The sequence below is a fragment of the Metabacillus sp. GQ13 genome (assembly GCF_059758525.1).
This window is the reverse complement of the sequence record NZ_JCAXET010000014.1, coordinates 1-57671: the sequence shown is the minus strand read 5'-3', so window position 1 is coordinate 57671 and position 57671 is coordinate 1. Positions and strand designations below refer to the sequence as shown.

Annotated in this window: 58 protein-coding genes and 3 riboswitches (1 of these 61 running past the window's edge); of the genes, 47 read left to right on the top strand and 11 right to left on the bottom strand. The window is 35.9% G+C overall.

The annotated features are described in order from the left end of the window. The 4 genes from AC6CHR_RS17495 to AC6CHR_RS17480 all read left to right on the top strand — a co-directional run. Positions 1 to 1174, top strand: the 3' portion of a protein-coding gene (locus AC6CHR_RS17495) for a M3 family oligoendopeptidase (RefSeq protein WP_498250291.1). It extends 626 nt beyond the left edge of the window; the window shows 1174 of its 1800 coding nt (coding positions 627-1800); its start codon lies beyond the left edge, outside the window; it ends in the stop codon at positions 1172 to 1174. 654 nt (positions 1175 to 1828) lie between these two features. After that, on the top strand, positions 1829 to 1954 hold the full coding sequence (locus AC6CHR_RS17490) for a hypothetical protein (RefSeq protein WP_498250290.1): 126 nt from the start codon (positions 1829 to 1831) through the stop codon (positions 1952 to 1954). 26 nt (positions 1955 to 1980) lie between these two features. After that, positions 1981 to 3213: a dicarboxylate/amino acid:cation symporter gene (locus AC6CHR_RS17485; RefSeq protein WP_498250289.1), complete on the top strand. Its 1233-nt coding sequence runs from the start codon at positions 1981 to 1983 to the stop codon at positions 3211 to 3213. A gap of 561 nt (positions 3214 to 3774) precedes the next feature. Next, positions 3775 to 3926: riboswitch (cyclic di-AMP (ydaO/yuaA leader) on the top strand. Between the two features lie 286 nt (positions 3927 to 4212). Beyond that, positions 4213 to 4872, top strand: coding sequence for a potassium channel family protein (locus AC6CHR_RS17480; RefSeq protein ID WP_498250288.1), 660 nt, complete (start codon positions 4213 to 4215; stop codon positions 4870 to 4872). 263 nt (positions 4873 to 5135) lie between these two features. Here AC6CHR_RS17480 and AC6CHR_RS17475 read toward each other — a convergent pair whose 3' ends face one another. Next, positions 5136 to 5861: a ZIP family metal transporter gene (locus AC6CHR_RS17475; RefSeq protein ID WP_498250287.1), complete on the bottom strand. Its 726-nt coding sequence runs from the start codon at positions 5859 to 5861 to the stop codon at positions 5136 to 5138. A gap of 305 nt (positions 5862 to 6166) precedes the next feature. On the opposite strand from AC6CHR_RS17475, the gene AC6CHR_RS17470 reads away from it, so the two are divergent. Further along, positions 6167 to 6904 carry an IucA/IucC family C-terminal-domain containing protein gene (locus tag AC6CHR_RS17470; protein ID WP_498250286.1) on the top strand — a complete coding sequence of 246 codons (738 nt, stop codon included), beginning with the start codon at positions 6167 to 6169 and terminating at the stop codon, positions 6902 to 6904. Positions 6905 to 7287: 383 nt separating this feature from the next. Here AC6CHR_RS17470 and AC6CHR_RS17465 read toward each other — a convergent pair whose 3' ends face one another. Both AC6CHR_RS17465 and AC6CHR_RS17460 read right to left on the bottom strand, forming a co-directional pair. Next, the gene (locus AC6CHR_RS17465; RefSeq protein WP_498250285.1) at positions 7288 to 7617 is read right to left on the bottom strand and encodes a spore coat protein; all 330 of its coding nucleotides are present in this window, start codon (positions 7615 to 7617) and stop codon (positions 7288 to 7290) included. 11 nt (positions 7618 to 7628) lie between these two features. Continuing rightward, positions 7629 to 7898 (bottom strand): hypothetical protein, encoded by a 270-nt coding sequence (locus tag AC6CHR_RS17460; protein ID WP_498250284.1) that lies wholly within the window; start codon positions 7896 to 7898, stop codon positions 7629 to 7631. A gap of 282 nt (positions 7899 to 8180) precedes the next feature. Between AC6CHR_RS17460 and AC6CHR_RS17455 the strand changes: the two genes are divergently transcribed. After that, a complete protein-coding gene (locus tag AC6CHR_RS17455) occupies positions 8181 to 9098 on the top strand; it encodes a proline dehydrogenase family protein (RefSeq protein ID WP_498250283.1) in 918 nt (305 codons plus the stop codon). Between the two features lie 72 nt (positions 9099 to 9170). Here AC6CHR_RS17455 and AC6CHR_RS17450 read toward each other — a convergent pair whose 3' ends face one another. Then, positions 9171 to 9320: a YuzL family protein gene (locus AC6CHR_RS17450; protein ID WP_498250282.1), complete on the bottom strand. Its 150-nt coding sequence runs from the start codon at positions 9318 to 9320 to the stop codon at positions 9171 to 9173. Positions 9321 to 9629: 309 nt separating this feature from the next. Between AC6CHR_RS17450 and AC6CHR_RS17445 the strand changes: the two genes are divergently transcribed. The 27 genes from AC6CHR_RS17445 (at position 9630) to AC6CHR_RS17315 (ending at position 37953) form a co-directional block, all read left to right on the top strand. Beyond that, on the top strand, positions 9630 to 12011 hold the full coding sequence (locus AC6CHR_RS17445) for a 3-hydroxyacyl-CoA dehydrogenase/enoyl-CoA hydratase family protein (protein WP_498250392.1): 2382 nt from the start codon (positions 9630 to 9632) through the stop codon (positions 12009 to 12011). Positions 12012 to 12112: 101 nt separating this feature from the next. Then, the gene (locus AC6CHR_RS17440; protein ID WP_498250281.1) at positions 12113 to 13288 is read left to right on the top strand and encodes an acetyl-CoA C-acetyltransferase; all 1176 of its coding nucleotides are present in this window, start codon (positions 12113 to 12115) and stop codon (positions 13286 to 13288) included. A gap of 76 nt (positions 13289 to 13364) precedes the next feature. Further along, entirely contained in the window at positions 13365 to 15149 is a 1785-nt protein-coding gene (locus AC6CHR_RS17435; RefSeq protein WP_498250280.1) for an acyl-CoA dehydrogenase FadE, read from the top strand. 227 nt (positions 15150 to 15376) lie between these two features. Further along, positions 15377 to 15736 (top strand): arsenate reductase family protein, encoded by a 360-nt coding sequence (locus AC6CHR_RS17430; protein ID WP_498250279.1) that lies wholly within the window; start codon positions 15377 to 15379, stop codon positions 15734 to 15736. Positions 15737 to 15848: 112 nt separating this feature from the next. After that, positions 15849 to 16232 carry a glycine cleavage system protein GcvH gene (gene gcvH / locus AC6CHR_RS17425; protein WP_498250278.1) on the top strand — a complete coding sequence of 128 codons (384 nt, stop codon included), beginning with the start codon at positions 15849 to 15851 and terminating at the stop codon, positions 16230 to 16232. Positions 16233 to 16290: 58 nt separating this feature from the next. Then, positions 16291 to 16527, top strand: a complete 237-nt coding sequence (locus tag AC6CHR_RS17420) for a YusG family protein (RefSeq protein WP_498250277.1) — start codon at positions 16291 to 16293, stop codon at positions 16525 to 16527. A 291-nt stretch (positions 16528 to 16818) separates the two neighbouring features. After that, positions 16819 to 17166: a toprim domain-containing protein gene (locus tag AC6CHR_RS17415; RefSeq protein WP_498250276.1), complete on the top strand. Its 348-nt coding sequence runs from the start codon at positions 16819 to 16821 to the stop codon at positions 17164 to 17166. A 21-nt stretch (positions 17167 to 17187) separates the two neighbouring features. After that, positions 17188 to 17493 carry a thioredoxin family protein gene (locus tag AC6CHR_RS17410; RefSeq protein WP_498250275.1) on the top strand — a complete coding sequence of 102 codons (306 nt, stop codon included), beginning with the start codon at positions 17188 to 17190 and terminating at the stop codon, positions 17491 to 17493. 140 nt (positions 17494 to 17633) lie between these two features. After that, positions 17634 to 17951, top strand: a complete 318-nt coding sequence (locus AC6CHR_RS17405) for an SCP2 sterol-binding domain-containing protein (protein WP_498250274.1) — start codon at positions 17634 to 17636, stop codon at positions 17949 to 17951. A gap of 221 nt (positions 17952 to 18172) precedes the next feature. Next, positions 18173 to 19489 carry an O-acetylhomoserine aminocarboxypropyltransferase/cysteine synthase family protein gene (locus AC6CHR_RS17400; protein WP_498250273.1) on the top strand — a complete coding sequence of 439 codons (1317 nt, stop codon included), beginning with the start codon at positions 18173 to 18175 and terminating at the stop codon, positions 19487 to 19489. Positions 19490 to 19758: 269 nt separating this feature from the next. Then, positions 19759 to 19866, top strand: a riboswitch (SAM riboswitch). 203 nt (positions 19867 to 20069) lie between these two features. Then, on the top strand, positions 20070 to 21095 hold the full coding sequence (locus AC6CHR_RS17395) for a methionine ABC transporter ATP-binding protein (RefSeq protein ID WP_498250272.1): 1026 nt from the start codon (positions 20070 to 20072) through the stop codon (positions 21093 to 21095). Beyond that, on the top strand, positions 21088 to 21753 hold the full coding sequence (locus tag AC6CHR_RS17390; RefSeq protein ID WP_498250271.1) for a methionine ABC transporter permease: 666 nt from the start codon (positions 21088 to 21090) through the stop codon (positions 21751 to 21753). Before AC6CHR_RS17395 ends, AC6CHR_RS17390 begins: the two co-directional genes overlap by 8 nt. A gap of 17 nt (positions 21754 to 21770) precedes the next feature. Beyond that, positions 21771 to 22610, top strand: coding sequence for a MetQ/NlpA family ABC transporter substrate-binding protein (locus AC6CHR_RS17385; protein ID WP_498250270.1), 840 nt, complete (start codon positions 21771 to 21773; stop codon positions 22608 to 22610). Positions 22611 to 23091: 481 nt separating this feature from the next. After that, positions 23092 to 23244 (top strand): YuzK family famiily protein, encoded by a 153-nt coding sequence (locus AC6CHR_RS17380; RefSeq protein WP_498250269.1) that lies wholly within the window; start codon positions 23092 to 23094, stop codon positions 23242 to 23244. A gap of 518 nt (positions 23245 to 23762) precedes the next feature. Then, positions 23763 to 24548 carry a Fe-S cluster assembly ATPase SufC gene (gene sufC, locus AC6CHR_RS17375; RefSeq protein ID WP_498250268.1) on the top strand — a complete coding sequence of 262 codons (786 nt, stop codon included), beginning with the start codon at positions 23763 to 23765 and terminating at the stop codon, positions 24546 to 24548. Between the two features lie 23 nt (positions 24549 to 24571). Further along, positions 24572 to 25873, top strand: a complete 1302-nt coding sequence (gene sufD, locus AC6CHR_RS17370) for a Fe-S cluster assembly protein SufD (protein ID WP_498250267.1) — start codon at positions 24572 to 24574, stop codon at positions 25871 to 25873. Beyond that, positions 25873 to 27090, top strand: a complete 1218-nt coding sequence (locus AC6CHR_RS17365) for a cysteine desulfurase (RefSeq protein ID WP_498250266.1) — start codon at positions 25873 to 25875, stop codon at positions 27088 to 27090. Before sufD ends, AC6CHR_RS17365 begins: the two co-directional genes overlap by 1 nt. After that, on the top strand, positions 27083 to 27520 hold the full coding sequence (gene sufU / locus AC6CHR_RS17360; protein ID WP_498250265.1) for a Fe-S cluster assembly sulfur transfer protein SufU: 438 nt from the start codon (positions 27083 to 27085) through the stop codon (positions 27518 to 27520). The genes AC6CHR_RS17365 and sufU overlap by 8 nt, the downstream gene beginning before the upstream one ends. A 38-nt stretch (positions 27521 to 27558) precedes the next feature. Next, positions 27559 to 28956: a Fe-S cluster assembly protein SufB gene (gene sufB / locus AC6CHR_RS17355; RefSeq protein WP_498250264.1), complete on the top strand. Its 1398-nt coding sequence runs from the start codon at positions 27559 to 27561 to the stop codon at positions 28954 to 28956. A gap of 378 nt (positions 28957 to 29334) precedes the next feature. Continuing rightward, complete coding sequence (locus AC6CHR_RS17350) at positions 29335 to 30204, top strand: DUF72 domain-containing protein (RefSeq protein WP_498250263.1); 870 nt, start codon at positions 29335 to 29337, stop codon at positions 30202 to 30204. A gap of 5 nt (positions 30205 to 30209) precedes the next feature. Next, the gene (locus tag AC6CHR_RS17345) at positions 30210 to 31034 is read left to right on the top strand and encodes a sulfite exporter TauE/SafE family protein (protein ID WP_498250262.1); all 825 of its coding nucleotides are present in this window, start codon (positions 30210 to 30212) and stop codon (positions 31032 to 31034) included. A 128-nt stretch (positions 31035 to 31162) separates the two neighbouring features. Then, positions 31163 to 32557 carry a bifunctional metallophosphatase/5'-nucleotidase gene (locus tag AC6CHR_RS17340; RefSeq protein WP_498250261.1) on the top strand — a complete coding sequence of 465 codons (1395 nt, stop codon included), beginning with the start codon at positions 31163 to 31165 and terminating at the stop codon, positions 32555 to 32557. A gap of 136 nt (positions 32558 to 32693) precedes the next feature. Next, positions 32694 to 32996 carry a YunC family protein gene (locus tag AC6CHR_RS17335; RefSeq protein ID WP_498250260.1) on the top strand — a complete coding sequence of 101 codons (303 nt, stop codon included), beginning with the start codon at positions 32694 to 32696 and terminating at the stop codon, positions 32994 to 32996. Between the two features lie 118 nt (positions 32997 to 33114). Further along, positions 33115 to 33858, top strand: a complete 744-nt coding sequence (yunB, locus tag AC6CHR_RS17330) for a sporulation protein YunB (RefSeq protein ID WP_498250259.1) — start codon at positions 33115 to 33117, stop codon at positions 33856 to 33858. 73 nt (positions 33859 to 33931) lie between these two features. After that, positions 33932 to 34113, top strand: a riboswitch (Lysine riboswitch). A gap of 197 nt (positions 34114 to 34310) precedes the next feature. Continuing rightward, the gene (locus AC6CHR_RS17325; RefSeq protein ID WP_498250258.1) at positions 34311 to 35861 is read left to right on the top strand and encodes a Na+/H+ antiporter NhaC family protein; all 1551 of its coding nucleotides are present in this window, start codon (positions 34311 to 34313) and stop codon (positions 35859 to 35861) included. Positions 35862 to 36325: 464 nt separating this feature from the next. Then, complete coding sequence (locus AC6CHR_RS17320; protein WP_498250257.1) at positions 36326 to 37834, top strand: sodium-dependent transporter; 1509 nt, start codon at positions 36326 to 36328, stop codon at positions 37832 to 37834. Positions 37835 to 37836: 2 nt separating this feature from the next. Further along, positions 37837 to 37953, top strand: a complete 117-nt coding sequence (locus AC6CHR_RS17315; RefSeq protein ID WP_498250256.1) for a methionine/alanine import family NSS transporter small subunit — start codon at positions 37837 to 37839, stop codon at positions 37951 to 37953. Positions 37954 to 38040: 87 nt separating this feature from the next. On the opposite strand, the gene AC6CHR_RS17310 is transcribed toward AC6CHR_RS17315, so the two are convergent. Next, positions 38041 to 39012, bottom strand: a complete 972-nt coding sequence (locus AC6CHR_RS17310) for a M23 family metallopeptidase (protein WP_498250255.1) — start codon at positions 39010 to 39012, stop codon at positions 38041 to 38043. A gap of 329 nt (positions 39013 to 39341) precedes the next feature. Here AC6CHR_RS17310 and lipA point away from each other — a divergent pair, with 329 nt between their 5' ends. After that, the gene (gene lipA, locus AC6CHR_RS17305; RefSeq protein ID WP_498250254.1) at positions 39342 to 40238 is read left to right on the top strand and encodes a lipoyl synthase; all 897 of its coding nucleotides are present in this window, start codon (positions 39342 to 39344) and stop codon (positions 40236 to 40238) included. 480 nt (positions 40239 to 40718) lie between these two features. On the opposite strand, the gene AC6CHR_RS17300 is transcribed toward lipA, so the two are convergent. After that, positions 40719 to 41396 (bottom strand): YhcN/YlaJ family sporulation lipoprotein, encoded by a 678-nt coding sequence (locus tag AC6CHR_RS17300; RefSeq protein WP_498250391.1) that lies wholly within the window; start codon positions 41394 to 41396, stop codon positions 40719 to 40721. A 119-nt stretch (positions 41397 to 41515) separates the two neighbouring features. Between AC6CHR_RS17300 and AC6CHR_RS17295 the strand changes: the two genes are divergently transcribed. After that, positions 41516 to 41791 carry a YutD family protein gene (locus AC6CHR_RS17295; protein WP_498250253.1) on the top strand — a complete coding sequence of 92 codons (276 nt, stop codon included), beginning with the start codon at positions 41516 to 41518 and terminating at the stop codon, positions 41789 to 41791. A 53-nt stretch (positions 41792 to 41844) separates the two neighbouring features. Here the strand turns inward: AC6CHR_RS17295 and AC6CHR_RS17290 are convergent, their stop codons facing one another. Continuing rightward, positions 41845 to 42111, bottom strand: a complete 267-nt coding sequence (locus tag AC6CHR_RS17290; protein ID WP_498250252.1) for a DUF3055 domain-containing protein — start codon at positions 42109 to 42111, stop codon at positions 41845 to 41847. Between the two features lie 331 nt (positions 42112 to 42442). Between AC6CHR_RS17290 and AC6CHR_RS17285 the strand changes: the two genes are divergently transcribed. The 3 genes from AC6CHR_RS17285 (at position 42443) to nucF (ending at position 45124) form a co-directional block, all read left to right on the top strand. Continuing rightward, complete coding sequence (locus AC6CHR_RS17285; RefSeq protein WP_498250251.1) at positions 42443 to 43750, top strand: EAL domain-containing protein; 1308 nt, start codon at positions 42443 to 42445, stop codon at positions 43748 to 43750. 39 nt (positions 43751 to 43789) lie between these two features. Continuing rightward, a complete protein-coding gene (locus tag AC6CHR_RS17280) occupies positions 43790 to 44230 on the top strand; it encodes a DUF86 domain-containing protein (protein WP_498250250.1) in 441 nt (146 codons plus the stop codon). A 117-nt stretch (positions 44231 to 44347) separates the two neighbouring features. After that, entirely contained in the window at positions 44348 to 45124 is a 777-nt protein-coding gene (nucF, locus tag AC6CHR_RS17275; RefSeq protein WP_498250390.1) for a 5' nucleotidase NucF, read from the top strand. A 118-nt stretch (positions 45125 to 45242) separates the two neighbouring features. On the opposite strand, the gene AC6CHR_RS17270 is transcribed toward nucF, so the two are convergent. Continuing rightward, on the bottom strand, positions 45243 to 45743 hold the full coding sequence (locus AC6CHR_RS17270; protein ID WP_498250249.1) for a phosphatidylglycerophosphatase A family protein: 501 nt from the start codon (positions 45741 to 45743) through the stop codon (positions 45243 to 45245). A 255-nt stretch (positions 45744 to 45998) separates the two neighbouring features. Between AC6CHR_RS17270 and yutH the strand changes: the two genes are divergently transcribed. From yutH to thrB, 5 genes are all read left to right on the top strand, one after another. Then, on the top strand, positions 45999 to 46997 hold the full coding sequence (gene yutH / locus AC6CHR_RS17265; RefSeq protein ID WP_498250248.1) for a spore coat putative kinase YutH: 999 nt from the start codon (positions 45999 to 46001) through the stop codon (positions 46995 to 46997). 187 nt (positions 46998 to 47184) lie between these two features. Continuing rightward, positions 47185 to 48156, top strand: coding sequence for a 2-hydroxyacid dehydrogenase (locus AC6CHR_RS17260; RefSeq protein WP_498250247.1), 972 nt, complete (start codon positions 47185 to 47187; stop codon positions 48154 to 48156). 254 nt (positions 48157 to 48410) lie between these two features. After that, on the top strand, positions 48411 to 49709 hold the full coding sequence (locus tag AC6CHR_RS17255; protein ID WP_498250246.1) for a homoserine dehydrogenase: 1299 nt from the start codon (positions 48411 to 48413) through the stop codon (positions 49707 to 49709). Then, positions 49709 to 50767: a threonine synthase gene (gene thrC / locus AC6CHR_RS17250; protein ID WP_498250389.1), complete on the top strand. Its 1059-nt coding sequence runs from the start codon at positions 49709 to 49711 to the stop codon at positions 50765 to 50767. Before AC6CHR_RS17255 ends, thrC begins: the two co-directional genes overlap by 1 nt. Beyond that, entirely contained in the window at positions 50764 to 51666 is a 903-nt protein-coding gene (gene thrB, locus AC6CHR_RS17245) for a homoserine kinase (RefSeq protein ID WP_498250245.1), read from the top strand. The genes thrC and thrB overlap by 4 nt, the downstream gene beginning before the upstream one ends. Before the next feature lie 123 nt (positions 51667 to 51789). Here the strand turns inward: thrB and AC6CHR_RS17240 are convergent, their stop codons facing one another. Both AC6CHR_RS17240 and AC6CHR_RS17235 read right to left on the bottom strand, forming a co-directional pair. Further along, positions 51790 to 52026 carry a NifU family protein gene (locus tag AC6CHR_RS17240; RefSeq protein ID WP_498250244.1) on the bottom strand — a complete coding sequence of 79 codons (237 nt, stop codon included), beginning with the start codon at positions 52024 to 52026 and terminating at the stop codon, positions 51790 to 51792. 497 nt (positions 52027 to 52523) lie between these two features. Next, complete coding sequence (locus tag AC6CHR_RS17235) at positions 52524 to 53591, bottom strand: NAD(P)/FAD-dependent oxidoreductase (protein ID WP_498250243.1); 1068 nt, start codon at positions 53589 to 53591, stop codon at positions 52524 to 52526. A 523-nt stretch (positions 53592 to 54114) separates the two neighbouring features. On the opposite strand from AC6CHR_RS17235, the gene AC6CHR_RS17230 reads away from it, so the two are divergent. Next, positions 54115 to 54351: a YuzB family protein gene (locus AC6CHR_RS17230; protein WP_498250242.1), complete on the top strand. Its 237-nt coding sequence runs from the start codon at positions 54115 to 54117 to the stop codon at positions 54349 to 54351. 92 nt (positions 54352 to 54443) lie between these two features. On the opposite strand, the gene AC6CHR_RS17225 is transcribed toward AC6CHR_RS17230, so the two are convergent. Then, the gene (locus AC6CHR_RS17225; protein WP_498250241.1) at positions 54444 to 55136 is read right to left on the bottom strand and encodes a DUF2225 domain-containing protein; all 693 of its coding nucleotides are present in this window, start codon (positions 55134 to 55136) and stop codon (positions 54444 to 54446) included. Between the two features lie 316 nt (positions 55137 to 55452). Between AC6CHR_RS17225 and dapF the strand changes: the two genes are divergently transcribed. From dapF to AC6CHR_RS17210, 3 genes are all read left to right on the top strand, one after another. Continuing rightward, positions 55453 to 56310, top strand: a complete 858-nt coding sequence (gene dapF, locus AC6CHR_RS17220) for a diaminopimelate epimerase (protein ID WP_498250240.1) — start codon at positions 55453 to 55455, stop codon at positions 56308 to 56310. A 95-nt stretch (positions 56311 to 56405) separates the two neighbouring features. Next, complete coding sequence (locus AC6CHR_RS17215) at positions 56406 to 56768, top strand: HesB/IscA family protein (protein ID WP_498250239.1); 363 nt, start codon at positions 56406 to 56408, stop codon at positions 56766 to 56768. Between the two features lie 552 nt (positions 56769 to 57320). After that, positions 57321 to 57653 carry a hypothetical protein gene (locus AC6CHR_RS17210; protein WP_498250238.1) on the top strand — a complete coding sequence of 111 codons (333 nt, stop codon included), beginning with the start codon at positions 57321 to 57323 and terminating at the stop codon, positions 57651 to 57653. The last annotated feature ends 18 nt before the right edge of the window (positions 57654 to 57671 follow it).

The following is a 57671-nucleotide window of genomic DNA, read 5'->3' as shown; positions in this document are numbered from 1 at the left end:
TCGAACAGTAAGGAGCGAGCTATTTACAAATTGGGAAGTTGCCTGGGGAAATCAAGCAGATGTGTTTGCAGAGACATTAAATAGACTTGCAGGATATCGCCTAACTGTATATAAAGAACGAAAGTGGAGTGATCCCTTAAAGGAACCACTTGTGATCAACAGAATGAAAAAGGAAACGCTTGATATGATGTGGCAGGTTATATCAGAATACAAACAACCGCTTGTTCATTATATGAATCGTAAGGCAGAGATCTTAGGAGTCGAAAAATTAAGCTGGTACGATGTCGAAGCACCAATAGGTAAGGCAAATTCTGCACTTACCTACCAGGAAGGCACACAATTTATCCTAGATCAGTTTAGTCAGTTTGGACCAAGATTATCTGAGTTTACAAAAACGGCTTTCGAACAACAGTGGGTAGAGGCTGAGGACCGTCCGAAGAAAGCACCAGGTGGGTTCTGTACTGGTTTTCCAGAAAACAATCAATCACGAATCTTTATGACCTATTCTGGGACACCATCAAATGTATCAACCTTAGCACATGAATTAGGTCACGCTTTCCACTCATACGCGATGACTGATGTTCATCCTTTAAATTGTGATTATGCAATGAACGTAGCAGAAACTGCTTCAACATTCGCTGAAATGATTGTCTCGGATGCAGCTGTTAAACAGGCAAAGGATAAAGAAGAACGGATAGCATTACTTGAAGATAAATTACAAAGAAGTGTTGCTTTATTAATGAATATTCATGCTCGTTTCTTATTTGAAACAGCCTTTTATGAAGAACGCACACATGGATATGTTTCAAGTGAGCGACTGTCAGAATTAATGGTAGACGCTCAAAAAGAAGCATATTGTGATTCTCTTGATGAGTATCACCCGCATTTCTGGGCTTCTAAGCTTCACTTTTTTATAACAGATGTCCCATTTTATAACTTTCCTTATACGTTTGGGTATTTATTTTCACTAGGTATCTATGCTAAGGCACTTGATGAAGGTGAAGCATTTGAAGAGCAATATATTGAATTGTTAAAGGATACCGGTTCCATGTCTGTGGAAGACTTAGCAGCTAAACATCTATCGGTAGATCTAACGAAAAGGGAATTCTGGGAAAAGGCTGTCGAGATGGCAATCATTGATGTTGATGAATTTTTGGAACTAACGACTAAATAAGGGCAAAAATAACATTGATAAATGTTTTTTGAAAATGCTCTCTACCCATTTATCGCTAAATGGTGTTGAGAGCATCTTTTCACTTAGGCTCTTTTCTAAAAGTTTGTTGCACTAGTACGAATAAAAATCGGCTTTTGGATTTTTATAGTCTAATTGAATTGATCTTTAAAGGGATATCAGAGTAATTGAGAGAAAAGAGCACGAAGATATACTTAAAACGTGTACATGAATACTTTGTACGGAAAAAAACATTCTTTGCGAAAACAGCCTTTACTTAGGCTCTTTTCTAAAAGTTTGTTGCACTAGTACGAATAAAAATCGGCCATTGGATTTTTATAGTCTAAATGGTTCGATCTTTAAAGGGATATCAGAGTAATTGAGAGAAAAGAGCACGAAGATATACTCAAAACGTGTACATGAATACTTTGTACGGAAAAAAACATTCTTTGCGAAAACAGCCTTTACGTAGGCTCTTTTCTAAAAGTTTGTTGCAATAGTACGAATAAAAATCGGCCTTTGGATTTTTATAGTCTAAATGAATCGATCTTTAAAGGGATATCAGAGTAATTGAGAGAAAAAGCACGAAGATATACTTAAAACGTGTACATGAATACTTTGTACGAGAAACAACCTTCACTTATAATGTTTATACATTTGCTAAATAATAAAACATCTGCACATTATTTAAATCCTTATTTACAAAAAATACAAAGAGTAGAAAAATTTCTATTAAATGGTGATGAAGGTTTCAAACATATTGTCGAACGGGAAAAGGTATAAAAAAGATGAAATAAGAGGTGGTTAACTTGAAGTTAGCAACAAAAATTATTATAGGCTTAGGTTTAGGGGCAATTGTTGGTTTGCTATTAAATATACTTTCTCCAGATTTATTTAGTCTCTTGGATAAGTATCTCTTTACTCCGTTAGGAAGGATATTTCTAAATGCGATTAAAATGCTCGTTGTTCCAATTGTATTCTTTTCAATTACGCTTGGGGTTGCAGGTTTAGGTGATCCTAAAAAGCTTGGGAGAATTGGGATTAAAACAATTTCATTCTTTTTAACAACCACTGCTATTGCAATTATTATTGGTCTTTCACTAGCCAGTTTTATCCAGCCTGGTAATGTGGGGAGTTTCAATACAGAAGGTCTTGAGTTTGATGTAGAAAAAGCACCATCTACAGCAGATACATTACTTAATATAATCCCGACAAATCCTGTTCAAGCATTCGCTGAAGGAAACATGCTTCAAATTATTGTCTTTTCTATATTTGTTGGATTAGGAATTACGATGCTGGGGAAAAAAGCAAGTACTCTATTAACGGTTGTTGAGCAAGGAAATGAATTAATGATGTATTTAGTTAATCTAGTGATGAAATTTGCTCCATACGGAACATTTGGATTAATTGCTACAGCAGTAGGAAGTCAAGGGTACTCTGCAATAAAAGCGATGGGCTTATATATGATTGTCGTTCTGTTAGCGCTCTTTATTCATGGTCTTGTTACATATGGGTCTGCCATATTCTTATTCGCAAAGCAAAACCCATTTACGTTCTTTTCAAAATTCGCTCCAGTCATGACTGTGGGCTTTAGTACCTCTAGTAGTAACGCAACCTTACCAATTGCGATGGAAACTGCTCAGAAGGAATTGAAGGTGCCTGAGCCGATTAGTAGCTTTGTCCAACCTTTGGGTGCTACCATTAATATGGACGGAACAGCGATCATGCAAGGTGTTGCCACGATATTTATTGCACAGGTTTATGGTGAACACCTAACAACAATGGAATTAGTTACAGTAGTAGTAACTGCAGTATTAGCAAGTATTGGGACGGCTGGTGTTCCAGGTGTAGGTTTAATCCTACTCGCAATGGTTTTAGATTCAGTCGGTTTACCTGTTGCAGGAATTGGCTTAATTATCGGTATAGATCGATTATTAGACATGGCACGAACTGCAGTAAATATTACTGGGGATGCAGCATGTGCAGTTATTGTTTCTGAAACGGAGAAAAAGCATACTGATTTGAAGTCACCCGTTGTCTAAATAGTCATTTTTGATATTTATAGAAAAGTTGTAATGAATAATACTGTTAAAAGTGTTAGCAAGTAAGCTGCTAACACTTTTTTTATAAGGATAATTTCTGTGGATATTGAGAAAGAGTGAGTATTTAAGTTGTTTATTCGCTTACTTGGCTAATATACAGTTAAAATGGAGTTTTAAAGTTAAATTTAATCCTTTACTGTCAAACTCCTGAGGAGTAATATACATTCATAAATTATAATTGCTAAAAGGACGACAACATCATTAGTAATAGCTTAACACGTTGTGATAATTGCTCTATTATTTAGACTCTTTTCTAAAAGTTTGTTGCTCTAGTACGAATAAAATTGGCTTTTGGATTTTTTGGTCTAAATTGAAGCTATATCCAAAGGGATATCAGAGTAATTTAGCAAAAAGAGCACGAAGATATCCTTAAAGCGTGTACATTAATACATTGTACGGAAAACAACAATCTTTGTGAAAACAGCCAGTATTTAATAGGGGAATTTTGAAAGCTAAAGGGGTTATAAAAAGTTTACAAAATAACAATAAAAAGGGAATAAACAATTCAAATCGCTGAATCCTATTAAAGGAGCGGAGGACCCATTATTGTGTCTTTCTTAATTAGGGGTGAATCAAATGGAAAGTTTCGTTTGTAGGGCTAAACTCTTGCCCGAATCCGACAGCTAACTTCGTAAGCGTTAGAGAGGAATTGAACATGTGATGTTATAAGGTCACAGGGGTTCATTATGCCTCTGTGACCTTTTTTGCTAGGCTCTATTCTATAAGTTTGTTGCTATTAAGCCAAAAAAATCGGTCATTGGATTTTTTTCTTATAATTTGAAGCTATTTTAAAGTAAATGGCTAAATAATATACGAAAAGAGTACGAAGACACACATAAATAGGTACAGAACAGAAGTGCTTGTTAAGAAAAACTACAATCTTTGCGAAATAGTCTTTGCATAAAAGAAACAATATGAAAGAGAAAGAAGGAATTCTTAGTGAATAAGAAGCAGTTCGCTGTATTTGGCTTAGGTCGTTTTGGTGGAAGTTTAGTAAAGGAATTTCATGCGCTTGGAATCGAGGTTCTAGCCATAGATAAAAGTCATGAGAAGATTCAACAATATAGCAATTACGCCACCCATGCTGTAAAAGCCAATGCAATGGATGAAAAAACGTTAAAGCAATTAGGTGTAAGAAATGTCGATCATGCCTTTGTTTCTTTTGGTGACGACATTGAAGCAAGTATCTTAACTTCTTTAATCCTAATCGAGTTAGGGGTACCTCAGGTCTGGGCAAAGGCTCAGAATGACTATCACCAAAGGGTATTAGAAAAGATTGGTGTAAACCGTGTTATTCATCCAGAACGGGATATGGCGAAGAGAATTGCCCATCACATTATTTCTGAAAAAATGATTGATTATATCGAACTTTCACGTGAATATAGTATGGTTGAGGTTGTCGCAACAAAGAAATTACTTGATAAAAGTCTTTCCGATCTAAATATTCGAACTAGATTTGGTTGTAATGTTGTTGGTATACAACGCGGTGAAGAAATTAGTGTGTCACCAGGTGATAATGAGATTATTTCATTAGGTGATGTATTGATAATTATTGGTAAGAATAAGGACATTATCAACTTTGAAGAAGATGGAATGTAATGAATGGTCGAAGGTTATTATACTTAATCGATCACAATTAATAGTAGAGGTTGCTTCAATAACACGACAGTAACGGGCCTGGTTAATGATAATGATCCAGGCTATGCTCTAGTAAAAAACGATTTTTATGCTACTCTTATCGATAGGTTCTATTTTAAAAGTTTATAAACACCAACCATCTTTAGCTTGCAATACTATTTAAAGACGACTTGGGAAAACGACCAAAAGAAAACGAGGAGCTTAGATGTGCTAGTCATCACTCTTCAGATTTGTGACAAATACAATGAGCATAATAAACCTAATGAAGCAAATAGACCAACAATGGCCCCACCTTCCTCAAATGCTTCTGGCATCATTGTTGAAGCTACCATGGCTATAATACCTCCTGCAGCAAATGCTGAAATAAAAGAGAGAATAAATGGTGAAGCATTTTGTAGTAGTGAATAACCGATAAGTGAGCTTAATGAGGCTAGTAAAACAACTATACCCCACATTAATAAGAGTGTCTTCTTACGATATCCTACCTTTTTTAAACCAACAGTACTTGATAAACCTTCTGGAAAGTTACTAATAAAAACAGCGATAACCATTAAATAGCTAACAGTACCCTGTTGTAATAAACTAACGCCAATGATAACAGATTCTGGTATAGCATCAATAACTGTACCAATAAAAATTGATAATCCTGAATGATGACCACTTTTATCTTTTGTCCGTTTTCTATCATGACCACCTTTCTTCGTTATCAATAGTTCAGAAATTGTAAACACAAGAGATCCAGAAAGAAAGCCAATAGAGGTGGCTATTAAACCACCTTGATCAACAGACTCAATAAGTAGTTCAAAAGAAGCTGCACCAATTAAAACGCCAGTACCAAAAGACATAATTAAGCCAGTTGTCTTTTTTGCTAAATCTTTATATAACCCCAATAAAGCCCCAATTAAAATCGAAGAACCAGCAAAAGCTCCCCAAAGCGCAGCTTGAACCAAAATAGCCATCTCCTATACGTTATTCTTGTGATTGAGATACTGTAGATCGAAAATACTTCTTATTATTTTCATCGCATCTTTTACTTCAACGATTTATAAACCACTATCAATAGTTTCCCCAAATTCTCTCAGAAAAACATAAATGAAGGTAAATCGCTATTTTCTAATTGAAAATGATTTTCATTTTTCATTTTTTTTGCTAAACTATTTATAGACTGAATTTTTAGTACAATTAATAGTGATGTTTCCCAAGATAAGCTTATAAATGTTTGATTATTTTACGTATAGAAAAGTTGGGATTATGGATGAATACTTTAACTCACACACAAATAGATTCATTGAGAAAATACCGTTTATCGACAGAAAAAAGTCGGACATTTCCGACAATAGCTGGGATTGATTTACTTGATCCAGAACGGCTTACATCTCTATTAGAAAACGACTTAAAGATGAAACTTAATACAGATAAACAAAACGTGCTAGGTTCAATGCTCGTAAAAAGCTATGCCTTCTTAGCAGCTCTCGTTTTGTATTCAATGAGTATTTATAATAAGGGATTAGACAGTTCTCTTCAAAATCTTTCCATTCAAACCGATGACAACGATCCTTTCTGGCTTCCAAGCTTCTATTTTGAAAATTTGGATGTAACCACACCACAATCAAATCGAGATGAATGGAGAAGTGAAGTTTTACAAACACTATTTTTAGAAAATATCGCTAAAGTAATTACTGTTACTTCAAAACAAACAAGGGTATCAAAAATGGTTCTTTGGGAAAATATTTCTGGTTATATTTTCTGGATGTATGAATCATCACTGCAAGATACTAGCTTGACTAAGGAGCAATTACAAACGCTACAAGAGGATTTTGACTATATTATTACGGATGCACCACCACATGTTTTTGGTGTGAAATCCAGAAATCCGCTAACTCAATTTTATCGTGCTAAATCCAACGATCAAATGCGCAAGACATGTTGCTTATTTTATTTAACATCAAAAAGTAATAATCGCTGTCAAAATTGTCCAATTTCATGCAGGTAACGGGTGTTAGGTTCGTTTGTTTTAGGAGTAAAAGGGAATAAATCATATGATTTATTCCCTTTTGTATTGTCATTTTTTTCTAATAGTTTGTTGTACTAGGAATATAGTAATGTAGTTATTTTTCAAAGAAGATGACATAGTGAATAAGCAAAAAGACAACTCAACATTAATGTCGAAATAGTGTGTTTTTTGTCAAATGATAGATTTTAACTGGATAAAAAAATGCTGGGTTTAATTAAGTAAAGCTAACTTTTTTTAAAAAATATACAGTCAAAGGCATTGCGTATGAACAATGCCTTTGAATTTGTATACTGTTCTTGTTGTTGTAAAAGGGGCTAATTTTTGTTTTTGTCTTTTATATTCTAGGAAAAAAATCGCTTCTCTTAACTTCCATAGGGTGATTGTTGTTCAAGATAAGTAGAAAATTGTTCGTGTTTTTGTTGGAGCTTCTCTTGATCAGCGGCTTCAACTGAATACCAGCCATTTTTAAACATTAAGTTGAATAAATCTCGTTGTGATTGTTGGGTTTCGTTGAAGACGGTTAATAGGTCTTGATAAAGTTCTTGGTGGCTTGCTTCATTTAAGGCAATTGAGTAGGCTTCTGTCAGGTATTTTTCTGTTGATAATAAATCGTTTACAAAGTCACGGTCATTCATTTGTGGATTTTTCTCAATCTTTGTTACTGAGTTTTTGAGTTTTTGATGGTTATCCATATCTTTCACTCCTAATGAAGTTGTGATCCTTGATTAATTTGTTGGTTGTTCTCAAGGTGAGTTAATATTCTTTGATAATGTTGGTGATGCATTTTACCTACCTGTTCTAATTGCTCTTTAATTTCTTGGATTTGGCATTGAGACGCGAAAAAATGTGCTTTTTTCATTGCTAAGAGGTTCCAAGAGAGCATATCAGTTAAGTATAGTTGATCTTTAGTTGATACAACTTTTGGTGGTTGTGGCATTATTGATTGTTGTTGTATGTTTTGCTGTTGTTGCATAAAGTACCCCTCCTCATAAATTGTCTTCGATATCATTCCACTAAAAAAGTGAATTATACATTTTCTTTTAGACAGAATTCCTCGCAAGGGACATATAGATAATGTAGTGAGAATAAAGTTTTGTAATAAGGATCTTTTCAATTTCTAATAATCTTTCATTTATTCTTAAACATCTGTTTTTACTTTTTTTATTCGTTCACTTCGAAAAATTTAGACATCTATTTCCTTTAGATTGAGTCTATTTCGGTTGCATCGTTTTTTTCTGCTAGAGGAGGGTTTTATATGGAAAAGTTACTACGAAACTCTTTCATGTTTTTATCCAGGAATAAGATATTAACTAAATTAGCTAAAAAGTATGGTTTAAGGTATGGTGCAGCAAGATTTGTAGCAGGGGATACGATAGAATTAGCAACAAAGGTGATTAAAGATCTTAATAATAAAGACCTAGACGTAACACTTGATTATTTAGGCGAATTTATTGACGATGTACAAGAGGCAAATGAAATGGCGAGCAATTGTATTAAAGCAATTGAGGCAATTGGAAAAGAAGGTTTACAATCTCAGCTTTCTTTAAAGCTTACTTCTATGGGGTTAGATATTTCGAATGAAGTTGTCATACAAAATATGAAAAGAATACTAACTGTAGCAAAGCAGTATCATGTGTTTGTAACAATTGATATGGAGGACTACTCTAGATGTGAGAGAACACTGGAAATTTTTAAAGAATTAAAGAAGGAATTTACTAATGTTGGTACGGTTTTACAAGCTTATTTATACCGTACGGTAAAGGATATAGAAGAGTTGAATGAGTTCCAGGCCGATTTGAGACTAGTTAAGGGAGCATACAAAGAGTCAGCTAATGTGGCTTATCCTGAAAAAAAGGCAGTCGATAAAAATTTTAAACAAATTATTAAAATGCATTTGCTAAACGGGAATTTTACTGCAGTTGCGACACATGATGATGCGATCATAGAATATACAAAGCGATTAGTAATGATCTATAAAATTCCTAAAGAACAATTTGAATTCCAAATGCTATACGGTATTCGACCTGAAAAACAGCGTGAGTTGGTGAAAGATGGTTATTGCATGCGCGTTTATGTTCCGTACGGTACTGATTGGTATGGATATTTTATGAGAAGACTGGCAGAACGACCTGCTAATGTCGCATTCGTGTTGAAGGGGATGATAAAAAAATAGCTAATTAGTAGGAAGAGTCTGACGATTCGTACATCAGACTCCTTTAAACCTATTGTAGCTAAATATATTTTGTTAATCATTACCCATATTATGCTGTTTATATTGCTGGTTTTGGCTAGTACGCTTGCCACCACCCGCATGTTCGATTGTTGGTCCTGCATTTCCCTTTACACTTGCTGCACTAACACCTGCTTTTGAAGGGTTTTTCTTTAGTCTTGCCATGATCAATCACCTCCTAAAGAATTATCGTTTCCTAAGTGGAAATTAATTATGTAGAAGACTTGCAAGGTTTGGTGAATTTCAAAAACCAAACCTGAGTTTTTGGCGGATTAATTTTATCAATTTGATTGAAGATGACTTCCATTCATAAGGAGAACAACAAACTTTTGAAAAGTATTTAGAAAAAGTAAGAAATGTATTGAAGATCCTTAAAAATTCTTTTATATTAGTAATAACGGAACTCATTCGCAAGGTTCATTTTTTTTAGTCAGAAAATGAATGAGTATTCATTCAAAAAGGGGGAAGAGCATGATCCAGCGAATTAATAAGGCTGCTGTATTAGGATCTGGTGTTATGGGGGCAGGCATTGCTGCACATTTAGCAAATATAGGAATCCCTGTCTTGCTATTAGATATCGTACCAAATGAATTGAATGAAGATGAGACCAAGAAGGGTTTGACGCTTGCAGATAAGCAAGTGAAAAATCGAATCGCAAATACATCAAAGCAAAAACTTTTGAAGCAAAAGCCAGCACCATTAACAGTAAAGGAAAATATCGAGCTAATTGAGGCAGGAAACTTTGAGGATGATCTACACCGTCTTTCAGAAGTAGACTGGGTGATTGAAGTGGTTGTCGAAAACCTTGCTGTTAAACAAAAGGTCTTCGGAGAAGTTGATAAATATAGAAAACAAGGTAGTTTGATTAGTTCGAATACATCAGGAATATCTGTGGAAGCGATGGTTGAAGGACGTTCTGTTGATTTTAAACGTCATTTTCTAGGAACGCACTTTTTTAATCCGCCACGTTACTTAAATCTTTTAGAAGTTATTCCAACAAAGGAAACGGATGAACAAGTTGTTTCATTTATGAAAACATTTGGTGAGGATATCTTAGGTAAAGGTGTAGTAGTAGCGAAGGATACACCCAATTTTATTGCAAACCGTATTGGGACATATGGGTTACTAATAACTGCACGCGAAATGATAAATGGTGGATATAGTATTGGCGAAGTCGATTCTCTTACAGGACCTCTAATAGGAAGACCAAAGAGCGCGACTTTTCGAACCCTCGATGTTGTAGGTCTAGACACCTTTTCACATGTTGCTAAAAATGTACATGAATTAGTTGAAGGCGAGGAAAGGGATGTTTTTGAGATACCTGCTTTCATGAAGAAAATGTTGGATAATGGTTGGCTTGGCAGTAAAAGCGGTCAGGGCTTTTATAAAAAGACGGGCAAAACGATACTTGAATTAAATCAAGACACATTTAAATATGAAGAAAAGAAGACTATGAAAGCAGCTTCTATTGAGTTAGCGAAGCAAACCAAAGGTCTAAATAATAAATTGAAAGCGCTTATTTATTCAGGGGATCGAGCTGGTGCTCTCTTACAACAAATAACGTTTCCGACGCTTGCTTACTCAGCAGAGCTACTTGGTGAAATAGCTGATGACATCGTGGCGATTGATTGTGCAATGAAATGGGGGTTTGGGTGGGAACTTGGCCCATTCGAAATGTGGGATGCAATAGGTGTTCAGAAGTCAATAGCTGAGATGGATAATCTAAGTATTACTATTCCTAATTGGGTAAGAGAAATGGTGGAGAAAGGAAATGAGTCATTTTATCGAAAGGAAAATGGTGTGCTTTTCTTTTATAAAAATGGAGAATATCGTCAAGTTCATCAAAATCCAAAAACGATAAATTTAAAAACATATAAAGAAGTGAATGGAGTTATTAAGAAAAATAGTGGTGCGAGCTTTATTGATATGGGGGATGGTGTTGCATTACTGGAATTTCATTCGAAAAGTAATGCGATAGGCTTAGATATTATCCAAATGATTAACTTCGCCATTGATGAAGTGGAAAGAAATTACAAAGGGCTTATTATTGGAAACCAAGGAAAAAATTTCTGTGTAGGAGCAAACCTAGGAATGATTCTTATGGAGGCCCAGGATGACAATATTTTTGAAATCGATATGGTAATTAAACATTTCCAACAAGCAATGATGCGTATCAAATATAGTAATAAACCAGTTGTAGCAGCACCATTTGGCATGACACTTGGTGGCGGAGCTGAAGTTTGCTTACCTGCAAGTAGTATACAAGCATCAAGTGAAACATATATGGGCTTAGTTGAAGTCGGTGTAGGATTAATTCCAGGTGGAGGCGGTAGCAAAGAGCTCTATATAAAACTGATTAATTCTATCCCGAAAGGTGCGGAGTTTGATTTACAATCGGTTGCAAATAAAGTGTTTGAAACAGTGGCAATGGCTAAGGTCTCAACTTCAGCAGCGGAAGCGAGAGGAAATCATTTTTTAAATGAAAACGACCAAATTAGCATAAATAGCGATCACTTATTATATGATGCAAAGCAACGTGTGATCGCTCTCCATGACAAGGGCTATCAGCCACCTATTAGAAAGAAAATACCTGTTGTTGGTGAAACGGGTTATGCAACACTATTACTTGGTGCACAATCAATGTATCAATCAGGTTATATAACAGAACATGACTTGAAAATCGCAAAAAAACTTGCCTATGTTATTGCCGGTGGCAAGGTCCCATATGGTACAGAAGTCGATGAACAGTACCTACTTGCTTTAGAAAAAGAGGCGTTTTTAAGTTTAGTGGAGGAAGGTAAATCTCAAGCTCGAATGCAACACATGCTAATGAAAGGAAAGCCACTTAGAAACTAGTAGATGTTGTTGTTTTAAAAAGTCCGGGAAAATTCCTATTTTTCTTGAATATCTTTTAAGGTTTGTAAACATTATCCAGGCAATGAAGGGGAGGTAAGATCATGCGGGAAGCAGTCATTGTAGCGGGTGCTAGAACACCTGTAGGGAGAGCGAAAAAAGGAACATTGGCCAATATGCGTCCAGACGATTTAGGAGCATTAGTCGTAGGGGAAACGTTAAAACGTATGGGAGATTATCAGGGGAATATCGATGATTTAATTATTGGCTGTGCAATGCCTGAAGCAGAACAAGGATTAAATATGGCAAGAAATATTGGTGCGCTTGCAGGTCTACCTCATACAGTTCCAGCAATTACAATAAACCGCTACTGTTCATCAGGTTTACAAAGTATAGCTTATGGTGCGGAAAGAATCATGCTTGGAACATCAGATACAGTGATAGCTGGTGGGGCTGAATCTATGAGTCTCGTACCGATGATGGGGCATGTCGTCAGACCAAATGTAAAACTTGCTGAAGAGGCACCAGAATATTATATGGGAATGGGCCATACCGCTGAGCAAGTAGCGATAAAATATGATATTTCCCGTGGAGAACAAGATGCCTTTGCAGTTAGAAGTCATCAACGAGCAGCTAAAGCAATAAAGGAAGGAAAATTCATTGAAGAAATTGTTCCCGTAGACGTACCAATTAGGTCTGTTAGTACTGATTATAAGCTACATGAGAAGGTCATTCAATTCACTGAAGACGAGGGAGTTCGCGCCAATACAACAATAGAAGTACTAAAAACGTTACGACCAGCATTCTCTACAAAAGGATCTGTGACAGCAGGAAACTCTTCACAAACTAGTGATGGTGCAGCTGCAGTAATGCTTATGGATAGAGAAAAGGCAACAACGCTAGGATATGAACCAATGGCAAAATTTCGCTCATTTGCAGTGGCGGGTGTACCTCCCGAAATTATGGGAATTGGTCCGATTGCTGCTGTCCCTTTAGCGCTAAAGTATGCAGGATTAGAGCTAGCTGATATTGGCCTATTTGAATTAAATGAAGCATTTGCATCCCAATCAATTCAAGTGATCCGAGAGCTAGGATTGGATGAGGAAAAGGTGAATGTAAATGGAGGAGCTATTGCTTTAGGACACCCATTAGGTTGTTCCGGTACGAAGTTAACATTATCGCTGATCCATGAAATGAAACGCCGAAATCAACAATTTGGAATCGTCACAATGTGTATTGGTGGAGGTATGGGTGCAGCAGGGGTATTTGAATTAATTTAACAAGCTCTGTGCTAGGTGGTTGCTATCAATCTAGATATCTAGATGAATCATTAAACAATAATTGGGGGAATTTTTCATGTCAAAAGTAACGCATGATCTGGTTAAAGGTGGTAGTTTTTTACTTGAGGATCTCTCGTATGATCGAATTTTTACTCCTGAGGATTTTACAGACGAACACAAAATGATTGCAAAGACAACGGAGGACTTTGTTGTTAATGAAGTGGTACCCAATCTTGAAGATATTGAAAACCATCAATTTGAAAAATCAGTAAAGCTGTTAAAACAAGCTGGTGAGCTTGGACTTTTAGGAGCGGATGTTCCAGAAGAATACGGCGGGATTGGTCTAGATAAAATTAGCTCAGCATTAATAACAGAAAAAATTGCAAGAGGTGGAAGCTTTTCATTATCCTTCGGTGCTCATGTAGGCATAGGCTCTCTACCTATAGTGTTATTTGGGAATGAAGAGCAGAAACAAACATATTTACCTGGTCTAGCTTCAGGAGAAACACTAGCCGCGTATGCGTTAACAGAACCAAATTCAGGTTCAGATGCACTTGGAGCCAGGGCGACTGCAAAGTTAAACGCAGAAGGTACACATTATATATTAAATGGAGAAAAGCAATGGATTACAAATTCAGGATTTGCTGACCTTTTCATTGTATATGCAAAAGTCGATGGTGAGCATTTCTCGGCATTTATTGTTGAACGAGATTATCAAGGTGTATCAACCGGGCCAGAAGAGAAGAAAATGGGGATAAAAGGATCTTCAACAAGAACCCTAATCCTAGAGGATGTACCAGTTCCAAAAGGGAATTTGATTGGCGAACTAGGTAAAGGGCATGTTATTGCTTTTAATATATTAAATATAGGCCGTTATAAATTAGCTGTAGGTACAATTGGTGGTGCTAAACGGGTAATTGATGTGTCTGTCCAATATGCAAACCAAAGACAGCAGTTTAAAACCCCAATAGCTAAATTTTCACTTATTGGCGAGAAACTGGCGAACATGGCTGTAAAAACATATGCGATGGAAAGTTCAGTATACCGAACAGTTGGCCTTTTTGAAGATCGAATGGGCAGATTAACAGACGAACAAACTAAAAATGGCAAAGAGGTTGCTAAAGCAGTTGCTGAATATGCAATTGAATGTTCATTAAATAAAGTATTTGGTTCGGAAACATTAGATTATGTAGTTGATGAAGGAGTACAAATTCATGGCGGATATGGGTTTATGGCTGAGTATGAAGTAGAAAGAATTTATCGAGATTCACGAATCAATCGAATCTTTGAGGGGACAAATGAGATTAACCGTTTATTAGTGCCAGGTACCTATCTCAGGAAGGCTTTAAAAGGAGAGTTACCTTTATTTCAAAAGGCGCAAAGTTTACAAGAAGAGCTCATGATGTTGATGCCAGAAGAAGTTGAAGATGGACCGTTAGAACAAGAAAAATACCTGCTAAAAAATGCAAAGAAAATTGGGATCTTAATCACTGGGCTAGCAGCACAAAAATATGGAAAGGAACTCCAAAGTGAGCAGGAGATCCTTGTAAATATAGCAGATATCGTCAGCCATATTTATGCAATGGAGTCAGCTATTTTACGTACAGAGAAGGCACTAATTAAGTCTGGAGAACAGAAAATAAAGCAAAAACTGCTATATACACAAGTCTATTGCCAAGAAGCCTTTAATGAGATTGAAGCACATGCGAAGGAATCGTTAATTGCTGTTGAGGTTGGTGATTCGTTACGGATGATGCTCTCGGCATTACGGAAATTCACTCGACATACACCGATTAATGTTATTAGTAAGAAAAGAGAAATTGCCGAGGCGATTATTAATAAGAACGCATACCTAGCATGATTAAACGATTTAGATAATAGGGAGTTGACCTGTCATTAAGGGTCACTCCTTTTCGCTATGTAGGAATGTGACTAATGAGTCTTTGCAATTCGGCTCAAATCATTAAACAGAAAACATAGCCGATGAGTTTTAAAAAGTATCTAATTAGAATGTTTCTAATTAGGCTTGTGGAAAAAGATATGATAAGATAAAGTAAAAGTAACTTGTATAATATAGGTGGTGAATGTATGTCAATACGCTTTTATTGGTATCCTAAATGTGGGACATGTCGGAAGGCAAAGAATTGGTTGGAAGATCAGAATAAAGATTTTGATGAAATACATATAGTTGAAAATCCACCAACTAAAGACGAGTTAAATTCCATGTATAAGAATAGTGGAGTAGAGCTAAAGAAATTTTTTAATACTAGTGGGAGAAAGTACCGTGAGTTAGGATTAAAAGATAAATTAGCTTCAATGACTGAAGAAGAAATGATCGAATTATTATCATCTGATGGGATGTTAGTGAAAAGACCAATTGCTGTGGAAGGTAACAAAATCACAATTGGATTTAAAGAAGATCAATATGTAGAAACATGGGGGAATTAATCAATAATTCTTGTATAGTTTGTTTCAAGCTGGTAAAACAATAATGAATCTACATAATGAAAAACTAAGCTGCTTAGTTAGAAAAAAGAGATTAATACTGGAGGTAATAAATATGAACACACCAAAAGAATTACGTTATTCTGAAGAACATGAGTGGGTAAAGGTAGAAGGTGAAAAGGTACGTATAGGCATTACTGATTTTGCACAATCTGAACTTGGAGATATCGTATTTGTAGAACTACCTGAGGTTGGCGCTGAAATTAAAGCAGATGAACCATTCGGTAGTGTTGAATCTGTTAAAACAGTGTCTGAGCTCTATGCTCCAATCAGTGGGAAAATTGTTGAAATCAATGAGGATCTTGATGATAGCCCTGAGTTTGTAAATGAATCACCATATGAAAAAGCATGGATGATTGTAATTGAACCTTCTAATATTGCTGATACTGAAGAATTAATGACAGCTGAGCAATACGTAGAAATGACAAATGAAGATTAATTAGAATGATGGCACTCAAATATGGACACCCTACAATTAGATAAAGGAGGGTGTCCATATGTCTATAGAAAAACAACGTTTGGATATTACTGATCGAGTTGTAGGTAAATTTAGTGAAGGTCAATTAAATCTTTATCTAGAAAAAGAGAAAATTGGTCAAATGGTAACAGAAAATAACTATCAATTAAAGTCAGGCTATGAATATAATGAAAGCCGTTTTTACCAATTTGCAGATGTAGTAACTGGAGCAGATCAAAAATATGTGGATTGTGATGATGAGAGCGGCTGGTGTTAAAAGCAGTGGAACAAATCCACTGCTCTTTTTATAAAGTTCTCTTTTCTAAATGTTGTTGCTATCAAACCGAGTAATATCGTTCATTGGATTTCTCCGTATAGTTGGAAGTTAGCGAAAACAGCCTTATATAAAGGTCGTTTCTTCTCAGGTTTTTAGTTATTCTATGTATTGGTATAAAATAACTCTAAGTTCCTAACATAGAGATTCTTAAAAAAACTTGAAATAAAGGGAAACAACCTCGACAAATCGAATAACTTATAAAGACTCTTACTATAAAAATAGGTGATGTTTATGTCGTTAGTTGAGGTTGAAAAGGTCCTAATTGTTGAAGGGAAATCTGATAAAAAGAAAGTTCTGCACGTATTAAACGAGCCAATCGAAATCATTTGTACAAATGGAACAATTAGTGTAACTAAGCTGGATGAAATGATTGATGAATTAATCTTGAAGGATGTCTATATACTAGTCGATTCAGATGATGCAGGTGATCGGCTAAGAAAACTATTTAAAAGGGAGTTTCCTGAAGCATCACATATATATATAGATAGAGCATATCGAGAGGTCGCTACAGCTCCTGATCACCATGTTGCCTCTGTTTTACTTAGTGCCAATATTGATGTGGATGCGAAATTTCTTTAGAAAGGTAAAGAGATTGTTGCTATGATTGAATGGGAAGAGAAACAGTTTACTATACAAAAAGAAGGTCTTAGTTTTTATTATCTTTATACACCAATGTGTGGGACATGTCAGGTAGCAAGAAAAATGTTAACAGTGATTGATGAGGTATTACCTTCAATTACGATCCATTCTGTAAACTTAAATTATTATCCGAAAGAGGCAATCGAGTTAGGGATTGAAAGTGTACCATGCCTACTGATCTTTGATGATGGAATCGAAAGAGAAAAAATTTATGCCTTCCAATCAGTGGGTTACTTACTGGACATAATAAAAAAACATTTGCCTTAACCTGACATATTTCTCGGGAAATACTCATATATTCACAAATGGTGTAGGAGTCAGCAGAAACTGTCGATATATTTATAAAGGAATCTTCCATTATTCAATGAAGTAAGTATAAAACTTCATTGGTATCGGGAGGTTCCTTTATGTATATGAAAACATTTATTGTTAATCTTAATAAAGCTAAGTTTCTGACACCGATCTTAATAAACAGAACACTTCTATTGGAAGTGAAACCAATTCAAAGAAATAGTTATTTTGTGAAAATGACATCAAACGGTGCTGAAATGATTGAGGAACCTTTATTAAAGGTTGATTTTATCTTGGAAGGAGAAGCTATTGATCTAGAAGAAGTATTATTAGGAAAAGGTAATTTAAAGCAATTAATTTCATTTGGAAAAATAAAGGTAACAGGTTCCTATCGAGATTTTTTAAAACTTGAGGCCATAATGAAGTTAAGTTAGATAGTTTAGTAGTTATGTTCTTCTTCAGCTAAAAAACCAGCAGGGAGCAACTATTTTTCGAGAAATCCACTAAGTAAAGACATTAAAATAAATGGTTAATAGTCTTGTATCTTCATGATGTAATCGTTTACTATTAAGGTAGTTTAAGTTGTGGGAATTTTCTAACTTTCACAAACAGCGAATTTAGACGTGCAAATAATCTTTGAATAGGAGGAATTATTATGAAAGAAAAAAGTACGTATCGTCCAGAAACGGTTACTATTCACGGTGGATTAAAGAAAGATACAATGACAGGGGCAAGATCGGTACCGATTTATCAATCTAATGCCTATTTATTTGATGATACAGAACATGCAGCAAACCTATTTGGATTAAAGGAACCTGGATACATATATACCCGAATCCATAATCCAACATCAACTGTATTTGAAGAGAGAATTGCTGAACTTGAAGGAGGGATTGGGAGCCTGGCTGTAGCGAGTGGTATGGCCGCAATCACACTCTCTATCTTAAATATTGCCGGTGCTGGGGATGAAGTTGTATCGGCTTCAGCATTGTACGGTGGGACATACAATTTATTTGCAACTACACTACCTAAATACGGTATTGATACAGTATTTGTGGACGTAAAAGATCCTGAAAATTTTCGTGCAGCGATAACGCCTAAAACAAAAGCGATCTTTGCAGAAACAATAGGTAATCCCAGCCTAGATGTATTAGATATTGAGGCAGTAGCTAAAATTGCGCATGAAGCAGGAATACCGTTAATTGTCGATAATACATTTGCTACACCTTATCTTTGTAAACCAATTGACCATGGAGCGGATATTGTCGTTCATTCGGCAACAAAATGGTTATTGGGAAATGGGACAAGCTTAGGTGGAGTAATCATTGATGGTGGAAACTTTAATTGGAATAATCCTAAGTTTCCAGGCTTCACAACTCCTGATCCAAGTTATCATGATTTAGTTTATGCAGATGCTCTAGGAGAACAGGCTTTTATTATAAAAGCTAGAGTGCAATTATTACGTGATTTAGGTCCTGCACTTAGTCCCTATAATGCATTTCAATTCACTCTTGGTTTAGAAACGCTTCATGTTCGTATGAAGGAGCATATTGCAAATGCGAGAAAAATGGTTGATTATTTGGAAAATCACCCAGCCATTGAATGGGTTCTATATCCCGAACAATCAGATAATCCTGATAAAGTCTTAGCAGATAAATACTTACCAAATGGAGCCGGTTCAGTCATCGTCTTTGGAATAAAGGGTGGTCGCGAAGCTGGAGCATCTTTGATTAACAATGTACAGCTTTGGTCACATGTTGCGAATGTTGGGGATGCAAAGAGCCTAATTATTCATCCGGCAAGTACAACCCATCAGCAATTAAGTGCGGAAGGATTAAAAAGATCAGGAGTCACTGAAGATTTAATTCGCTTATCGGTTGGAATTGAGCACATCCAAGATATTATCGAAGATCTAGATCAAGCAATTTACAAAGCAACTGGGGTAAAGGGAACTGAACAGGTTCATTCTTAATACAGTATGTAAAGTTACTTAAATCTTAAATTTCCAATACAACCAGATGTAAAAATGATTTCTTCGGATAAACTGGGGTGACTTTACAAAGTCATCTCACTTTTTTTGTCTATATGCATAGTAAAGTGAATAATAAAATCAAGAAAAATTATACTAAAAAATAATTATTAGCTTTTGAATTAATTGACATGATTTTAAATATCGTGATACAATCACATTCGTACTTAAGTCTGACTTGTAAAATAGTAAACTTTAATTATATAGTTGTTCTCTTATCAAGAGAGGTGGAGGGAAGTGCCCTTTGAAGCCCGGCAACCATCAACAGTGTTGAAATGGTGCCAATTCACGCAAAGCTGTATAGCTTTGGGAGATGAGAGAAAGGACATTTTTGCGCCTTTCTGCTCATGTTGCAGAAGGGTTTTTGTTTTTAGCTGGAACTTTTCTAACAATGATTTCTAGACGAACTCTTCAATCCAAATTCTATATAAGAAAAACAACAATCCTACTAACAAACTTATTATAGAAAAAAAGGATTAGTGAGATTATCCAAAGACATAAAAAACTGAAAGTAGGTGACAACTTGATTAGATTAGAGGGCGTTAATAAAGTTTATGAAACAAAAACGGGCAATGTAACGGCTGTTAATAATGTGAATTTGCAAATAGATAAAGGTGAAATTTTCGGGATTATTGGATATAGTGGGGCTGGGAAAAGTTCACTAATTCGTTTGTTAAATGGGTTAGAAAAACCAACTAGTGGTAGAATTAATGTTGCTGGAAGTCAAATTGACGAGATTCGTGGCTCGAAATTAAGAAAAGCTCGATTAGGAATTAGTATGATTTTTCAGCATTTTAATTTACTATGGTCACGTTCTGTTCAAGATAACATTGCGTTCCCATTAGAAATTGCAGGTGTAAAAAAACCTGAACGGATTAGACGAGTAAATGAACTAATCCGACTAGTTGGTCTTGAAGGTCGTGAGGATGCTTTCCCATCCCAATTAAGTGGTGGTCAAAAGCAACGTGTTGGAATTGCAAGGGCATTGGCAAATAATCCACAAGTCTTATTATGCGATGAAGCAACCTCAGCGCTAGACCCACAGACAACAGATTCCATTCTAGACTTACTTGTAGATATAAACAAAAGACTGGGATTAACAATTGTCCTTATTACACACGAAATGCATGTGATTCGAAAAATATGTAATCGAGTGGCGGTGATTGAAGAAGGAAAGATCGTCGAGCAAGGCGAGGTCCTAGAACTCTTCAAAAATCCAAAGGAACAGATTACTAAGAGGTTTATGAAGCAAGTAACAGAACCTGAAGAGACATTTGATACGATTAAAAATCTTGTCAACCATCACCCTGAAGGACAAATTATTCAACTTACCTTTGTAGGGGATTCAACGGAACAGCCACTTATAACAAACCTGATCCGTCATTATGACTTGGATATAAATATATTGCAGGGGAAAATCTCTCAAACACAAAATGGTGCTTATGGAACTTTGTTTATTCATTTAAAGGGTGAGCAAGATGTAATTGAGAATGCAATTACGTTCATTAAGTCCAACAAGATAGGTGTGGAGGTGATTGTTAATGAGTGAGTGGTATGAATTACTAAAATGGGAAAAACTGATGACTGCAACACAAGAAACCATTTATATGACACTGATCTCTGTTGCCCTAACATTTATTCTGGGGATGATATTAGGATTACTGTTGTTTTTAACCGGAAAAGCTGGGATGTGGGAAAATCGATGGATTCACACGATAGTTGGTGCGATTGTGAACGTGTTTCGCTCTATCCCATTTATTATCTTAATCGTCTTACTTATTCCTTTTACTAAGTTGTTAATGGATACCATTTTAGGCGCTAATGCTGCCTTGCCCGCCTTAATTATTGGAGCAGCACCCTTTTATGCTAGAATGGTTGAAATTGCGCTTCGAGAAATTGATAAAGGTGTCATCGAAGCATCTCATTCAATGGGTGCATCAAATTTTGAAATCATCTTTAAAGTCTTGATTCCAGAAGCTCTACCAGCATTAATTTCAGGGATTACTGTCACAGCTATTGCTCTTATTGGGTATACAGCAATGGCAGGCGTTATAGGTGCAGGTGGATTAGGAAACTTTGCTTACCTAGAGGGTTTTCAGGGTGGTAATACACTATTAACACTGGTTGCAACTATAGCCATCTTAATACTTGTGTTTATTATCCAAGCTATTGGCGATCTTCTAACCAAAAGAATTGATAAACGATAAAAATAGGAGGAATTGTAATGAATAAAAAACTAGGTTTCATTTTAGTGACTGTTTTATTGTTAGCACTAACTGCATGTGGTGGGGGCAATAGCAGTGAAGAAGGTACAGAAGAAAACAAAAACACACTAACTGTTGGCGCATCTGCTATCCCACATGCGCAAATATTAGAAGAAGCAAAGCCGCTTTTGGCTGAGGAAGGTATTGAGCTTAAAGTAGAAGTATTCCAAGATTATGTCCTTCCAAACATTGCACTAAAAGAAAAAGATATTGATGCAAACTATTTCCAAACACCAGGATACTTAGAGCTAGAAATAGAGAAAAATGAGTACGATTTTGTTAGCATTGGTGAGATTCATAAAGAACCGATCGGAATTTATTCCAAGGAATACAATAGTCTTGATGATCTTCCAGAAGGTGCACAAGTTATCATGAGTAATTCGTATAGTGATCATGGACGTATCCTTCCGATCTTCGAAAAGGCTGGTTTGATTAAACTTAAAGAGGGCGTAGGCCAAAATGCCAGGGTAGAAGATATCGTAGAAAATCCAAAAAAATTAGATTTTTCTACTTTGATTGAAGCTAAGCTTCTTGCTACTTCATTTGAAAATGGAGAAGGGGACGCAGTTGCGATAAACGCAAATTATGCTTTAGAAGGCAAACTTAATGTTGAGGAAGACGGTGTAGCTTTCGAAGGAAGTGATGTCGTACCATCAAACTTAATTGTAGTAAGAAAAGAAGATGAAAACAGCGAAAATGTTAAAAAGTTAGTTGAGGTATTAAAATCCAAAGAAATTCAAGACTTTATTAAAACAGAATATCAAGGATCGGTAATTCCTGCTGTTACTGAAGTGGAATAGATTCGTAAGGCTGACACTATTGTTTTAGTGTCAGTTTTTTTGTTTTTATAGAACCTCTTTTATTGGCTAAGATTGTGTTCAAGATCGAGGGATGAAAGATAATATAGAGAGAATATCCGAAAATCTAATTTGAACATGATTTGAATAGTAGGCAAATTAAAAGTGTAAAATCCTCAATTTAGTTTGTTAGATAATCTGATCTTCTTAATCCTTACAAAATCCCCTGTAAATTTCATTAAATTGTAGGTTTAATAATATGATATTGAGTATTCTTGAGTGATATCGAGTAAATGTACAATATATATGTGCTATTTTTGTCAGGCAAATGATTATGGAGCATTAGCTTTTGTCACATAATCTGACGCACTTTGAGTTATTAGAAAATTCTTGATAAACTTTTAAACGTAGTAAAAAAAGTTGAAGGGATTGGTTCATTATTCACTCGAATCAGGAAACAATTGAGATCAACTACACAACTGAGATGGAAAAAGCTATGCATCATTCACATGGTATGGGGTATGAAGAATATGCACAGAATCATGAAAAAAGAATGGATGTAGAAATGAACCGTGAAAAGGATTATCGTAAGAGTCAATTAATTTATGCAGAAATTGAAAGAAGAATGAAAAAATAAACGAATATAGTAATACAAAGAAAGAACCAGCTCACTTTGAACTGGTTCTTCTTTGCATTAGGCTCGAAAAGAGCACTAAGATATAGTTAAAACGTGTACATTAGTACTTTGTACGGAAAACATCAAATATTTGCAAAAACAGCCTTGTATTATGCTATTCAAGAGACTCGAGGATCAAAAATACTATATCTAAAAACAACTATTAAAAAGATCATGATATACATTCCCAAGAGTTTGTTCACTTATAGAGAATGTTTTTTACTTGTAGGTGAAAACTAATTCGAAGAGGAAAGTAGTTATTGAAAATAAATGATCGTTTTATCAATGCGTATATTGTGGTTGATGTTGAATTTAAAAATTAAAGTATAGGTATTAGAGGCCAGGTGAATTGTTCCCTTCATACCTCGACATATTTCGAGGTTAACTCTTAAAGGTTGTGTTCACTTTTCATTTGTTATAAGATTAGAATGAGAATAAAATGAGAATTAGTAAACTTTATATATTATGGAGGTATAGTTATGGCAGGTTCTACATTAATCATTAAGGATTTACACGTAGAAATTGAAGGAAAAGAAATACTTAAAGGTGTAAATCTCGAAATAAATGGTGGAGAGTTCCATGCAATTATGGGACCAAATGGTACGGGTAAATCTACGTTGTCATCAGCGATCATGGGTCACCCAAAATATGAAGTAACACAAGGTAGTATTACATTAGATGGTAAAGATGTATTGGAAATGGAAGTAGATGAACGTGCACGTGCAGGTCTATTTTTAGCCATGCAATACCCAAGTGAAATTAGTGGTGTTACAAATGCTGATTTCTTGCGATCTTCAATTAATGCTCGTCGTGAAGAAGGCGAAGAAATTTCATTAATGAAATTCATCCGTAAAATGGATGGCAATATGGAAGAGTTAGATATGGATCCAGATATGGCACAACGTTATTTAAATGAAGGTTTCTCAGGCGGAGAGAAAAAACGTAATGAAATCCTACAATTAATGATGATTTCACCAAAAATTGCTATTCTTGATGAAATTGATTCTGGTCTTGATATCGATGCATTAAAAGTGGTTGCAAAAGGTATTAATAAAATGCGAAATGAAGAGTTCGGATGTTTAATCATCACTCACTATCAACGATTGTTAAATTACATCACACCAGACAAAGTACATGTTATGATGCAAGGTCGTGTGGTGAAATCCGGTGGACCTGAATTATCACAACGCTTAGAAGCAGAAGGTTATGACTGGATTAAACAAGAACTTGGTATTGAAGACGAAACTGTAGGGCAAGAAGCATAAGTGTAAGGGGGACTATTAGACGTATGGAAACGATAACTTTCGATCAGGACTATGTCACAAGCTTTTCAAAACAGCTTGGTGAACCAGATTGGCTAAAGGATCTTCGCTTACAAGCTCTTGCAAAAGTTGAGGATCTTCCAATGCCAAGACCAGATAAAACAAAAATTGATAAATGGAATTTCACTAACTTTAAGAATCACACAGTAACTAGTGAAAAATTACATTCATTAAATGATTTGAACGATGATGTCAAAGCTTTAATTGACTTAGATTCTGAAAATAAAAACTTATATGTACAAATAAACAATACAGCAGCATATACTTCTTTATCACAAGAATTAAAGGATAAAGGTGTTATTTTATCCGACATTCATACTGCAGCTAGTGAACATTCTGAATTAGTTAAAAAGTATTTCATGACTGATGGTGTAAAGGTGGATGAGCATCGCTTAACAGCTTTACACGCAGCTTTAGTCAACGGTGGAGTATTCGTATATGTTCCTAAAAATGTTGAAGTAACTGAGCCGATCCATTCGGTATTTGTTCATGATAATCCTGACACTACGTTATTTAATCACGTTATAGTTGTTGCAGAAGAAAACAGTTCAGTAACATATGTTGAAAATTATATTTCAACTGTAGAAGCTGAGGAAGGTATCTTTAATATTGTTGCTGAGGTATACGCTAACGCAAATGCGAAAGTAACATTTGGAGCAGTTGATACTTTAGCAAAGGGTATTACTACCTATGTTAATCGTCGTGGAGTTGTTGGACGTGATGCTCGTTTAGAGTGGGCATTAGGACTAATGAATGATGGAAATACGATTTCGGAAAATATCACCAATTTAATTGGCGATGGATCTTTTGGAGATACAAAGTCAGTTGTTGTAGGTCGTGGCGAACAAAAGCAAAACTTTACAACAAAAGTTGTTCATCACGGTAAAAACTCTGAAGGATTTATCCTAAAGCATGGTGTTATGAAAGATAGTGCATCATCTATCTTTAACGGGATCGGACACATCTTACATGGTGCTACGAAATCAAATGCTGTTCAGGAATCACGCGTTCTTATGCTTAGTGAAAAAGCACGTGGTGACGCGAACCCAATCCTTTTAATTGATGAAGACGACGTTACAGCTGGACATGCTGCTTCTGTTGGTCGTGTTGACCCATTACAGCTCTACTATTTAATGAGTCGCGGAATTCCAAAGGTTGAGGCAGAACGTCTTGTCATTCATGGATTTTTAGCGCCAGTTGTGAATCAGCTTCCAATTGAAGGAGTACGAAAGCAATTAGTTGAGGTTATTGAAAGGAAAGTCCAATAATGAATGTCACTGATATTCGCAAACACTTTCCGATTTTGGACCAACAGGTAAATGGGCATCCCTTAGTTTACCTGGACAGTGCAGCAACCTCTCAAAAACCGATTGCTGTAATCGATGCCGTTTCCACATACTACCGTGAATATAATTCTAATGTTCACCGTGGAGTGCATACACTAGGTACGAGGGCAACAGACGGCTATGAAGGAGCGCGCGAAAAGGTAAGGCGGTTTATCGGCGCGAAATCAACACAAGAAATTATCTTTACACGCGGAGCAACGACAGCAATAAATACAGTTGCCCAAAGCTACGGACTAACCAATGTCAGAGAAGGTGACGAAATTGTCATCACATACATGGAGCATCACGCTAATGTTATCCCTTGGCAACAAGTAGCAAAGGCAACTGGTGCGACGCTTAAATATATTCCACTACAAGAAGATGGCACTATTGCTTTAAGTGATGTTGAAGAGACCGTTACTTCCAACACAATGATTGTCGCTGTGATGCAAGTATCAAATGTGTTAGGTACAATTAATCCTATAAAAGAAATTGCTAAAATTGCTCATAACCATGGAGCAATTATGGTAGTTGATGGAGCACAAAGTACGCCACATATGAAGGTTGACGTTCAAGAATTAGACTGTGATTTCTTTGCGTTTTCAGGTCACAAAATGTGTGGTCCAACAGGAATCGGTGTTTTATACGGCAAAAAAGAACTCCTCGAAAAAATGGAGCCAGTTGAATTCGGTGGAGAAATGATTGACTTTGTTGGTTTACAAGAATCAACTTGGAAAGAGCTTCCTTGGAAGTTTGAAGCAGGTACACCAATCATCGCTGGGGCAATTGGTCTTGCAGCCGCAATTGACTTTCTTGAGGAAATTGGACTCGAGAATATCGAGAAACATGAGCATAAATTAGCTCAATACGCATTAGAACAATTAAGCCAAGTAGATGGTATGACGATTTACGGACCAAAGCAACGTCCAGGATTAATTACCTTTAATATTGATGACGTTCATCCACATGATGTAGCAACTGTATTAGACACGGAAGGTATAGCTGTCCGTGCAGGTCACCATTGTGCTCAGCCACTTATGAAATGGTTAAAGGTCTCTGCAACAGCAAGAGCTAGTTTTTACCTGTATAATACAGAAGAAGAAATTGATAAATTAGTTGCAGGCTTAATCAAAACAAAGGAGTTCTTTAGTCATGTCTAATCATAATAATCTTGAGACATTATACCGACAAGTTATCATGGATCATTATAAGAACCCTAGAAATAAAGGGATTCTTGATAATACACTGACGGTTGATATGAACAACCCAACATGTGGTGATCGTATTCGGCTAACACTTGAACTTGAAGATAATGTCGTAAAGGATGCAAAATTTGATGGAGAAGGCTGCTCCATTTCAATGTCATCTGCATCGATGATGACACAAGCGATTAAAGGAAAAACACTTGATAAAGCGTTAAAGCTTTCTGAAATATTTTCTGATATGATGCTCGGTAAAGAATACGATGATACTATCGACTTAGGTGACATCGAATCTTTGCAAGGAGTAGCTAAGTTTCCTGCACGTATCAAATGTGCTACATTGGCTTGGAAAGCAATGGAAAAGGGAGTTAATAACCACGAAGAATAAGTTTACCGATAAATTTTAATAGACAGGAGTGATTGTAGATGGCAAAGAAAGCACCTGAAATGGGCGATTACAAATATGGTTTCTCTGACAAGGATGTCTCCATCTTCCGTTCTGAGCGAGGTTTGACGAAAGAGATCGTTGAAGAAATATCTCGTATGAAATCTGAACCGCAATGGATGCTGGATTTCCGATTGAAATCATTAGAAACGTTTTATAAGATGCCAATGCCACAATGGGGAGGCGATATGTCTTCTTTAAGTTTCGATGAAATTACCTACTACGTAAAGCCTTCTGAAAAATCAGAGCGTTCATGGGATGAAGTACCTGAAGAAATCAAAAATACATTTGATAAATTAGGTATTCCTGAAGCAGAACAAAAGTACTTGGCTGGTGTATCTGCACAGTATGAATCAGAGGTTGTTTATCACAACATGAAAGAAGATCTTGAAGATCTTGGTATCGTATTTAAGGATACAGATACTGCACTAAAAGAAAATGAAGAACTATTCCGTGAGCATTTCGGTAAGGTGATTCCACCAACTGATAATAAATTCTCAGCACTTAATTCAGCAGTATGGTCTGGTGGTTCTTTCATCTACGTACCAAAAGGTATTAAAGTTGATACACCACTACAAGCGTATTTCCGCATTAACTCTGAAAACATGGGACAATTTGAGCGTACCCTTATTATTGTAGATGAAGGCGCACATGTTCATTATGTTGAAGGTTGTACGGCACCAGTTTATACAACGAACTCTCTTCACAGTGCTGTTGTAGAAATCATTATTAAAGATGGCGGCTATTGCCGTTACACAACGATTCAAAACTGGGCAAACAATGTATTCAACCTAGTAACAAAGCGTGCGGTTTGTGAAGCAAATGCAACGATGGAATGGATCGATGGAAACATAGGTTCTAAACTGACAATGAAATATCCTGCCGTTATCCTTAAAGGTGAGGGTGCTCGTGGGATGACGCTATCTATTGCGATTGCAGGAAAAGGACAGCATCAAGATGCTGGCGCTAAAATGATTCACTTGGCTCCGAATACATCTTCAACGATTGTTTCTAAATCCATCTCTAAACAAGGTGGTAAAGTAACATATCGTGGTATCGTCCATTTTGGCCGGAAAGCGGAAGGCGCAAGATCGAATATTGAATGTGATACTCTCATTATGGATAATCAATCAACATCAGATACCATTCCTTATAATGAAATTTTAAATGACAATATTTCACTTGAGCATGAAGCGAAGGTTTCTAAGGTTTCTGAAGAACAATTATTCTACCTTATGAGCCGCGGTATTTCAGAGGAAGAAGCTACTGAAATGATCGTAATGGGCTTTATCGAGCCATTTACAAAAGAACTTCCAATGGAATATGCAGTCGAGATGAACCGCCTAATCAAGTTTGAGATGGAAGGTTCTATCGGTTAATAAAATGGAGGACTGACAAATTATTTGTCAGTCCTTTTTATTTATTCGTTAGCCCCAGAAAAGTCAGTTCTTTACGAGTGGTCAATTTCTTTGCGTTCTTCGTGACCAATAAAGATCGAGTAAATATAGTGAGATTTAAGGCCAATATTTTAGTTTGATTCTTTAAAACTGAGTACAATTATTATTCCATTAAGAGAAAATCCACAAGTTCACTTCAATCGATTAAGTTACCTACATGACCTACATGCTTCCCGCGTAAACTCCCTTACACATTTAAAATATTTAGAGATTCAGTTCGATGTTCTATACCCTTATGTCGTGGTATAGTATGAATATAAAATGTATCTATAAAACAACTTGCTTCAAAGGATGATTTGATTGACAATTCAAATAGGTGTCACAGGTTGGGGAGATCATGATTCCCTTTATCCTTTAAAAATTAATCCATCAACTAAATTACAAGAATATGGAGCCCATTTTCCGACTGTAGAAATAGATTCGAGCTTTTATGCGATTCAGCCTGAGCGTAATATTCAGAAATGGATTCGAGACACACCTGAAACATTTCAATTTATTCCAAAAGCATATCAAGGTATGACAGGGCATCTCAGAGGAGAAAGTCCCTATGAGCATAAGCAGGATATGTTTAAAGCGTACAGAAACTCTGTTGAACCATTAAAAGGGGCAAATAAGCTTGCAATGATCTTATTTCAATTTCCACCTTGGTTTGATTGTAGCAAAGAAAATGTTACATACTTAAAATGGTGTCGAGAACAAATGGCTGATCTAGATGTCGCACTTGAATTTCGCAATAGATCGTGGTTTTCTCCAAAATACTATGATAAAACATTAAAGTTTATTGAATCAGAAAAATGGATTCATTGTATTGTGGACGAGCCACAGGCAGGTGACAGATCAATCCCCACTGTTCTCCATCCTACAGATTCAGATAAAACGCTAATACGCCTTCATGGTAGAAATGTCCATGGCTGGACGATGCCAGCTTCAGGAGAAAATTGGCGAGATGTACGGTATTTATATCGATATAACTTGGAAGAATTAAAACAGTGGAAAGATAATCTTCATAAACTAAAACGGGATACGGACACGATTTACATGTTATTTAATAACAATTCAGGTGGAGATGCAGCAGATAATGCAAAAATGATGATAAACCTTTTAGATATTACTTATACAGGACTATCTGAGAAACAACTCAGCCTATTCAGTGATGAAAGGGAGTTATAAGGTTTATGGAATGGATAATTTTGTTGCTTGTAGGTGTTGTTGCAGGAACGTTAGGCAGTCTAGTAGGACTTGGTGGGGGGATTGTTGTTGTTCCAATGTTACTTGCGTTAGGATCATACTTTACAGCTTTTGAAGATATGACACCCCAGGTAGCGGTAGGAACGTCCTTATTAGTTGTCATATTTACAGGTTTATCCTCGACCTTAACTTATATGAAAGTTAAAAAAGTTGATTATAAAAGTGGGCTTATTTTCTTTATAGGGAGTGGTCCAGGTGGTATTCTAGGTGCCTATGTAAACAAGTTATTTACTACAACGTCATTTTCAATAGGCTTCGGTCTCTTCATGATCCTTGTCTCTATTAGTTTAATGGTAAAGGATAAACTTCCTCAAATGAAACAGAGACCTGGTAAAAAGGTCAGTCGGACTTATATAAGTGAAGATGGAACGGAAGTATCTTATTCGTTTCATGCAGTACTAGGTGTTATGATCGCATTTGTCGTTGGCTTTATTTCAGGGTTGTTTGGTATTGGCGGAGGTGCATTGATGGTCCCAGCAATGCTGCTACTCTTTATGTTCCCGCCACATGTTGCGGTTGCAACCTCAATGTTTATTATATTCTTATCTTCATCAACAAGTTCCCTAGCTCATATAGCACTTGGAAATATTGAATGGGTATTTGCAGCTATTCTAATTCCAGGGGCTTGGTTTGGCGGAAGATTTGGTGCTACTATCAATACAAGGCTAAAAGGGAAAACAATCATAAACTTGTTGAGGTTCGTGCTTATCATTGCTGGTATAAAGTTAATATATGATGGGATTATCGGATAATAAATTTTTTTCTACAAAACCACGATTAGTTTAAAGCAATGTTTACTGTTCGCTTTAACAATAGTAAACAGAGGAGCATATCGATTATTAACCATTAAGAATCAACCTTTATATAAGGAGAGAGAAACATGAGTGAGACTATCCATCTATATCATACAAACGATTTACATAGTCATTTTGAAAACTGGCCAAAAATTGTTCATTTTCTAAATCAAAAAAAAGAATATCATAAACAGAATAATGAACAAATGCTCCTTATAGATATTGGTGATCATACTGACCGTTTCCATCCTATTACCGAAGCTTCCAAGGGAAAAGCCAATATAACATTATTAAACAAGCTTCAATATGACGCAGTGACAATCGGGAATAATGAAGGGATCACGTTTTCAAATGAAGATTTAGATAGCTTATATGCTGCAGCGGATTTTCCAGTCATCCTATCTAATTTATATACCGAGCTAGGGGAAAGACCACCATGGGTTGTACCATTTCAAATTAGGACTTTGAAAAATGGGACGAAGATTGCCTATTTAGGTGTTACTGTTTTTTATGAGAAATTTTATGAACTGTTAGGTTGGAAAATAAAAGATCCCTTTCAAAGCTTGTTAGAAACAGTAAATCAAGTAAAGGGAAAAGTCGATATCATTATTTTGCTGTCCCATCTTGGCATAAGTGATGATGAAATTATCGCAAATGAATTTCCAGAGATAGACGTCATTGTTGGCGGGCATACACATCATGTACTACAAAGTGGAAAAATGATTAATGATACATTAGTTGCGGGCGCAGGAAAGTATGGTCAGTACGTAGGTCACATATCTCTAACCATAGACAACAAAGATCAAGTCCTTGCAAAACGTTGTGCTGAACTTTTTCCAATGGACGAGCAACTAGAATCATGCAGTGATACAGAAATGTGGTTGCAGCAAACATTGGTAGAGAGTGAAGTTACATTGTCTGAAATTGTAGGTTATTTACAGAACGACCTTACTCTCGATTGGTTTAATGAATCACCCTTCCCATTATACTTAGCACAATGCCTCCGAGAGTGGTGTGATGGAGAGATAGCAATGGTTAATTCTGGGATGCTGTTAGATCCATTAAGGAAGGGGCCTGTTACGAAAAAAGACCTCCATCGAATCTGTCCACACCCAATCAATCCCTGTAAGGTGTACTTGAAAGGGGATGTATTGAAAGAGGTTATTGTTCAATCTAGGGAAGAGAGAATGGAGAATCTTCAACTTAAAGGACTTGGTTTTAGAGGTAAGGTGATGGGGAGAATGGTGTTTGATGGAGTTGAGGTTGTGATGAAGAAACTCGCTGATGGTAAACTTCATGTAACCGATGTATTCATACATGGAACCCCAATTGATTATGAGCGAGTTTATGCTGTTGCGACTGTCGATATGTTTACACTTGGTCCTTTATTCCCGCAAATTTTTCAAGCGGAAAACAAGACTTTTTATATGCCAGAGCTTCTGCGAGATTTAATAGCATGGCAATTAGCGAAAAATAGCTAATCCATTGGGGCATAAAAGAAATAACTTTCAGTATTGGATTAGCAAGTATTGAAATTATTAAATAAATCGGGGAACGTCTATTCACGAATCCTTATCTTATTCATAAAATTAGAATAAGAAGGGAGTGTAGATAGTAATGGTTAGCATGACTCCGGTTGTCATTGATGGTAATCAATTTACAGCCATCACAGTTGCTTTACCTAAGACCAATTTTATGGCAATTACCAATGAAAAGGGCTATATCATGTGCGGCGCATTAGATATCGCTTTATTAAATGAAAAGTTAAAAGATCGAGGAATCATTGCCGCTCGAGCAGTTGGTGTCAGAACACTTGATCAATTACTTGAAGCACCATTAGAATCTGTCACATATGAGGCAGAAAAGCTTGGAATAGTTGTTGGAACAAAAGGAAGAGATGCTTTGCTTAAAATGGTATGACAAGAAGATTAATGATAGTAGTAAATAATAAAAACCATAATAAAAAGTAATTCTTAAAAAAATGTGCGTACATCCCTCTTAACGAGCATAAACATAGCTTGTAAAGGAGGGATTCTTTTTGGCTAAATTTCGCGGACGCCGCCCTCGTCGTGGGCCTTTGCCTTTTCGTTATGTGTTATTACTAACGGTTGTTATTTTTATACTGCTTACGGCAACAAGCTTTTGGATTGTAAATGAGGAGATTACTCCTACCTTAATGGAAATTGCAGAGATGGAAGCAACTTCAGTAGCAACAACAATTATCCATGAGGCTGTAAAAGAAGAGTCAAATAATACATCAGATTTTAACGAATTAGTTGTTGTCGAAAAAGATAATGATGGTAATGTAAGTACACTTAAATTTAACCAGGCTGAGGTTCGATCTGAACTTGATAGGGTGACCGATAATATTACTAAAAAGTTAAACGAAATTGAGAAGAATAATTTTCATAGCAAGAATCCTAAAAAGCAAGAAATGGAACTAGATGATGGAATTGTTTATGCAATACCACTAGGTCAAATTACTGGTAATGCTATTCTTAGTGCGTTAGGTCCAGATATTCCAGTTCGTCTTTATTTAATTGGTGATGTACATACTGACATCAAAAGAACTAGAGAAGAATATGGAATTAATGCGGCTTTTCATGAAGTATCAATCGAGGTAGAGGTTACCGTCCAAGTGGTTATCCCATTTTCTATCAAACCAGCAACGATAAAAAATACCATTCCAATCATAGGAGTGACTGAACATGGAGATGTTCCTCAATATTATAATGGAAATGGAGAGTCCAACCCTGCAATTGAATTACCAAAGGATAAGTAGTTGCTACTAGACATAAATTTTGCTAAAATAGTAAATGTTGAAAATTAAATATTGACCAAACCACCTTATCTCAAGATGAGGTAGAGGAGCAGAAAACATTAGTACAATATGTGAGGATGACAACGATGACCATATTGAAAAGGGCTTTTTGCCGAAGCAAATGGATGTGTCAGACACCATTTGCTGGTAGTACTTTGAAGAAGGGTATTACTGTCATTATAGTGAAATTTTCTATAATGGAGGGCTACTGATCGGGATGGAGGATAACATAACATTATTCTAAGAAGAGAGTAGTGATAGTTATTTTCTATCATTACTCTTTTTTGTGTACACTTTTTTATGATGTGTAAAGAGTAAGCTGGTAGATAAAAGTGATTTTTTCACTACTCTATATCCTTTAAATCGACATTAGAACCTTCTAAACTACAACGAAAACAGGAGGCTTTATCATTATGTCTGGCACTATTTATTCAATTATTCCGCCACTGTTAGCTATTCTTATGGTTATCTTAACGAGAAGAGTATTACTTTCACTAGGTGTGGGGATTATTTCGGCAGCTTTGTTAGTAACGGAGTTTTCAATAGTCAATACGGGTTTAACCATTTATGAAGCGATAAAGGCAGTTTTTATCTCTGAAGGAAAGCTAAACACGTGGAATGTTTATATTTTACTCTTTTTAATCATTCTAGGTATAATTACAGCTCTTATATCCATTTCAGGGGGAAGTAAAGCCTTTGGAGAATGGGCAGAAAAGCGTGTAAAAACAAGAGTTGGTGCTCAATTCACTGCTGCATTATTAGGTGTATTAATTTTTATTGATGATTATTTTAATGCTCTTGCAGTTGGTCAAGTGAGTCGACCAATAACTGATCGTCAAAAGGTTTCTCGGGCAAAGTTAGCATACATTATTGACTCAACCTCAGCGCCTATATGTGTTGTTTCACCAATTTCTAGTTGGGGAGCTTACATCATCGCGATGCTTGCGACGATTTTGGCAACGCATGGTGTCACAGATATCACTCCACTCGGTGCTTTTATTACAATGATTCCAATGAATTATTATGTGCTAACAGCAATAGTTCTTGTCTTTGCAGTTGCATACTTTAATATAAATATTGGTAGCATGAAGGTTCATGAAGAAAGAGCAATGAAAACTGGACAGGTAGTAGATCCTAATAAGGAAGCCTTAGGTGAAGTTAATGAAGATTTACCGACAAGTGACAAAGGAACAGTAGGTAATCTAGTTTGGCCAATTATAGCGTTAATTGTTGGAACTGTTTCATCTATGCTATTAACTGGTTATCTTGCAATTGAGGATAAAGCGGATGTATCCATATTTACTATATTTGAAAACACAGATGTTTCAGCATCTCTTTTATATGGTGGTTTATTTGGTCTAGTTGTTACGATCCTATTATTCTTTGGTAAAGGAATTAAGACCAGTTATTTTCCTATCGCGATAAAAGAAGGAACAAGATCAATGTTATCTGCAATATATATCCTAATTCTAGCTTGGATAATTGTTGATTTGATTGGTCAGCTAAAAACAGGTGAGTATTTAGCTGGTTTAGTTGAACAGTCGAACTTAAATATAGCTTATCTTCCAGTTATCTTATTTTTATTGGGAGCATTTATGGCCTTTGCAACAGGGACTTCATGGGGAACATTTGGAATTATGCTGCCAATTGCAGCTGAAATAACTGCTGCAACAGATATTTCCATGTTACTACCTGCAATGGCTGCAGTACTAGCAGGATCCGTTTTAGGAGATCATTGCTCGCCAATATCAGACACCACTATTCTTTCATCCACAGGAGCAGGAAGTCATCATATCGACCATGTCATAACTCAGCTACCTTACGCATTAATTGGAGGTTTCATTGCTGCAGTTGGTTACATTGTTTTAGGTATGACAGGAAGTGGTCTAGCTGGTTTAGTCGTAGTCATCTTACTATTAGCTGGTTTAATCGTAATCTTTTCAAAAAGGGCAAAATTTGTATAAAATAATAATATGAAAAGGATATAGGCTTGTACTATATCCTTTTCATATTGAATTTTTATGGAGGTAATTAATGCTTTTTTAACAATGTGTAACGATCTATGTATAGAAATAATTACATTTTAATTAAGAGCTCATTAGAAATGTGCTTTACTGATATACTATCCTCATATAAGCATATTATTTATTATATATAAATTAATAGAATAATAAATTTAGAAGATTTTCACAGATGAATAGTGTAAATATTGGGAAACTTCAGAGGGAATTAGATCTATCTAATGAACTATTATGCTATTCACTATAATTTTAATATCATACTAAGATAACTTTTAAAAATTTTTTTTATAGACAGTGGAATAAAGTCTAGTTATAATATGTATAGATTATATTAAATAGTCAGAAAATTATCTATCTTCAAATTGTTTCCACATCTTTGGGTGCTATTTGAAAAGGGGGAAAAGGTTATGGAAAATCGTCCACAGTGGGGTACAAGGGCAGGTTTTATTTTAGCAGCCGTTGGTTCTGCAATTGGTTTAGGAAATATTTGGCGGTTCCCTGCAACGGCTTTTGAAAATGGAGGAGGAGCATTCTTTTTACCGTATCTGTTTGCGTTATTAACAGCGGGTATACCACTTCTAATTATGGAGTTTACGTTAGGTCATAAATACCGTAGTTCTGCACCAATGACATTTGCAAAAATTAGTAGAGGTAAAGAATGGATTGGTTGGTGGCAAATTGCTATCTCATTCGTCATTTCTTGTTATTACCCAGTCATTATCGCCTGGGCAGGTTCTTATTCTATCTTTTCATTTAATCAAAACTGGGGTAAGGATACAGAAACATTCTTATTTAGTAATTACTTGCATATTGCTGAAACTCCAGGTCAATTCGGAGGTTTTGTACCAGGTGTATTAATTCCACTTATTCTTGTCTGGGTCATTGCTTTAGGTGTTTTATTTGCAGGAGTTAAAAAAGGAATTGAAGTCGCAAGTAAAGTTTTTATACCCGTTTTAATTATTATGTTTACGATTATTGTTATTCGCGCATTAACACTTGAAGGAGCAGCAGAAGGTTTAGAAGCATTTTTCAAACCTGACTGGAGCAAAATACTAGACGGTAAAGTTTGGGTTGCAGCTTATGGTCAAATTTTCTTTAGCTTATCTATTGCGTTTGCTATTATGATTACTTATTCAAGTTATCTTCCAAAAAAGTCTGATATAACAAATAATGCATTCATTACTGGTTTCGGTAACTCTGCATTCGAGGTTCTTGCAGGTATCGGTGTATTTAGTGCATTAGGATTTATGGCAGTACAACAAGGTGTACCTGTTTCAGAGGTTGTTTCTTCAGGAGTTGGATTAGCATTTGTTGTCTTCCCGCAAATTATTAATGAATTTCCTGGCTTTAATGGTCTATTCGGATTCTTATTCTTTGGTTCATTAATTTTAGCTGGTTTAACGTCATTAATTTCTATCACTGAAACGTATGTAGCAGGAATTCAGGAGAAATTTAATATTTCTCGTACGAAGGCAGTAGCAATTGGTGGAGGTTTAGCAGCGATTTGTTCATTACTATTTGCTACTAGAGGGGGATTATACTTCTTAGATAGTGTGGACTATTTCATCAACACATTCGGTGTTGCATTAGCTGGATTAATAGAAGTTGTAGCTATTGCATGGTTTGCTAAGGAATTAAAAACCATTCAAAAGTATGCAAATGATCTATCTGACATCCAAATTGGTGCATGGTGGAGAATTTGCTTAGGACTTGTAACACCAGTTGTTTTAGGATATATGATGTTTGATAATTTACGTACGAATTTAACGAGCGAATATGAAGGCTATTCTCGTGAATTCTTATTTAGCTGGGGATGGACAGTTGCATTGGGTGCAATCTTTGTGGGAGTACTCTTCTCGATTGGATTTAAAAAGAAAAAAGAAAAACAAAATCCTTCAAGTAAGGGGGTATCATAATTATGAGTGCATCTGCAATTGCGATGATGGTTATTGGTATTGTGATCGTATGGGGAGGCTTAGCTGCAAGTATAGCTAATGCTGTAATTAAAGCGAAACAACAAAAAAATAAAATTTAATAAACTTTAGAAAATAAAAGGCTGACATCTTCGTCAGCCTTTTATTTTCGTCATTATCATTTATTTTGTCAGACCTGATGCACATTATTATTTTTTCTTATGTCTTTCGGCTCTTTCCCATGATTTTAATTGTGGATAAGGGTCAAATGACCATTCCGTTCTGCCGTTGTCTTTATATAGGCCGTAATGCAAGTGTGGAGGGAATTTACCTGCTGTTCCTGGTGGACCGTATCCTGAGCTCCCTACGGATCCGATAAGCTGACCAGGTTCTACTACTTGACCAGTTTGTAAACCCTCAGCAAATCCATTTAAATGGGCGAAGTAATGGTAGGTGTTATCGATATCTCTGATCCCTACCCTCCAGCCACCATACCGATTCCACCCTTTCATTTCAATAACACCATAGCAAGTCGAACGCACCGGAACGCCATAACTTGCAAAGATATCTGTCCCCTCATGTATTCTTCGACCACCCCAACCACGTGCATCGCCCCAAGTATTGTTATAACTAAAGTTATGGTTGAGAGGTAAAGGGAATTCATGATTGTCTAAATCTAGTCGACCATATGTCTTATATAACTTCATATGACCCATAATAAGTCCGACTGCTTTATCTCGATGGTAATAATTCCATAAACCAATTTTAAGGTTATCAAGGTCGGTACCATAGGATTGTAGATAATGGGCGAATGAATAAAGTACGTCTTCGTCATTCGATCGGTCAGCTCGATCATCCCCATCCCCATCTTCTCCAATTCCTCCAAATAAGCCAATACTTGTCGGATTCTGATCATCTTGGTTAGGATTAAGAGGGCCAGACCAGACCTCCGGCTTAATATAGATTTCAAGCAAACCCTCAGATTTAGGGATATCATTGCGAGAATGGCGGACATTTCGCTCGTATTGATCAATTGATGCTAATACATACCAAGGTATATTTGTAACAGTCTCTACTTTTTTATATAAGCTCATTAGCTTTTGAGACTCTTCATTTTGATCGGTTTTTGCTTCAGCAGCATAAGCTAAAGAATGTGCCGAAAAACAAATCAAAATTAACATAATGGAGAAACATAAAACTTTACGCACAGTAATGAGCTCCCTTCAGCCATATTTATGCTTTCCTGATAGAGAAAGTAATACTCTGTTGCAAGTCTTTTATAATAACCGGAGCATTTGTTATAAACATTTAAACCAATCCAATATGTTGGAAGTTCCTCTTAATAGTTTGGTTTGCAATTGGCATTTCATAATTAGCAAATGTTAGAAATTATTAAACAGCTCTTTTTCTTGTCCCTCTTGGGTTTCATATGTTAAAGTGGAAACGGACGAAAAAAAGCAAGCAAATAAGCATCGAATTACTATTAGACTACATACTGGAGATGAATCAGATGGCGAAAAAGGAAGAATATTTACGTAAGCCTGAATGGTTGAAAATAAAATTAAACACAAACGAAAACTATACTGACCTTAAAAAGCTTATGCGTGAACAAAAATTAAATACAGTATGTGAGGAAGCAAAATGTCCAAACATCCATGAATGTTGGGCAGTCCGTAGAACAGCAACCTTTATGATATTGGGTTCTGTGTGTACACGAGCATGTCGTTTCTGTGCAGTAAAAACGGGCCTTCCAACAGAGTTAGATTTAGCAGAACCAGAACGTGTAGCGGATTCTGTTGCACTAATGAATTTAAAGCATGCTGTTGTAACAGCTGTAGCTCGCGATGATTTAAAAGATGGCGGTTCTGAAGTCTTCGCAGAAACCGTTCGTGCAGTTCGTCGTAAAAGCCCATTTACTACTATAGAAGTATTACCATCTGATATGGGTGGGAATTATGAAAACCTTAAAATGTTAATGGATGCGAAGCCAGATATTTTAAATCATAATATTGAAACTGTCCGTGAGCTAACGCCAAGAGTACGTGCACGTGCAACATATGAAAGATCACTAGAAGTCTTAAAACGGGCAAAAGAAATGCAACCACAAATCCCTACAAAGTCTAGCTTGATGATAGGATTAGGCGAAACAAAGGAACAAATTATTGAAACAATGGATGACTTGAGAGCGAACAATGTCGATATCATGACCATTGGTCAATACTTACAACCAACCAAAAAACACTTAAAAGTTCAAAAATACTACCACCCAGATGAATTTGCCGAACTACGTGAAATTGCAATGAGCAAAGGCTTTAGCCACTGCGAAGCCGGCCCACTAGTCCGCTCATCTTACCATGCAGACGAACAAGTAAACGCAGCAGCAAAACAAAGACAAGCACAGGCATGAAAAAGTGATCTCCTGGGAAAAAGTGATTTCCTTTTTCAAAATTCTAGAGTGAAATCTAGGAAAAAGCGAACTTCTTTTTCCCCTAAGCAAGCAAAGTAAAGAGAACGCCCTTTTCCCTTAAACCCAGACAACTCAAAAGGGAAGAGATTCTTTTCCATAAATCAAAATCGCGTTCATAAAGACAAGGAAAAGTAAAAAATGTGCACATAACCTCCTACCAGGAAGTACGTGCACATTTTTTAGTTTGGTTCGGGTTTTGAGAGTAAGACATTTTTATTGATTTCACTGTTTGATTTATTTTGGTTTTAGGGAAAAAGAAAACCGCTATTTCTGATTTCACTTTTGGATATATTTTAGTCTTAGGGAAAAAGGAGATCACTTTTTCCTAGATCCCGCGTTAGAAGTCTGGAAAAAGAAGCCCACTTTTTCCTAGTTTCCGCTTTAGATGTCTGGAAAAAGAATTTCGCTTTTTCCTATTTCCTATTTTTCAAAACGAGTCTTCTCATAATTATCTTTCATATCATCATCCAACTCTTCGTTCATTTCACCATAGCCTTCACCATTCGCATTTTCTCCATCATTAAGTTTACGTCCCTGTGGTGATTTCAGCATTTCTTTAATCGTTTTGTTGACTATTTGATCTATATCTCTACTGTTAGAATCAAGAGGACTGTATGCCTCAATTTGTTGAATCATCCCCTCTTTATCAGAAACATAAGCGTGATAATATCTTGGAATTGCTGATAAAGCAGTTTTCTTAACTTGGTCTGCCGTTTCCGAGCGATTATCCGAATCTGTTTCATAGGCGACTAAGACTTCTTCATCAGTTACTAATGTAGCAACATCATTAACATTAGGAAGTTGGACAATTAAGCTGCTGATCGTGTTCGCTGCTTGCTCTCTATCTAAGCCAGGTGTACGTGTGTAGTTAACGTTTTGAGTGTTGCCATTCTTTTGATGACGAACATAGCCAAAGTTAGCTGATTTATCATTATTTGGGTTTCTATGTCCTTCTTCATTGTAAAGTTCATTATGATCCTGTACATTTATTGTATTACCACTTTCATGTAAGAAAGAGGTATCCTCGTTTGCACCTTGCTGACATGCAGATAATAAAGAAAAACCGATAAAACTAATTGCTGCTAATTTTGCCTTTATCAATAGTAGCACCTCCTCTTGCTTAGGATGACCAATTATAGGAGAATACTTCTTAGTAATTGATGGTTGTGGCTGATTAGATTATGATTAGAATAAGGACCGAATGAGGTGAAAACAATATGATAAGTGTTCAAAACCAATCTTTTGAATTAATAAAGGAAGAGAAAAGTGGATTTAACGAAGAAGCATTCAAAGAACGATACAGTGATATTTTGAATAAATATGATTTTATTGTAGGAGACTGGGGTTATAGTCAATTAAGGCTACGTGGTTTTTTTGATGATCAAAATCAGAAGGCTTCATATGATACAAAAATCAGTACGTTAGATGACTATATATTTGAGTATTGTAATTTTGGTTGTGCATATTTTGTTTTGAAAAAAATAAAAAAATAAAACGTGGAAGCATCACGTTTTATTTTTTTGAATGGGTCTTTCGCTTTTGTTTATTAAGAAAGTTCAAATAGAAAGTCACGAAGTTCCTCTGCATCCTCGTTATTAAGTTTGTAGGCGTATTCTAGATAACCTGGTTCTTTTAAGTCATCTTCGCCAATAATAGCAAATCGATTACTTTGGATATCAAGGACAATCTGTTTTCCATAGTATCGATCACTTTGAATAATGGCTAAGTCAAAGCGTTGATTTTCCCCCATGAAACTTACAAATCTCGTTTTCGTATCATCCGTTTCATCATATAAGTAAAATCGTTCAGTCATTTTTTTATCTCCTTTTATGGAAACTACTTCGCTTTAGGTGCTATACAACTTAGGTGTATAGGAAGTTGCGAACAGTATTTCCTATATATTTATCAATATTCGCAAAAATGTTCCAAATCAAAGACTTGGATTTTTCCTAAGTCCATCATATCAAATAGAACGTTTGTCATCGCACTATTTTTCCTTCAAGAGAATATTATTCAGTCATTCAGAAAGGTAACTCCAATTACCCCTAAATTAAATAAAAATTTCCAAGAAATAAGTCGAAAATACACTAAATGTGTTAATATAATAGTTATGAATAGGGGATTGCCAGAAGGGTTGAGTACTTATGAAAATGGGGCTTTGCGAAAAGCAATATAGAAGAATAAAAAAGTGGAATAAACTTTTTTTACCACATAAGAAGTTAAAGTATTACCCGCCAAAATTTGTACTTAGAGACCCTGTTTTAGAGGGTGTATATCATGCTATGTCAAGTGGATATCAAGTGGCAGTAGTAGTGATCTCTGTTTCAAATCTACGTGAGTTTTCTGAGCAACTTGAACCGAATCAAATAATGGAATATAAAAGTACTCTTAAAGAGGGATTTCAAAAGGTTTTTGAAGAGTCCCCATATAAAGATGAACTACTTGTGGCTCATGACTATTATAGTGATGGTTTGACAATCTTCCTGAAAATAAATGATGAAAAACAAAGTGTTATTCATATAGAGAATATGCTGAAAACGATCATGCCTAAGCTTGAAAGAAAAATCTATCGTAAATATTCATATTTTCATCATTCATTCGATATTGGCTATATGTTCATCGAAAAACAAAACGCTACAATACAGGACGCTTTATATACAGCTCAACAGCAAGCGATTGCTATGGCAGAAAAACGTATACAATCACGCTATATAGAAACATTATTAGAGATCCGCCATATTATTCAAAAACGGGAAATTTCTATATTAGCACAGCCGATTATTGACTTATCGAATAATGAAATTAAAGCATGGGAATTTTTAACAAGAGGTCCAAAAGGCACAACATTAGAAAACCCACTTCAATTATTTTCCCTTGCAAGACAATCAAATTTAATTTATGACTTAGAATTATTAGTGTTAGAAAAATCGTTTCAAATGATAGATCGCGTTGGATGTATTGATGATATCTTTTTAAATTTTACCCCGATTACACTAGGAAATAAACGGTTTATCCCTGGACTTGAAAAACTGTTGAAGCGATTTTCTAATATGGAACCTAGTAAATTAATCTTTGAGGTAACAGAACGAGATTCAATAGAAGGTCTTACACTTTTTCATGACAATATAAAGCAATTACGCAAAATGGGATTTAGGATAGCTGTTGATGATACTGGAGCAGGTTATTCTAGTCTTCATACAATAAGTGAACTTCTACCAGATATTATTAAAATTGATCGCTCAGTGATACAAGACATTGATACCAATAGTGTAAAGGAATCAATGCTAAAGGGATTAATTCTAATAGCCAAAGAAACGGGATCACTTGTTGTAGCAGAAGGAATTGAGAAGAAGGAAGAAGCAGAAGTGTTATTAAGGAACCAAGTAGACTTTGCTCAAGGCTACTTTTATGCAAAACCAGGTACATTAGAGAAGGCACGCGTTGCTTTATAGTATTGCTAACGCTCTCCTCAAAGATTGGATGTGGCAATAGTGTATTTTATTGACCGTGAAAAAATTGAAGCAAACCTAAAGTTTCTTGAGAAGCAGTTAAAGCTCTTAATTAGCCAGACAAGTTGGTCTAGTGATCTTGAAAAATTAGCTCTAGAGAGAATTTGTCACGTAAGTATTGAAGTTATTATCGATGTTGGTAATGCGATGATCGATGGATTTATCATGCGTGATCCAGGAAGCTATGAGGATATTATTGATATTTTATTAGATGAAAAAGTAATTAATATGCAAGAGGCTTCCGGTTTAAAAGATGTCATCTGGCATAGAAAAGAACTTGTTCAAGATTACCTTGATGTAAACTATGATCAATTGATTGCTACCTTTACTACTCAGAGAAATAACCTTCAGCAGTTTACAACAAATGTTCGAGCATACATAAAACAAGAACTTGGACCAGTGACAGCATTTAAGCCGTTGTAATAAATATTTGTCCAAAGGTAAAAAATTAGGGTGACCACGAGATCATCCTTTTTTTAATCGATACCTATTAATTAAATATGACTGTAAATGGCGAAATGAAAGGTAGTTGTAAAAATGATAAAAAAGTATAAGGGTTATTTAATCGATTTAGACGGTACGATGTACAAAGGAACTGAGCAAATTGAAGCGGCTAGTAAATTCGTTGCCACTTTAGTAGACAATAACATTCCCTATTTATTTGTGACAAATAACTCATCACAGACCCCTGAGAAGGTTGCAGACAAGTTAACTGAATTTTCTATTCAAGCAACAAAAGAAAGTGTGTTTACGACAAGTCAAGCTACTGCCAATTACATATGGGAGATAAATAATAATGCGAGTGTTTATGTAATTGGAGAAGAAGGGTTAAGGAAAGCGTTAGTTGATAGAGGTTTGCAGCTTGTAGACGAAAATCCGGATTATGTTGTGACAGGAATTGATCGTGATATATCATATGAAAAACTTGCAAAGGCATGTATTGCTGTTAGAAATGGTGCGACATTTATTTCGACAAATGCTGACATAGCCATTCCTACAGAACGAGGATTATTACCTGGTAATGGTGCACTTACTTCAGTTGTTTCAGTCTCTACTAATACGGCACCGATTTTTATTGGCAAACCAGAAGGAATCATTGTCGAACAGGCTTTACAAGTAATAGGTACAGATAAAAATGAGACATTGATGGTTGGAGATAATTATGATACTGATATAAAGGCTGGGTTTAATTGTGGTTTAGATACGTTGCTAGTACATACGGGTGTGACATCAAAAGAACAGCTGCAACAGTTTTCTGTTCAACCAACTTATACAGTGGATTCATTAGAGGATTATCTGAAGGTCGCATTTGAGTAATCTCAAATCGTTCTAGTTATTTATTTTTGGACATTAAATCAAAAGATAACGAAAATAAGCCTCCTAGGAATGTAAATCTTCCGTAAGGAGGCTCGTCTTATTATATTATAGAAGTTGTTTACTCAACATCCCTAGCTCGGTGTGCAAGTCTACTGGAAGCCGCTGCTGCTATTGCTCCAACAATATCATCTAGAAATGTATGACATTTTCCAGTTGACTTATCATTTAGGTATTGAAGGATACCTGGTTTAAGTTTATCAATGTACCCATAATTTGTGAAACCGATGGAACCATAGATATTTACGATTGAAAAAGCAAGTATCTCGTCTACTCCATATAAACTTTCATCTGTTGTAATAATCTCCTGTAAAGGCTCTTCCAGTTGTCCCTTTTCAGCTAATATATCAAATTGGATCCCTGTTAGTACGGCGTTTTGCACTTCTCTTTTTGTAAGAACGCGATCAACATTTTCCAAACATTCATCCATCGACAAATCTGGGTGGTACTTTTCTTGTAAAAAGTATACGAGATCAGCAATGTCCTCTAGTTTTACTCCACGTTTAATCATCCAATCTCTAGCTGTTTTTTCAACTAAATCCATTTTTTCCTGACTTTTCATCACATTCACCCAATTCTTTTTGTTTTGCGCATTTTTTTAGTCTATGAAGACTTCAGACCTTCTATTCATAGATAGGGTTAGATATCTCCTTATTATAGTTCTATTCAAACCTTGTTCCTTTTGCGACTTTTGCGCAACGGTTGACTATCCCTATATTCTTCTACATAACTTCAATACTCCCTGCATCAAATTAATCATAAACTTTTAGAATTTTGACTACGATAGTATAAGGTATCTACGCAGGAGGGGATTATTGTGAAAAAAATTATTTTTGAGGAGTACGGTATTAAGGTTCAAGACATGACAAAATGGGGTCAATATGATTCGTTTCGAGTGCATCAGACTCACTTTTTAATTGTACCTGTTTCCCACATAGATGAAGACGAACTATATGAATTGTATCAGTTAGGTCAATTTATGATTGAAAAAAAAGAACAGTATGTAGCTAACTTTATTCTTACTAAGAAAAATCAACTATTTTTCGAGAAGGATGAAACACGATTTGTGATTACTAAATGTTCTTCAAGTACGACAGGACGGTTTAACCAAATAGGAAAGGAATTAGCTCGCTTCCATCAAAAAGCAAGATCTTACCCGTATCAAGTGACAAAAACACTACGAATAGGTCAATGGAGATTCCTTTGGGAAAAACGCCTCGATCAGCTAGAATCATTTTGGCAAGGTAGGGTGCATAATCAGCCATTAAATCAATTTGAAAAGCTGTTTGCCGAGTCATTTCCATATTATTTAGGGATTGCAGAGAACGCTATCCAATACTTAGTTGATACTGAACTTGATGAAGAGCCACAACTCATTGATTCAGGTACCATTTGTCATCATCGATTCAATTCATCTACATGGAAATCTGAGATGTCTGTCAAATTACCAACAGAATGGGTTTTTGACCACGGAAGTAGAGATATAGCAGAATATATGAGACATTTATTTTTTGATGAACAAGAAGAATTAAAATTAAATGGGTTCAGTTTCTTAGATGAATATGACCGTACAACACCGCTTTCGGCGTTTTCGTGGAGACTGATCTACAGTAGATTATTATTTCCTATCCATTATTTCGAATGTGTTGAAAATTATTATTTAACACCAGAGGATGACAAACATTATTATGAAGAACGGATGGAACACCTCCTAAAAACGTCTAGACAATATGAAGCTTTCCTATCCAACTTTTCAAATATGCTGTCAATGAAAACCAGGAAAATCATGCTGCCATCCGTGGAGTGGTTATCATAAATTTTTCTTCAAAAAAATATGTGACTGATTCGTTGTCATTTAGAGTCTTTAATCCGTAGGGGAAAAACAATATATCCTACGGAAATTGCTACTGAAAAAATACGAATCAGTTACATTTTTGCGAACATCATATTGCGCTTATGATAAAATAAGATATCGGCCAAAACTAAAAATCGGGGTGATTTGATTGACAAGACCATCTGTTTTTGTGACAAGAAAGTGTACTGAACAACAGCTTCAACCGCTATTTGATATCGCAGACGTGGAAATGTGGCATGAAGAAGAAATACCTTGTCCTAGAGAGTTGTTGCTAGAGAAGGCGAGAACTGCTGACGGGTTACTAACAATGCTTTCTGATACGATTGATAAACAATTATTAGATGAAGCGAAACAATTAAAGGTGGTAGCAAATCTTGCGGTTGGTTACGATAACATTGATCTTCAGTATGCCGATCAAAAAGGCATTATTATCTGCAATACACCGGATGTATTAACAGACACTACAGCTGATTTAACGTTTGGATTATTACTCTCTACTGCACGTCGCCTTTTAGAGGCAGCAGACTATGTGAAAAATGATCAATGGAAAAGCTGGGGTCCCTTACTGTTAGCAGGTTATGATGTTCATCATAAAACAATTGGAATAGTTGGAATGGGGAAAATTGGACAAGCTGTCGCAAAACGAGCAACAGGCTTTGAGATGAACATTCTTTATCATAATCGTTCCAAAAATAAGGATGCAGAAGAGATACTGGGTGCAAGATATTCTTCATTAGATGAATTATTGACAGAATCGGACTTTGTCGTTTGCTTGACCCCTTTAACAGAAGAAACTCGTGAGTTATTTAATAAGGATTCATTTGAAAAAATGAAAAAGACCGCTATTTTTATTAATGCAAGTCGTGGTGCTGTTGTTAATGAGCAGGATCTTTACGAAGCATTGTGTGACAAACAAATTGCGGGTGCGGGACTTGATGTCTTTTTACAAGAACCAATTGAAGCGTCACACCCTTTAGTAGCGCTAGATAATGTCGTTGCTTTACCCCATATCGGAAGTGCAAGCTACGAGACTAGGTATACAATGATGAACCTCTGTGCTGAAAACATTGGAGCTGTATTAAAAGGGAGCCCCCCAAAAACAAGAGTAAGAGTAAAGTAAGCAAAGTGATAATCAATAAAAACACTGAAAGAAAAAATTACATATTAGTTTTTAATTTGTTTAAAAACCCAGTTACAAATACAGCGTTTATATAAATAAGTTTGTTTTTCGCATAGAAAGCGTTTTTATTCAAGAAAACTGAAAATTCACCCTTGTAAAAGTTTTCTAAGCAATTTATAATGACATGTATATTATAAATGTCTCTTACGAGGATACAGATGTATTTTCTAGATGAACATAAAGGAGTGGAACTTGTGGAAGCAATTCATGTAGGTCTTTTAGGTCTTGGAACAGTCGGTAGTGGTGTTGTTAAGATTATTGAAGATCATCAAGATAAGTTAATGCACCAAGTTGGCTGTCCTGTAAAAGTTAAAAAGGTGCTTGTGAAAAATATCAATAAAGAACGTCAAGTTGACATGGAAAAAGATGTTCTTACGACAAACGTTAAAGATGTTATTAATAATCCAGATATAGATGTAGTAATTGAAGTAATGGGTGGAGTAGAGGAGACTCGTCAACATTTAATTGAAGCACTCCAAGCTAAAAAACATGTCGTTACAGCAAATAAGGATTTAATGGCTGTTTATGGTACTGAGTTGCTCTCCATTGCGACAAAAAATGGTTGTGATCTCTTTTATGAGGCAAGTGTAGCGGGGGGAATTCCGATTTTACGAAGCTTAGCTGATGGTCTAGCTTCTGATCGCATCACTAAAATGATGGGAATCGTAAACGGTACAACAAACTTTATTTTAACAAAAATGTCGAAGTTAGGAAGTGCCTACGACGATGTTTTAAAAGAAGCACAGGATCTAGGATACGCAGAAGCGGATCCAACTTCAGATGTTGAAGGATTAGATGCTGCCAGAAAAATGGCGATTCTTGCTCGTTTAGGCTTTTCGATGCATGTTGATTTAGATGATGTTAAGGTACAAGGGATTTCCAATGTAACAGATGACGATATTAGCTATAGTAAACGCCTTGGCTATACAATGAAACTAATTGGGATCGCTCAACGAGAAAATGGGAAAATTGAGGTCGCTGTGGAACCAACATTATTGCCTGAATCACATCCTTTAGCGGCTGTGAATGATGAATATAATGCTGTTTATGTATATGGTGAAGCAGTAGGCGAAACAATGTTCTATGGTCCTGGTGCTGGTAGTCTTCCTACAGCAACGTCGATTGTCTCTGACTTAGTGGCGGTTATGAAAAATATGAGACTTGATGTGAATGGTCGTAGTGCAGTTGCTCCTCAATTTGAAAAGCAGTTGAAGAGCCCCGAGCACATTTACGCACAACATTTCCTAAGAATTACCGCAAAAGATCAAGTAGGAGCATTTTCAGATATTACATCGCTTTTCTCAGAACGAGGAGTAAGCTTCGAAAAAATATTGCAACTACCTATTAAAAATAGTAACCTTGCTGAAATTGTCATTGTTACACATAAAGCAGCACAAAGTGATTTTGTAGAAATCTTACAACAATTGAATGACTTAGAAGTAGTAGATGAAGTGAAAAGTACGTATCGAGTAGAAGGGAACGGTTCAATATGATGTGGAATGGCCTTATTCAAGAATTTGCAGAGTTTCTACCAGTAACAGATAAAACACCTAGATTAACACTTCAAGAGGGGAATACGCCTCTTATCCATTTACCAAAGCTTTCTGAAAAGCTAGGGGTTGAATTATATGTAAAAACAGAAGGAACGAATCCTACTGGTTCATTTAAAGACCGTGGAATGGTAATGGCAGTTGCAAAAGCGAAAGAAGAGGGCAGTGATACAGTGATCTGTGCCTCAACTGGTAATACTTCAGCAGCAGCTGCTGCGTATGCTGCTAGAGCAAATATGAAATGTATTGTTTTGATTCCAGATGGGAAAATTGCTTTCGGTAAGTTAGCTCAAGCTGTCATGTATGGTGCTGAAATTTATGCGATTCAAGGTAATTTTGATCATGCGTTAACAATGGTACGTAGCATTAGTAAAAAGCTACCTATCACATTAGTAAACTCAGTTAATCCATACCGAATCGAAGGGCAAAAAACAGCTGCATTTGAAGTGTGTGAGCAGCTTGGTAGCGCTCCAGACTATCTTGTTATCCCTGTCGGTAATGCTGGAAATATCACTGCATATTGGAAAGGTTTCAAAGAGTATAATGAAAAGAAACAAACAGGGTTACCAAAGATCCACGGCTTCGAAGCTGATGGAGCTGCTGCAATCGTTCGTGGTGAGCCGATTGAGAATCCTGAGACTGTTGCTACAGCGATTCGTATTGGGAATCCAGCCAGCTGGGAGTCAGCTGTAAAAGCGAAGGAAGAATCAGGTGGAAAAATTGATTCTGTAACAGATGAAGAAATCCTTGAAGCATATCAATTAATTGCTCGCGAAGAAGGAGTTTTTGCAGAACCTGGTTCATGTGCATCGATTGCTGGATTAATTAAGCACCGTAAAGCAGGACTTATTAAAGAAGGAAGCAAGGTTGTTGCTGTATTAACAGGTAATGGCTTAAAGGATCCAAATACTGCAATTGATGTATCTGCGATTAAACCTATGGTTCTTCCAAACGATGAGGATGTTTTCTTACAACAATTAAACGGAGTAACAGTTCAATGAAAGAAAGCGACATGTTAAAGATTACAGTTCCGGGTAGCACGGCAAATTTAGGTCCGGGATTTGATTCAGTTGGACTAGCTCTCGGTAAATACCTAACGCTTGAAATAAAACGATCAGAACAGCTTTGTTTTATACCAATGACGCAACATGTTATGGATACCCCAACGAATGAGGATAACTTAATTGCTAAGGTTGCTATCGCTGTTGCTGCTAAACAAAATAAACAGCTACCAGCTTGTGAAATTAAGGTATGGAGCGATATCCCAATGGCAAGAGGGATTGGAAGTAGTGCAGCAGCGATTATTGCTGGTATAGAGCTAGCTAACCAGCTCTGTGATCTGCAATTAACAGACGATGAGAAGTTAAGGTTTGCAAGCCTTGAGGAAGGTCATCCTGATAATGTAGGTGCCTCCCTTTTTGGTGGCCTAGTTGTTGGCCTCCATCAAAAGGATCAAACTGGAATCATTTGTGTGAAGAACATAGAAGTAGATGTTGTTGTTGTTATCCCAAAGTATGAGGTGTTTACAAGTGATGCAAGAAATGTTTTACCAGAATCACTTGATTACAAAACATCCGTAGAGGCGAGTGCAATAAGTAATATGTTGGTGGCAGCCCTGCTAACAAACAATTGGGAATTGGCAGGTCAAATGATGGGCCAAGATCTATTGCATCAACCTTATAGAAGTAAACTAATTCCTGAAATCAATGCAGTTCAAGAAAAGATAAAGGATCTTGGTGCATACGGTTCAGCGTTAAGTGGTGCCGGCCCTACAGTCATCACTTTTATTGAAAAAGGAAAAGGTGACTATTTAGCTGAAAAACTAGCAAGTCAGTTTTTAGATTGTGATGTGGAGCTTTTAGAGGTTGATTTTGTTGGGTGTAAAGTAGAAAGAATATAATCATACGCAAAAAAGGACTGACAATTTTTGTTAGTCCTTTTAGCGTTGAAAATAATAAGTTTACATGATGAAATCAGAACAATTAGTGCCAGAAATCACTACTGTAATGTAGAGGTTGCTAAATTAAAATACTTGTTCTACTTCAACAATTCCAGGAACTTCTTCCAAAAGCGCGCGCTCAATACCAGCTTTTAAAGTAATTGTTGAGCTAGGGCAGCTACCGCAAGCACCTAAAAGGCGAAGTTTAACAATCCCATCCTCTATATCAACTAATTCACAGTCTCCTCCATCACGAAGTAAGAATGGACGAAGTTTATCTAATACTTCTTGAACTTGATCTATTAATACTGTTTCAGTCATTCAAATCGACTCCTTTCCTTATTCTACATTATATTTGAAATGAATTAAAAAATCTAATCGAAAGATTGAAAACGAAAATCTTTGTCTATACCTACATCTTATTTTAGCATATTTTCAACCTTTTAAAAATGGTACTTCTAACTAAGATGACCAAGTCACAGATATGTAAGTGTGAGGCTATCATAGGCTGTCTTAGCAAAGATTGTTGTTTTTCTGAATATGTAAATATTTACTTATTCAGCCTAGCTTCGTGCTATTTTCGTTAAATGACTCTGATATCCCACTGGAGATCGCTTCAATTTAGATCATAAAAATCCAAAAGCCGATTTTTATTCATACTAGAGCAACAAACTTTTAGAAAAGAGCCTAATCATACAAAAAAGCTGACACCGTATATTTTGGTATCAGCCCATTGTTTTCTATTTTATGATTAAAGTCAATAACGCATCTCAATGGTCGAAGGTCTACGAGGGTATTAAGCACCAAATGACTGCTTGTTATCCATTATGGTACTTGTACATCCATAAGACGCCAGACTTTAACATACGTGGTACACGGCCCATGAGTGGTCGATCGTTCACTAAACCGAAGCCTTGTTTTTTTCCTAAGGATCCTAGAACTCCTTTTAGTTTAAAGGGAGGGAAGGATTCTGGGAGAGGTTCGCCTTTCCACTTTTTAAGAAGAACTTGGACAATTTGTTCTGCTTGCGCTTCTGCTAACTGTGCACTTGGAGCATGAGGCAGACTCGCACAATCACCAACAACAAATACATCCTCGTATGTTGGGATAGAATGTTGGATCGTTAATACAACTCTTCCTTGATTATCCTTTTCAACTGGAAGATCGCGGACAACTTTATTCGGTTGAATACCAGCTGTCCAAACAATGGTATCACACTCAAATGGTAGGTCATGATTGTAAATGATATGTGGTTCAACTTTCGTAATATTAGCACCATTGATTATTTCAACACCATGCTCACTAAACCATTTTTCTACATAACTACTTAAGCGTTCTGGAAAGCTAGATAAGATATGTTTGCCTCGGTCATATAACTTAATAGTCAAATCTTTTCGGCTTTCTCTAAGCTCGCTAGCAAGCTCTACACCACTCAATCCAGCACCGACGATCGCAACAGTAGCACCAGAGTTTAAATTATTTAACCTCTGATAGGTTTCACGACATTGGTCGATCGATTGGATACTAGATGTAAATTGATTAGCACCAGGTACATTGTGGTACTTGTCTTCACAACCTAATCCAATAATTAAATCGTCATAAGGAATGGTTTCTTCTCCTTCTAACAGGACTTCTTTATTATCGAGATTAATAGAATTAATTTTACCGAATTTCAATTGGAGACGTGGATGCTCTGGAAACGATACACGTATATGGTGATCTGATATTGTACCAGCTGCAAGTGCGTAATATTCTGTTTTAAGACAGTGATAAGGATTTTTATCAATTAAAGTAATTTGAACATCATCAGGTATATGATTTGGTAATAGTCTAAGGAGAATACGCATACCGCCATATCCACCGCCAAGGATCACTAGGTTCTTCATTTTCGATACCCCTTTTTCCCCACGTTTTGTTTTTATAAGCTACATTAAAAAGTCAATATTTTAGCATTGTAAAATATAAAATACCATAAAAAGTATAACGAATTTGTGACAAATTCACAACACATTATCGGTCTTTTCTTGATTATTACTAATTTTATCAACCAGGATCTGCTCAATTGGATATTATTTTATTATAGTGCATGAGAGGGAGATATAATAAAATAATATCTAATATCTTTTTTGTAAGGTTGTTTTCGCCAAGTTTGTTGTTTTCCGTACTTAGCAACAAACTTTTAGAAAAGAGGGCCTTGTAGAAACAGAATTTATCTGTAATGTACTTCGTTTACTGTCTAGCTTGAGCGATTGCTTTTTTCATAATTAAGATTCCTTAAGTTTAGATATTTGTAGTTCTCTACGTTTTCATCTAAAATCAGTATATTCTAGTATGAAAAGTATTTCTATTATTAATGTTGTATAATAGAATTTTACAATTTTCTTTAAGGTACATGGAGAGGTGTGAACAATGAAGCCTATTATTGAGTTTTGTATAAGTAATTTAGCCAATGGAGCCCAAGCAGCCTTAGAACAGCTAGAGAAGGATCCAAATTTAGATATAATTGAATACGGTTGTTTAGGGTATTGTGGAAAGTGTAGTCAATCTCTATATGCATTAGTGAATGGAGAGGTCGTTACAGGGAACACCCCTAACGAACTAGTTGAAAATATATATACATTTTTAGAGGAAAACCCAATGTTTTAATAGAGCAAATTTTATCGTAGTTAATTATGTTTTCGACAACAGCCTTATTTAGGCTGTTGTCGACTCATAAAAACACTCAGGTAAAACGGAAATTATCCTAGTTTCTTTTCTCTCATCTCAGCCCAACGGTTTTTAGCCATTTCAACAATCCCTTTTTCAGTAGTTTCCCTTTGCATTTCAATGACACGTGAGAAGTACTTTGTTGCTTGCGCAATCGATCCAGTTCTTTTGCTTAAATCTCCAATAATATAAATGAGTTTTATTTCAGTTAAATGTGTATCTGAAAAATCTCCATTCATATAGGAGTTGATATATTCATTTAGGGCTAACCGTGTAAAACGATTTTCCTCAACTACATTTATTTTTTCTGTTCGATATATCCAAGCTAAGCGCAAATAAACTCCAGCTAATGCAATATGTTTTTCCTTTTTAATTGACGCGCAATAGATAGCTAATTTATATGAATTTATAGCCTGATCTAGTGTACGTTCCTTACAATAATCATCACCATTCCAATTTGAGGATATTTTCTCTTTAATCGTGTTTAACGTAGTAGGTGGGAAAAAGGATGAAAACTCCTCAGAAGAAGAATAGCCGCAATTAGGACATACTTGAACATAGTATAATAATGGATTTTTCTTTGTTGAAGCATAGTAAGAACAGAAGTCAGAATCATGCTTATTTACTCTAATGTATTTTGATAAAACTTTCCTTGTCGTATACTTTTTAAGACATACATTACAAGTGACTACTTTTTCGTATAAAAAATCTAGTTCTTTAATCATGGTATACCCTCCTTTATATTGAGTCTAAAGGCGTATTCTATATGTGAAGTATACCAAATTAATGAGTTAAAAGGACTACTTATATAAAAATCTACTAAAAAAAGAAAAAGCTTCCGATTAAATAAGGAAGCTCTTCTTTTTAAAAACAGGGGATGTTTTTATTGTGCTCGCTTTTCTAACAATTTATACTAAATAAAAGGCAGTTATTGTAATGACGATTATTTGCATCTTTACTTAAATTTAATGGATCAAACTCGTATCGCTTAATCATACAATGCGATTAATAAAATAAATAGTAAGTTTTTTGGAGGGTCTAATGAATTCTTTTCAATTTACAAAAATGCACGGATTAGGTAACAATTATATTTATGTTAATCTATTTGAGGAACATCTTGAAGAACAGGAATTACCTGAAATTGCTCGACAAGTTTCAAATGTTCATACAGGGATTGGCTCAGATGGCTTAATTTTAATATGTCCATCAGAGAGAGCCGAAGTGAAAATGAGAATCTTTAATAATGATGGATCAGAAGGTAAAAACTGTGGAAATGGATTACGATGTGTTGCCAAATATGCTGTTGAGCATAATTTAGTAACAGGTACAGAGTTTAAAATTGAAACACTTTCAGGACTGGTTGAAGCTAAGGTACAGCTCGAAAAAGGTGAAGTAAACTTAGTTACGGTTGATATGGGGGCACCTAGACTTTTGAAATCAGAAATTCCAATGGCTGGTGAACCAAACAGTCAGACTATTTGCGAAGAGATGGAATTTGACGGAAAAGTATTTGGTGTGACAACTGTATCAATGGGGAATCCACATATTGTTTTCTATGTGGATGATATAACTCAAGCACCACTAACAACATTAGGTCCAATTGTTGAGAAAGATCCAAGATTTCCTGAAGGAATCAATGTCGAATTTGTTCAAGTTGTCTCGGAAAATGAGATGCATTTTAGAGTATGGGAAAGAGGTTCTGGCATAACACAGGCTTGTGGAACTGGGGCTTGTGCTGCTGTTGTTTCTTCAGTGTTAAATAAGTTAACACCTATTGGAAAAGAGACGACTGTCCACTTGGCAGGCGGTGATTTGTTAATAAATTGGACGGCTGGTGGTACAGTTTTAATGACGGGTCCTGCTGAAGTTATCTCTACAGGCACGTACTATTTAAAATAACGTTATCAGTCTGTTATGTTTGAGTGAATGATGACAAAGATGTATACTAGTGCTAGTGAATAAGATGATTTCATACTGTTGAAGGAGGTTTACAGATGAATGAAGTAGTAGAAATTACAGAAGCGGCAGCTTATCAAATAAAAGATATGATGGTAGAAAACGAAGAAGAAAGTGCGTATCTTCGTGTAGGTGTAAAAGGTGGAGGCTGTAGCGGGCTCTCATATGGAATGGGTTTTGAACACGAAATCAGTGATGATGACGATGTTTTAACACAACATGGCCTAACGGTTCTTATTAAAAAAGAAGATGCACCAATTTTAAATGGAACGAAAATTGATTATAAAAAGTCAATGATGGGCGGTGGCTTTACTATAGATAATCCCAATGCAATCGCTAATTGTGGTTGTGGATCATCTTTTAGAACTGCTACTAAAACAGGTACTCCTGAAGAGTGTTAAGGAATTTTTCTGCTCCGAACTGTTAACCGTTAACCTATACGGTAACTGATGCGAAGAATTGCAGGTTGTATCGGTTAAGCCGTGTATAAACGGGTATCCTCCGGTACAAAAGCAGTGCTATTTGTTAATAACGACCTTTCTAGTGGATGGTGAAAAATACATCGTTAGGGAGGTCTTTTTTGTTTTGGCCATAAATAGACGAAAGAGAGTATCGAAGCTGATGTCTGTAAATGTGTATACCTGTAACTTACGCTCGATCAGGAGCTAGGCTTAGAAATAGCCGGTAAACGAGCCTAGGGATTACGAGAACTACACTAAGCTGAAGGGATTTTTTACAGACTGGCTTAACGAGAATTACGATGGATAGACTACGTTGGTGAATTTAACGTTGAGACCTTCTTGTATAAGCGCAGGTATGAAAGTCAACAAAGCGGGTATCGCAAGGAATATTTTGAAACTTATACGGTATTAATACGTAATAGTAAGAGGAACAATAAAAAAGATTAATAAAAAGTCGGAAGATCAGTGAAATAGAAAGGTGATAATTATACAATGAACAAAGGCACAATAAAAACGTTAAAGTGGGTATCAGGCGTATTCGAAGCAATTCTAGGTATACCTATTTTAGGTGGAAGTATTGTACTAGGCTTGGGATGGACGCCATTATGGGTTATGCTTATTTTTCATATCGTAGTATTAGTACTTTCGAAAAGGGCAGGAGTAAATGCACACGGTAATATTCTCGGAATTGTAACGTCGGCTATCGGATGGATTCCAATTGTCGGCATGATTATGCACATTTTATCGGCGTTATTCATACTTTTCGATGCTGCACGTAGTAATGATAAAGATAAAAATCCTGACATAATTGATATGGCCGAATAAAAGAAAGCCTCGACGCTT

What these genes read in the sequence shown, in the direction of transcription:
- AC6CHR_RS17215 (WP_498250239.1), top strand. Translation starts at nt 56,406, where the DNA reads ATGAATGAAGTAGTAGAAATTACAGAAGCGGCAGCTTATCAAATAAAA.
- AC6CHR_RS17285 (WP_498250251.1), top strand. Translation starts at nt 42,443, where the DNA reads ATGAAAATGGGGCTTTGCGAAAAGCAATATAGAAGAATAAAAAAGTGG.
- AC6CHR_RS17210 (WP_498250238.1), top strand. Translation starts at nt 57,321, where the DNA reads ATGAACAAAGGCACAATAAAAACGTTAAAGTGGGTATCAGGCGTATTC.
- AC6CHR_RS17340 (WP_498250261.1), top strand. Translation starts at nt 31,163, where the DNA reads ATGAGTGAGACTATCCATCTATATCATACAAACGATTTACATAGTCAT.
- AC6CHR_RS17295 (WP_498250253.1), top strand. Translation starts at nt 41,516, where the DNA reads ATGATAAGTGTTCAAAACCAATCTTTTGAATTAATAAAGGAAGAGAAA.
- sufC (WP_498250268.1), top strand. Translation starts at nt 23,763, where the DNA reads ATGGCAGGTTCTACATTAATCATTAAGGATTTACACGTAGAAATTGAA.
- AC6CHR_RS17415 (WP_498250276.1), top strand. Translation starts at nt 16,819, where the DNA reads ATGTCGTTAGTTGAGGTTGAAAAGGTCCTAATTGTTGAAGGGAAATCT.
- AC6CHR_RS17405 (WP_498250274.1), top strand. Translation starts at nt 17,634, where the DNA reads ATGTATATGAAAACATTTATTGTTAATCTTAATAAAGCTAAGTTTCTG.
- AC6CHR_RS17420 (WP_498250277.1), top strand. Translation starts at nt 16,291, where the DNA reads ATGTCTATAGAAAAACAACGTTTGGATATTACTGATCGAGTTGTAGGT.
- AC6CHR_RS17290 (WP_498250252.1), bottom strand. Translation starts at nt 42,111, where the DNA reads ATGACTGAACGATTTTACTTATATGATGAAACGGATGATACGAAAACG.
- AC6CHR_RS17430 (WP_498250279.1), top strand. Translation starts at nt 15,377, where the DNA reads ATGTCAATACGCTTTTATTGGTATCCTAAATGTGGGACATGTCGGAAG.
- dapF (WP_498250240.1), top strand. Translation starts at nt 55,453, where the DNA reads ATGAATTCTTTTCAATTTACAAAAATGCACGGATTAGGTAACAATTAT.
- AC6CHR_RS17325 (WP_498250258.1), top strand. Translation starts at nt 34,311, where the DNA reads ATGTCTGGCACTATTTATTCAATTATTCCGCCACTGTTAGCTATTCTT.
- AC6CHR_RS17435 (WP_498250280.1), top strand. Translation starts at nt 13,365, where the DNA reads ATGTCAAAAGTAACGCATGATCTGGTTAAAGGTGGTAGTTTTTTACTT.
- AC6CHR_RS17345 (WP_498250262.1), top strand. Translation starts at nt 30,210, where the DNA reads ATGGAATGGATAATTTTGTTGCTTGTAGGTGTTGTTGCAGGAACGTTA.
- AC6CHR_RS17400 (WP_498250273.1), top strand. Translation starts at nt 18,173, where the DNA reads ATGAAAGAAAAAAGTACGTATCGTCCAGAAACGGTTACTATTCACGGT.
- AC6CHR_RS17470 (WP_498250286.1), top strand. Translation starts at nt 6,167, where the DNA reads ATGAATACTTTAACTCACACACAAATAGATTCATTGAGAAAATACCGT.
- AC6CHR_RS17460 (WP_498250284.1), bottom strand. Translation starts at nt 7,898, where the DNA reads ATGCAACAACAGCAAAACATACAACAACAATCAATAATGCCACAACCA.
- AC6CHR_RS17315 (WP_498250256.1), top strand. Translation starts at nt 37,837, where the DNA reads ATGAGTGCATCTGCAATTGCGATGATGGTTATTGGTATTGTGATCGTA.
- AC6CHR_RS17385 (WP_498250270.1), top strand. Translation starts at nt 21,771, where the DNA reads ATGAATAAAAAACTAGGTTTCATTTTAGTGACTGTTTTATTGTTAGCA.
- AC6CHR_RS17235 (WP_498250243.1), bottom strand. Translation starts at nt 53,591, where the DNA reads ATGAAGAACCTAGTGATCCTTGGCGGTGGATATGGCGGTATGCGTATT.
- AC6CHR_RS17320 (WP_498250257.1), top strand. Translation starts at nt 36,326, where the DNA reads ATGGAAAATCGTCCACAGTGGGGTACAAGGGCAGGTTTTATTTTAGCA.
- thrB (WP_498250245.1), top strand. Translation starts at nt 50,764, where the DNA reads ATGAAAGAAAGCGACATGTTAAAGATTACAGTTCCGGGTAGCACGGCA.
- AC6CHR_RS17410 (WP_498250275.1), top strand. Translation starts at nt 17,188, where the DNA reads ATGATTGAATGGGAAGAGAAACAGTTTACTATACAAAAAGAAGGTCTT.
- gcvH (WP_498250278.1), top strand. Translation starts at nt 15,849, where the DNA reads ATGAACACACCAAAAGAATTACGTTATTCTGAAGAACATGAGTGGGTA.
- AC6CHR_RS17225 (WP_498250241.1), bottom strand. Translation starts at nt 55,136, where the DNA reads ATGATTAAAGAACTAGATTTTTTATACGAAAAAGTAGTCACTTGTAAT.
- AC6CHR_RS17270 (WP_498250249.1), bottom strand. Translation starts at nt 45,743, where the DNA reads ATGAAAAGTCAGGAAAAAATGGATTTAGTTGAAAAAACAGCTAGAGAT.
- AC6CHR_RS17310 (WP_498250255.1), bottom strand. Translation starts at nt 39,012, where the DNA reads ATGTTAATTTTGATTTGTTTTTCGGCACATTCTTTAGCTTATGCTGCT.
- AC6CHR_RS17380 (WP_498250269.1), top strand. Translation starts at nt 23,092, where the DNA reads ATGGAAAAAGCTATGCATCATTCACATGGTATGGGGTATGAAGAATAT.
- AC6CHR_RS17335 (WP_498250260.1), top strand. Translation starts at nt 32,694, where the DNA reads ATGGTTAGCATGACTCCGGTTGTCATTGATGGTAATCAATTTACAGCC.
- AC6CHR_RS17455 (WP_498250283.1), top strand. Translation starts at nt 8,181, where the DNA reads ATGGAAAAGTTACTACGAAACTCTTTCATGTTTTTATCCAGGAATAAG.
- AC6CHR_RS17230 (WP_498250242.1), top strand. Translation starts at nt 54,115, where the DNA reads ATGAAGCCTATTATTGAGTTTTGTATAAGTAATTTAGCCAATGGAGCC.
- AC6CHR_RS17390 (WP_498250271.1), top strand. Translation starts at nt 21,088, where the DNA reads ATGAGTGAGTGGTATGAATTACTAAAATGGGAAAAACTGATGACTGCA.
- sufU (WP_498250265.1), top strand. Translation starts at nt 27,083, where the DNA reads ATGTCTAATCATAATAATCTTGAGACATTATACCGACAAGTTATCATG.
- AC6CHR_RS17450 (WP_498250282.1), bottom strand. Translation starts at nt 9,320, where the DNA reads ATGGCAAGACTAAAGAAAAACCCTTCAAAAGCAGGTGTTAGTGCAGCA.
- AC6CHR_RS17240 (WP_498250244.1), bottom strand. Translation starts at nt 52,026, where the DNA reads ATGACTGAAACAGTATTAATAGATCAAGTTCAAGAAGTATTAGATAAA.
- sufD (WP_498250267.1), top strand. Translation starts at nt 24,572, where the DNA reads ATGGAAACGATAACTTTCGATCAGGACTATGTCACAAGCTTTTCAAAA.
- AC6CHR_RS17365 (WP_498250266.1), top strand. Translation starts at nt 25,873, where the DNA reads ATGAATGTCACTGATATTCGCAAACACTTTCCGATTTTGGACCAACAG.
- AC6CHR_RS17465 (WP_498250285.1), bottom strand. Translation starts at nt 7,617, where the DNA reads ATGGATAACCATCAAAAACTCAAAAACTCAGTAACAAAGATTGAGAAA.
- AC6CHR_RS17440 (WP_498250281.1), top strand. Translation starts at nt 12,113, where the DNA reads ATGCGGGAAGCAGTCATTGTAGCGGGTGCTAGAACACCTGTAGGGAGA.
- sufB (WP_498250264.1), top strand. Translation starts at nt 27,559, where the DNA reads ATGGCAAAGAAAGCACCTGAAATGGGCGATTACAAATATGGTTTCTCT.
- thrC (WP_498250389.1), top strand. Translation starts at nt 49,709, where the DNA reads ATGTGGAATGGCCTTATTCAAGAATTTGCAGAGTTTCTACCAGTAACA.
- lipA (WP_498250254.1), top strand. Translation starts at nt 39,342, where the DNA reads ATGGCGAAAAAGGAAGAATATTTACGTAAGCCTGAATGGTTGAAAATA.